This is a genomic window from Serratia sp. ME47, from assembly GCF_903970925.1.
Taxonomy (GTDB): domain Bacteria; phylum Pseudomonadota; class Gammaproteobacteria; order Enterobacterales; family Enterobacteriaceae; genus Serratia; species Serratia ureilytica.
This window is the reverse complement of record NZ_CAJCKE010000031.1, coordinates 1-51,216: the sequence shown is the minus strand read 5'-3', so window position 1 is coordinate 51,216 and position 51,216 is coordinate 1. Positions and strand designations below refer to the sequence as shown.

Annotated in this window: 38 protein-coding genes; 7 read left to right on the top strand and 31 right to left on the bottom strand. The window is 59.7% G+C overall.

The features are described from left to right. Nucleotides 1-649 precede the first annotated feature (649 nt). The 15 genes from H7A77_RS22295 to H7A77_RS22225 all read right to left on the bottom strand — a co-directional run bounded on the left by H7A77_RS22295 (nucleotide 650) and on the right by H7A77_RS22225 (nucleotide 12,802). A complete protein-coding gene (locus H7A77_RS22295) occupies nucleotides 650-934 on the bottom strand; it encodes a hypothetical protein (RefSeq protein ID WP_164107435.1) in 285 nt (94 codons plus the stop codon). 137 nt (nucleotides 935-1,071) lie between these two features. Next, on the bottom strand, nucleotides 1,072-1,608 hold the full coding sequence (locus H7A77_RS22290; protein WP_164107433.1) for a LuxR family transcriptional regulator: 537 nt from the start codon (nucleotides 1,606-1,608) through the stop codon (nucleotides 1,072-1,074). A 140-nt stretch (nucleotides 1,609-1,748) separates the two neighbouring features. Further along, entirely contained in the window at nucleotides 1,749-2,534 is a 786-nt protein-coding gene (locus H7A77_RS22285; protein WP_182074672.1) for a hypothetical protein, read from the bottom strand. A 432-nt stretch (nucleotides 2,535-2,966) separates the two neighbouring features. Beyond that, nucleotides 2,967-3,785, bottom strand: coding sequence for a hypothetical protein (locus H7A77_RS22280; protein WP_145957783.1), 819 nt, complete (start codon nucleotides 3,783-3,785; stop codon nucleotides 2,967-2,969). 94 nt (nucleotides 3,786-3,879) lie between these two features. Beyond that, nucleotides 3,880-4,383 carry a fimbrial protein gene (locus H7A77_RS22275; protein WP_042783500.1) on the bottom strand — a complete coding sequence of 168 codons (504 nt, stop codon included), beginning with the start codon at nucleotides 4,381-4,383 and terminating at the stop codon, nucleotides 3,880-3,882. Continuing rightward, nucleotides 4,380-4,850, bottom strand: a complete 471-nt coding sequence (locus H7A77_RS22270; protein ID WP_234414998.1) for a fimbrial protein — start codon at nucleotides 4,848-4,850, stop codon at nucleotides 4,380-4,382. The genes H7A77_RS22275 and H7A77_RS22270 overlap by 4 nt, the downstream gene beginning before the upstream one ends. A gap of 59 nt (nucleotides 4,851-4,909) precedes the next feature. Next, nucleotides 4,910-5,563, bottom strand: a complete 654-nt coding sequence (locus H7A77_RS22265; protein ID WP_042783498.1) for a fimbrial protein — start codon at nucleotides 5,561-5,563, stop codon at nucleotides 4,910-4,912. A gap of 56 nt (nucleotides 5,564-5,619) precedes the next feature. After that, nucleotides 5,620-6,165, bottom strand: a complete 546-nt coding sequence (locus H7A77_RS22260; protein WP_369795890.1) for a fimbrial protein — start codon at nucleotides 6,163-6,165, stop codon at nucleotides 5,620-5,622. Nucleotides 6,166-6,205: 40 nt separating this feature from the next. Then, nucleotides 6,206-6,700 carry a fimbrial protein gene (locus H7A77_RS22255; protein ID WP_042785628.1) on the bottom strand — a complete coding sequence of 165 codons (495 nt, stop codon included), beginning with the start codon at nucleotides 6,698-6,700 and terminating at the stop codon, nucleotides 6,206-6,208. A gap of 14 nt (nucleotides 6,701-6,714) precedes the next feature. After that, entirely contained in the window at nucleotides 6,715-7,212 is a 498-nt protein-coding gene (locus H7A77_RS22250) for a fimbrial protein (RefSeq protein ID WP_255443895.1), read from the bottom strand. Between the two features lie 111 nt (nucleotides 7,213-7,323). Continuing rightward, nucleotides 7,324-8,127, bottom strand: a complete 804-nt coding sequence (locus H7A77_RS22245) for a hypothetical protein (RefSeq protein WP_108680072.1) — start codon at nucleotides 8,125-8,127, stop codon at nucleotides 7,324-7,326. A 141-nt stretch (nucleotides 8,128-8,268) separates the two neighbouring features. Beyond that, on the bottom strand, nucleotides 8,269-9,021 hold the full coding sequence (locus tag H7A77_RS22240) for a fimbria/pilus periplasmic chaperone (RefSeq protein WP_042785627.1): 753 nt from the start codon (nucleotides 9,019-9,021) through the stop codon (nucleotides 8,269-8,271). A 17-nt stretch (nucleotides 9,022-9,038) separates the two neighbouring features. Further along, complete coding sequence (locus H7A77_RS22235; RefSeq protein ID WP_182074671.1) at nucleotides 9,039-11,579, bottom strand: outer membrane usher protein; 2,541 nt, start codon at nucleotides 11,577-11,579, stop codon at nucleotides 9,039-9,041. A 46-nt stretch (nucleotides 11,580-11,625) separates the two neighbouring features. Beyond that, entirely contained in the window at nucleotides 11,626-12,237 is a 612-nt protein-coding gene (locus H7A77_RS22230) for a fimbrial protein (protein ID WP_370528354.1), read from the bottom strand. 22 nt (nucleotides 12,238-12,259) lie between these two features. Then, a complete protein-coding gene (locus tag H7A77_RS22225) occupies nucleotides 12,260-12,802 on the bottom strand; it encodes a fimbrial protein (protein WP_047025060.1) in 543 nt (180 codons plus the stop codon). A 414-nt stretch (nucleotides 12,803-13,216) separates the two neighbouring features. Between H7A77_RS22225 and H7A77_RS22220 the strand changes: the two genes are divergently transcribed. Then, nucleotides 13,217-13,960, top strand: coding sequence for a winged helix-turn-helix domain-containing protein (locus H7A77_RS22220; protein WP_164107425.1), 744 nt, complete (start codon nucleotides 13,217-13,219; stop codon nucleotides 13,958-13,960). A gap of 82 nt (nucleotides 13,961-14,042) precedes the next feature. Here H7A77_RS22220 and H7A77_RS22215 read toward each other — a convergent pair whose 3' ends face one another. From H7A77_RS22215 to fes, 11 genes are all read right to left on the bottom strand, one after another. Then, nucleotides 14,043-14,534 (bottom strand): hypothetical protein, encoded by a 492-nt coding sequence (locus tag H7A77_RS22215; RefSeq protein ID WP_164107423.1) that lies wholly within the window; start codon nucleotides 14,532-14,534, stop codon nucleotides 14,043-14,045. Further along, nucleotides 14,515-15,249, bottom strand: a complete 735-nt coding sequence (locus H7A77_RS22210) for a winged helix-turn-helix domain-containing protein (protein WP_233501983.1) — start codon at nucleotides 15,247-15,249, stop codon at nucleotides 14,515-14,517. Before H7A77_RS22210 ends, H7A77_RS22215 begins: the two co-directional genes overlap by 20 nt. Before the next feature lie 326 nt (nucleotides 15,250-15,575). Beyond that, nucleotides 15,576-16,196, bottom strand: coding sequence for a DUF2238 domain-containing protein (locus H7A77_RS22205; RefSeq protein ID WP_182074670.1), 621 nt, complete (start codon nucleotides 16,194-16,196; stop codon nucleotides 15,576-15,578). 118 nt (nucleotides 16,197-16,314) lie between these two features. Then, on the bottom strand, nucleotides 16,315-17,334 hold the full coding sequence (locus tag H7A77_RS22200; RefSeq protein WP_370528355.1) for a PQQ-binding-like beta-propeller repeat protein: 1,020 nt from the start codon (nucleotides 17,332-17,334) through the stop codon (nucleotides 16,315-16,317). Nucleotides 17,335-17,440: 106 nt separating this feature from the next. Further along, on the bottom strand, nucleotides 17,441-18,301 hold the full coding sequence (locus H7A77_RS22195) for an isochorismatase (RefSeq protein ID WP_004930014.1): 861 nt from the start codon (nucleotides 18,299-18,301) through the stop codon (nucleotides 17,441-17,443). 3 nt (nucleotides 18,302-18,304) lie between these two features. Next, on the bottom strand, nucleotides 18,305-19,933 hold the full coding sequence (locus H7A77_RS22190; protein ID WP_182074669.1) for a (2,3-dihydroxybenzoyl)adenylate synthase: 1,629 nt from the start codon (nucleotides 19,931-19,933) through the stop codon (nucleotides 18,305-18,307). A gap of 7 nt (nucleotides 19,934-19,940) precedes the next feature. Next, nucleotides 19,941-21,146, bottom strand: a complete 1,206-nt coding sequence (locus H7A77_RS22185; protein ID WP_046688082.1) for an isochorismate synthase — start codon at nucleotides 21,144-21,146, stop codon at nucleotides 19,941-19,943. A gap of 477 nt (nucleotides 21,147-21,623) precedes the next feature. After that, the gene (entS, locus tag H7A77_RS22180) at nucleotides 21,624-22,880 is read right to left on the bottom strand and encodes an enterobactin transporter EntS (protein WP_033641586.1); all 1,257 of its coding nucleotides are present in this window, start codon (nucleotides 22,878-22,880) and stop codon (nucleotides 21,624-21,626) included. Between the two features lie 176 nt (nucleotides 22,881-23,056). Next, a complete protein-coding gene (locus tag H7A77_RS22175; protein WP_182074668.1) occupies nucleotides 23,057-27,001 on the bottom strand; it encodes an enterobactin synthase subunit F in 3,945 nt (1,314 codons plus the stop codon). Nucleotides 27,002-27,033: 32 nt separating this feature from the next. After that, nucleotides 27,034-27,240, bottom strand: a complete 207-nt coding sequence (locus H7A77_RS22170) for an MbtH family protein (RefSeq protein ID WP_033644173.1) — start codon at nucleotides 27,238-27,240, stop codon at nucleotides 27,034-27,036. Continuing rightward, nucleotides 27,215-28,594 carry an enterochelin esterase gene (gene fes, locus H7A77_RS22165; protein WP_255443894.1) on the bottom strand — a complete coding sequence of 460 codons (1,380 nt, stop codon included), beginning with the start codon at nucleotides 28,592-28,594 and terminating at the stop codon, nucleotides 27,215-27,217. The genes H7A77_RS22170 and fes overlap by 26 nt, the downstream gene beginning before the upstream one ends. Before the next feature lie 282 nt (nucleotides 28,595-28,876). Between fes and H7A77_RS22160 the strand changes: the two genes are divergently transcribed. After that, entirely contained in the window at nucleotides 28,877-31,183 is a 2,307-nt protein-coding gene (locus H7A77_RS22160) for a TonB-dependent siderophore receptor (RefSeq protein WP_089192449.1), read from the top strand. Between the two features lie 220 nt (nucleotides 31,184-31,403). Here H7A77_RS22160 and H7A77_RS22155 read toward each other — a convergent pair whose 3' ends face one another. The 3 genes from H7A77_RS22155 to H7A77_RS22145 form a co-directional block, all read right to left on the bottom strand. Beyond that, the gene (locus tag H7A77_RS22155; protein WP_182074667.1) at nucleotides 31,404-32,636 is read right to left on the bottom strand and encodes a YncE family protein; all 1,233 of its coding nucleotides are present in this window, start codon (nucleotides 32,634-32,636) and stop codon (nucleotides 31,404-31,406) included. 47 nt (nucleotides 32,637-32,683) lie between these two features. Continuing rightward, complete coding sequence (locus H7A77_RS22150) at nucleotides 32,684-35,593, bottom strand: condensation domain-containing protein (RefSeq protein ID WP_182074666.1); 2,910 nt, start codon at nucleotides 35,591-35,593, stop codon at nucleotides 32,684-32,686. A gap of 78 nt (nucleotides 35,594-35,671) precedes the next feature. Then, entirely contained in the window at nucleotides 35,672-37,765 is a 2,094-nt protein-coding gene (locus H7A77_RS22145; RefSeq protein ID WP_182074665.1) for a TonB-dependent receptor, read from the bottom strand. Between the two features lie 535 nt (nucleotides 37,766-38,300). On the opposite strand from H7A77_RS22145, the gene H7A77_RS22140 reads away from it, so the two are divergent. Beyond that, complete coding sequence (locus H7A77_RS22140) at nucleotides 38,301-39,911, top strand: condensation domain-containing protein (protein WP_182074664.1); 1,611 nt, start codon at nucleotides 38,301-38,303, stop codon at nucleotides 39,909-39,911. Nucleotides 39,912-39,975: 64 nt separating this feature from the next. Beyond that, nucleotides 39,976-43,071, top strand: a complete 3,096-nt coding sequence (locus H7A77_RS22135; protein WP_182074663.1) for an amino acid adenylation domain-containing protein — start codon at nucleotides 39,976-39,978, stop codon at nucleotides 43,069-43,071. 42 nt (nucleotides 43,072-43,113) lie between these two features. Here the strand turns inward: H7A77_RS22135 and H7A77_RS22130 are convergent, their stop codons facing one another. Both H7A77_RS22130 and gltP read right to left on the bottom strand, forming a co-directional pair. Further along, on the bottom strand, nucleotides 43,114-44,457 hold the full coding sequence (locus tag H7A77_RS22130) for a condensation domain-containing protein (RefSeq protein ID WP_182074662.1): 1,344 nt from the start codon (nucleotides 44,455-44,457) through the stop codon (nucleotides 43,114-43,116). Nucleotides 44,458-44,731: 274 nt separating this feature from the next. After that, complete coding sequence (gene gltP, locus H7A77_RS22125) at nucleotides 44,732-46,048, bottom strand: glutamate/aspartate:proton symporter GltP (RefSeq protein WP_033641576.1); 1,317 nt, start codon at nucleotides 46,046-46,048, stop codon at nucleotides 44,732-44,734. A 901-nt stretch (nucleotides 46,049-46,949) separates the two neighbouring features. Here gltP and acs point away from each other — a divergent pair. The 3 genes from acs to actP all read left to right on the top strand — a co-directional run bounded on the left by acs (nucleotide 46,950) and on the right by actP (nucleotide 50,960). Next, nucleotides 46,950-48,908 (top strand): acetate--CoA ligase, encoded by a 1,959-nt coding sequence (gene acs / locus H7A77_RS22120; RefSeq protein ID WP_033652607.1) that lies wholly within the window; start codon nucleotides 46,950-46,952, stop codon nucleotides 48,906-48,908. A 91-nt stretch (nucleotides 48,909-48,999) separates the two neighbouring features. After that, nucleotides 49,000-49,311 (top strand): DUF485 domain-containing protein, encoded by a 312-nt coding sequence (locus H7A77_RS22115; RefSeq protein ID WP_004930047.1) that lies wholly within the window; start codon nucleotides 49,000-49,002, stop codon nucleotides 49,309-49,311. Beyond that, nucleotides 49,308-50,960 carry a cation/acetate symporter ActP gene (gene actP / locus H7A77_RS22110; RefSeq protein ID WP_004930048.1) on the top strand — a complete coding sequence of 551 codons (1,653 nt, stop codon included), beginning with the start codon at nucleotides 49,308-49,310 and terminating at the stop codon, nucleotides 50,958-50,960. The genes H7A77_RS22115 and actP overlap by 4 nt, the downstream gene beginning before the upstream one ends. Nucleotides 50,961-51,216 lie beyond the last annotated feature (256 nt).

The window sequence follows — 51,216 nt, the reverse complement described above, 5'->3', positions numbered from 1 at the left end:
CGGCGCCAGCGCCGGTTGTCCGAGTCCGGTCGCCCTATTTAGAAGAACCCGCCTATGGCGGGTTTTTCGCTTTCTGGGGTACGGACTCTCCATCGAACTGCGTTCGATTATTCGGCCAACGGCCTCACCCTGCGGGCCAGCGACACAGGACGAATGCTCCCTTCTCTGCTTGCATCCCCCCAAAAACGTTGGCTCCAAGGGTAAGCGAATTGCCGCATTCTCGGCATTAGGCGTGAAAGTGGCCTCGCCAGGCGAGTAATGCCCAATTTCGTTGAGGCGGATACTCACTCTCTGGTAAAAAACGCTACCTCATACAATGTGCAGCAGCGTCAATGATGACGTAGTAATGCCAACCACCAGGAAGAATGGCCGTAGTCTTGGATAGACAACTGCCTTTTCTTCATCCGCTGCGCATGTTTGTAGAATGAATAGATGCTTAAACAGAACAAGAATATCGCAAAATAAAACAAATCCACTTCACCTTTCCCTTGGTGTAGATAATACCCAACGTAAATTACGCACAGCTACCATCACTGCCAACGATAATAATTCACCGAACTGATGCTTTGAGTCGGAACAACAGGCTATTTAATCAATAGTCACAAAAAAAGCAGGGAGGATAACCCTGCTTGTCATTTTAAAATCAATATTACTGACATAGCGGCAAGTACTTCTTCATAAACGGTGATTCACAGATCGCATTCATGACTTCGCCTTTATCTTTCTCTTTAGGCTTGGCGCCTGTATTGGTGTTACCTGCACATTGCCCGCCATTTTTCCCCTGGCCATTGATGCATTGACCAAAATCGCTATTGCCGGCTCCGCTGGCGTTGCCATGATTCCCCTGCACATTCTGATTGCCGTTAAAACCGGCGTGCGCATAAGACATCATCATGATGCCAGCGCCAATAAGTAAAGCCGCTGTCGTTTTCATAACTGTCCCTTTGTGTTATTTAGCAATTGAATAAAAAAACACTTAACATTCCCTTGGGGAATTTTAATCACAACTCATGATTTTTTAGCGTTATGAAGATATCAGATGAGAATAATTTAAATTATCCCCCATCACGGTTAGGAATACTCTGCCTCCGGTGATAACAACCAATAAATAAAATCATGGCTGCGATTTAGCATCAGTTTGCCCATCACCGAACGTTTATGGCTGTGCACCGTTTTAACACTCACCCCCATCACCCTGGCGGTTTGCGATTGATCCAACCCGCGCCGCAAATAGCCGATAACCTGCCGCTCACGGGGAGTCAACAGCTTAGTGGGAAATCGACATACCGGCTTCGGATTAGCCAACGTCTCAGACAGCAGCGTAAACAGGCACTGTTGATCGTCGGTGCGGTACAGCACCCGGCTCGCGCGCCCGGAAGCAACGGTCTGCTTTTCCTTAATGGTGACGACATGCGCTCCGGAATAGGCGGCCCAACGCCGGGTGCGCCGGGCCGGGGAGGCCAGCACGATGTCAGGCCGTTCATCGCTGCCCGGCGGCAGGAAGTGCGCAACGTTATTATGCTGCTGTGCATATTTCACAATGCTTAACCGCAAGCCGGCGGCGAAATAGCGGTTCTCGTCATCGATGACGATATTGAGTGGTTTCATTATCCCCTCCTAATTTATCCATCATTCTATTTAGATCAAAAATTTAATAGAAACACGATTGACCGCGTCATTGCACCCGTCATTTTCACCCGTTGTTTCAATGCATTTTTAACTTATTTTTATAAGCCTAAGCTTATAAATCAGGGAAGAGTCAGCATAATGACCTTATACCCCTGAAAATCGCCGGTACCGCCTCTGTATCCGCTTAATGTTGACGTCAGCGTGAGGGTTTTCCCTTCAGGGCCAATCCGGTCGAGATAACCAGAACCAATATCGACACCATTTATTTTAAGATGACTGATAATGCCACCACCAAGAGAGACGGAACCATTTTTATCCACAGCGATGATAGCCAAGCTAAATGCATTATTGCAGGCAACGCGAAATTGCTTCGCTGCAACACGCCCATTAACTGAGTTAGTGTTTATCGTGCCGTGATTCAGCTCAATATAAGCATCGGCAATGCTGCAATAGGTTGGATCTATTTGTGGTGCAAAGCATTCAAACTCGCCGCCTGGCAAAGGAATATAAGCATTCGACCCGCCACCACTATATACCGGATAAGCTAACCCCAGACAAGGCTCTGCATATAGGCCGAATTGCGATTTGAACTCCCGATTGATATAACCTTTCCGTGCAAATAGCTGGGCCAATTCTCCCATTGTATTTAGATCTGATGCCTCAGGCATATCTATTTCGACAAAATTAGCGATAGCATTTGATCGGTTGGAGTACGTATAAGACAGTTTACAGGCACTGGTAAACCTGCAATTTTTTAATGGATTACGTGCAGAATCGTACTCATCCCATCGAATTACTTTCACGATAAACCTATTTTGAGACGGCGAGTATTGCGCATCCATCACCCAACTGGCAGCCGCCTGCGGCACGTGCAACAACAACCATAAAAAGAGTATTTTTTTCATCTTTTCTTCCCGTTATCGAACTGGCGATTTTCACATTTACATTTCGGGGCACCGTCGTGGAGTCGCCTTCGTCGGTCATTACTGAGGCTAACCCCTCCTGCCCCGCAAAAGCGCGTCGGTGCACTCCGCCATAACGCTGTCGTTCAACACATCGCGGCCCGGTGGCAGGAAGTACGCGACTTTATTATACCGCTGCACATATTCCGCAACGCTTAACCGCAACCCGGCAGCGGAATAACGGTGCTCGTCATCGACGATGATATTGGATGGTTTCTCATGCCCCTCCTTTTTCAGAGAAGGCTATTTAAAATAGTGGCCAAGCAGGGAGCACATCTTTCATTTAGCAACCTCATTAAGGAATAGACTTTCCACCATTGGATTATTTAATCCACGGCATTAAATACCGTTTTTTTCTGCGTTATTGCCTTACTTTTAGAGAACATCGACGACCGCCACCGCCGAACCGGAGAAATCCCCTGGGGCCGGCGTTCCTGCGGCTATCAGTAAAGAGGAGAAGGTCGCCGCTTTCCATCCTCCCCCCGGTACATCCAGCGTCACCCCGGCGTTACCCACAACCCCATTGACGCTCAACATCGATTTCAGGCTGCCGTCAGCGCGCAAATTGACGGTGTAGCTGTCGCTGCCGACGGAGGCTAGCGCACGCACCTTCACTTTGGCGGCCCCGGAGCAATAAACGTAGGCCGTGCTCTCGGCACGATTGCCGGTTACTTCGCTATCGGCGAGAGAACCGTGGCGCAAATCAATATTGCCGCTCATAGAGCATGATACCGGCGGTTTTGGCGGATCAATGGTGGGTGGCTCAGTAACGCTACCAGAGCAAGAATCAGCGAACCATCCGGTATTATTGGTGCCAACATTAAAAACAATACAGGGCGATTTACCACCGTTCTGCTTTACCCACTTATCCCAATCTAATATCGCACCGGTTTTCGGTAAATTAGAAGCCCAATAAGCAACCAACGCACTCGCTTTTTGCTTATTTTTTTGAGGCAAATCAAATGAATATACAGGGGCAGCGAAACCACCAGGCGACATTGTTATTTTGCATTGCGGTCGAGAAAGAATGCCCCCACATTCAAGATCCCAATCTCTCGGAGCGCCAGAGAAATCTGCGGACAAAATAGTAAACCGCAATACACTCCCTCCGCTATCTAATTGCCAGTCAACATTAATTCCTGCATAGCTTGGGTGGAAGAATAAAACCAAAAGACCAAGAAATAACTTTTTCATTTTTTAATACCCATTTTGTGCATCGTTAATTCAGTCTTTTCAGCCATTGGCATTTTCACTCCGGGCACAAAACTATCTAAAAATAACCGGTGTATTACTGATAATCCGCCAGCAGCGTCGCCTGGGCACTAAACGCCTGCGGCGTTAATCCGGCTCCCTGTCGTTTGATCGGCACGGCTTGCAACGTCGGCGGATTGGCAGCATCTATCGCCACACGTTTATTCAGAACGAAAGCATTCCCCGCCAACAACAGACGCACAGCCAGATCGGGAACGTTGGTCGGCACGGCAGCGTTATCGAACCCACTGGCGGTGGCTACCATTGTTAATCCCAGCGCCTGCCCATTGCCACCCGGCTCACACTCGATCCGGTAATTGACGGTTTGCAGATAATTCCTCCCATCCACTTTACCGATCCCGACCCTCTGACCAAAATCCACCTCGATTCGCTGGCCGTTATTGATCACGCATGACGGCGGTTCGTTCAGCGTGCCGCTGAACGACAGGCCCGCCTCGTTGTCTGCCGCCCATCCCTGCAATGCGGGCAGAAACAGGCTACAAGCCAGCAAGGCCCACGTTTTTCCAACGTTTATCTTCATTGATAATCCACCATCAGCGTCGCTCCCGCGCTAAAAAAACCGACGGTCAGAGCGCCGCTGCCTTTCACAGGCACCGCCTGTAACACAGGCTTATTCGGGTAGGTAAAATTAAGCCAACTGCCAATGATCAGCGGCACACCGTTGGCCCGCAGTGCAATCGCCAGGTTGCCTTTGCTACTTTGAATCGCACTGCTGTTGAACGCAGCAGCAGCGCCCACCACTTTCATCTTCATGGTATTTCTGCTGTTGTTTTTGCACTCCAGCGTATAATCGATCGTGCGAAGATAGTTGCTGCCATTGACTTTAGTGGTCACAAGATCATCGCCAAACTCTACGCGGAGGGTTTGATTGTTGTTCACCACACACTGCGGTTTGCTGGTGATCGTGCCGGAGATAGAGATTGGGGTCGTCGACGCCAATCCTGGTGAGACACAGAGCACCTCGGCCAGAACCGTCAATGCCAACACGCCATAGCTTCTGCAAGATTCGGGCAAAGATCGCCGTTTCACGCGCACGCCTCCCCCAATCAGTCATAACTCAAGCTAAAATCCACCACGGCATCAAAACTCCCCGCCCGCAGAGGCGCGCCGGTACGTTCCGCCATCACGCTGTAGTTCAACACGTTGCTGCCCGGCGTCAGCCACAGCGGCTTGCCGCGGCTGCCCAAGCGAATGTCTTCGCCCTGGGCATCCAGCAGGCGCAGCCCCATACCGCTCACGCCCTGCGCTTTCACCAACTGCGGGCTGTCCGCATCGGCCGGTGCACGGAAGCTCACCCGCACCGCCGGCTGATCCGCCGCCCAGCTCAGCGCACCGGTGCGTTCATCCCGGTTCGCCGCCGGGCTGCGCAGGCAGTCGCGCAACCGCAGCGCAAAGCTTACCGCCGCGCCGCGATCGCCGGTTTGCGTCAATGACCCGGTCGCTACCTCACCCAGCCAGACTTCCTGCCGCAGGCTGTCCATCTCCAGCCGGCAGGCGCTTTCGGTCAATGCCCCCCTGACATAAAGCACGCCGTTAGCGCCATCCACTTCCCAGTTATCGACGGCCTGCGCCGCCGGCAGCAGCCACATCATGGCCGCCAGGCTGAGCGGCGCCATCAGCGCCAGGCCGCCCAACGAGGCGTAATAGCCCAGTTCACCGCGCAGGTATGCCCAGTCACGCACCGTCTGTTTCCCTGTCATAGTTCTCTCCTGATAAAATGGGCGCTTAGGGCCGTTTGCCGTCACGCTAAACACGCTTACTCATATTCCAGGCCGAAAGTCGCGACAGACGAAAACGCCCCCAGACCGATGCTCTTTTGCGCTATCGCCTCCGGTTCGCCCCGAACGTACACCTGCAGTTGTAAACTGTTGCTGCCTTTGCCGATGGCGTATCCCTCACTCGGCTTATTCAGCGCCAGCGGCGCGCCCGCCATCGTTTCCAACCCCAGGGCGATGCCCGTCGCCTGGCTGCCGCCATCCGGCTTCAGCAGACCTGGCAGCGCACCGCTTTCAGCGCCGCTGAAGGTCACCTTCACCGTGTTGCCCAGGCTGATGTCACAATCCTGCAGCACCAGACTGAACGCCTTGCCGGGAGTACGGCCATAGGTATACAGGTACTTATCGATCACCGTACCGAAATCCAGGCGGATATCCTCATCACCCGGCCGCAGCGTGCAAGGCTCGGCGACCAATGCGCCGCTGAAATGCATATTGTCAGCAGCGGCCCAACACCCGCTCGCGCCGATCAGCAACCCCACGCCGATAACGCCTCGCCACATCGCCGTTTTACTTATCCTCTCCATGCATTTTTCCTCTTCTTTCTCCCGGCCGCCGAGCGTGGGCTCAAAGGTAATTCGCCTGCAGCGTCGCCGTGGCGGCGAACGCGCCTTCTTTCAATGGCACGCCCGCTTTGGCAACCGGCACCGCTTCCAAACGCGGCGGATTCGCCGGATCGATTTTGATGCTGCTGTTCGGGGCGAACGGTTTGTCATCCCGGTACAAGCGGATACCGAGGTTGCCGTTATCGGTTTGCAACGCGGCGTTATCAAAGGACGCAGCGTTGCCCTTAAAGGTCAACGTCAGCTCCCACGGCAGGGCACCGGGCAAATCACATTGGATGCGGTAATTCACCGCCTGCCGGTAATTGACGCCATCGACTTTGTTGATACCGACGCGCTGGCCAAAATCCACTTCGATCACACCGCCGTCGTTAATGCGGCAGGGCGGCGGCACGCGCAGCGTCCCTTTCAGGTGCATGGCGACCTCTTCGGCCGCCTGAACGGAATGGCCGACCAGGCTACTAGCACACAGCAGCATCACGGCAACGCCCTGTTTCATGTTCGTCTCCCGGTTCATTGATAATCGACACGCAACGTGGCGGAGGCCGTAAACTCCCCCGTCGGCAGCGTAGCGTTCGCCTGCTTCACGGGCACCGCCTCCAGCTTCGGCAAAACGGGAAAGGTGAAATTCTGCCAACTGTTCAACGCAATACGCGCACCGTTGTTTAAAAACGCAATGCCCAGGCCGCCGACATTGGTCTGGAGCAGCTTGCCGTCGAACCCCGCTCCGGTGCCGGCAATCAACAGCCGCATGCCGTTTTTTCCCGGTTTGTCGCAGGTCACCGAATAGTCGACGGGCGTGCGATAATTTTCGCCATTGACGCGCGTCGTCATCACCTCATCGCCGAAATTCACCTCGATCGGCTGATTGCCGTTGATCACGCAAGGCAGCGGCGCCAGCACGGTCACCCTGACCGATACCGTGGTGGCGGCCCAAGCCGGCATGTTCGTCAGTAAGCAAGCCATCATTGTCAGAAAAAACATGTAGGCTATATTCGATGCGATATTCACTTTATTTATCTCCCTATCAATCGATATATCACGCCCTACAAGCATGCACCCCTTTTGCACACCGCGAATCATTAACTTATTTTCGTAAAAAGCCTAAAGCATCATTAATAATCACGGTAACGAAATGATGATGCTTTTCGCCCCCTGAAACTCCCCCACGCTGCCGTCATATCCCGCAAGCGTTGATGTCAGCGTTAAGGTTTTTCCGGCCGGCGTCGCGGTAATCAACAAGCCATCCCCCACATTGACGCCGTCTAATTTCAATTCGCTGCGAAACTGTTTTTTATCGTTAAAATAAACCGTTCCAGACCGATCTGAACTCATAATTCTTACTTTGAAATTAAACGTGCAGGCCACCGTCAATTGCGCTTCAGCCGTACTGCCGTTAATCACTTCGGCCCGCAGCATGCCATGATCCAACTCCACCAGCGGCTCACGTAACTCACACACGTTGGGTACGATCTCCGGCACCCGGCACTGTTCGCCGCCGGGAAACCTAATTACCCCCCATGAGCTATTACCTGTAGGGGTGTTATAACCAAAGTAAATGCAATGCGGTTGATTCGGGTAGTCATAATCTTTACTACGATACTCCCGATTGAGTAACCCATTCTGGATAAATTTTTTACCCAGTTCACCCAATGTTTTACTGGTTGTAACACCTGAAAAATACACTTTATTCATAAATGGGGTGTTACCATTAACAAATGCAAGATAGCAATATTCCTGACCAGAATTACAACCATATAATGGATTAGGGGTTTTGTCCTCCGTATCCCAGGCAATAATTTTTGCAACAAAATGGCCGTAAGTCGCATTTATCGGCCGATATTCCGTTTTCATTTCCCACGCGGCGGAAAAAACATTAACGGAATAAAAATAAATAAAAAAAGGAAAAGCCATCCGTTTTAACATAGGGTAATCACTGGTATAAATAAAAATTCAATTATCCTTTCGTTAATCGAAAACGGCGATGGAAAACCAGCCCGTTCTCCCCTTCAGCATATCCCTTTGCCTGTCTGATTACCGCTGGCGGTGATGCGTTGCGGCCCGGCACTAAGACGCTTTCTTCTCCGGCACCACTTTGCAGACCGCACCCGCACAGCTGAAGCTCAACTGTGGGCGGCCGCCGTAATCGTTGATATAGGTCAGCACCGGGCTGTTCCCCACGCTGCCTGCGCTCACCGTCAGCGGCAGGCTGCCCTTCGGCGGCACCATCAGCGGTTCAAACCCTTTGGCGCCTTCAACGCCCTTGCGGCTGGCGGCGTCAACCAGAGTGACGTAGTACGGCGTCGGGTTGTTGACCACATACTTGTCACCCTGCTTGCTCAGCGTCAGCTGCTCCTGCCACGGCGCGGCGTTGCGCTCCGGCGCGATCGCCGCCGGGCGGTAGAACAGCTTGATGCGCGTCTGCAGCGCGATTTGCAGCGAGTTCGGCTTATTGCTCTTCGGCGGGATCTCGCGCAGGTTGAAGTAGTACAGCGTCTCGCGGTCCTGCGGCAGCATCTTCGCCGCCGGCAGCGCCTGGATCTTCACCTGGCTCGGCTTGCCCGGCTCAATGCGCTGCACCGGCGGCAATACCGTCAGCGGGCTCTGGATCTTGTTGCCCTGTTCGTCTTCCAGCCAGCCCTGCGCCAGGTACGGCAGCTGTTTGTTCTGGTTGCTGACGCTCAGGCTCACCGACTGCACGCCGCCGTCGAAAATCACCCGGGTGCGATCCAGCGCAATGGCCGCCTGCGCGGTTGGCGCCAGCGCGCCGGCCAGCAGCGAAGTGGTGGCCAGCAGGCCGATAGCGTTACGTTTGCTCATCATAAAAACTCCTTAATTCAGTGTTCGTCGCCGCCCGTACCGGCGCTTAATGCCCGGCACGGCAGCAGTAAATTGGCGGTCAGCATCTCGGCCGGCAGCGGCGTCGGCATCTGCACTTCGCACTGTTCGGCGCCGTTCCAGCGCACCGTCATGCGATCGCCGGCGTTGATGCCGCTCAGGTAAACGCTGCCGCCGTCGTTAACGATGCCGGTCTCTTGTTTACGCGCGTTCAGCACCGTGGCGCCGAACGGCGGCTCGCCGCCGTCCGCCAGCTTGATCACGGCCATCGCCTTCTCCCCGGCGATCACCGCAAACTTGCGGTAACCGATGGCGCCTTCGGTCAGCGTCGCCTGCACCACCGAGGTAGTGGCCTCGGCGTTATCGCCCAGCTTGTCCAGATCGATGCTGGCCTTGTTGCGGTAGTAGCTGTTGACGTCTACCACGACCGCCTTGCCCCAGCGGTTGGTCGCCATCGTGCTGCCGTAGCCGCGCACCGGCACCCCGGCTACCCCTTCGGTATCCAGCAGCAGCCGGGTCCCGCCGGCCATGTTGCTGCGGTGCAGCGCCCCGCCTTCGGCGGTCAACGTCATCCCGCCCTGCAGCGAACCGCCGATGGCGCTGTACCGGTCCTGCTGGTAGCTGGCGTTGGCGCTCATACGCGCCAGATCGCCATCGCGGTTGTAGTAGCCGCTCAGGTTGGCGCCACTGCGTGAACCGCCGGCGCTGATCTGGTAGTTGCTGCGATCGTCGATGCGATCGTAGTACCCCACCCGGTGGGTGCTGTCGTCACGGTTGAGCGTGGCGTTGTAGCTCAGCGTGGCGCCGTTGCCCCACGGCAGCGACAGCGACAGATACATGCCGTCGTCGTTGGTCTCGTTGTAGCGGTTGCGGTACGCCGACAGCGACAGACTCAGGTTTTTATAATCCCCAAGGTCGAAATAGCGCGACATCGTCAGGCTGTAGCGATCGTTGGCCGGCCGATCCCAGTAGGTCTGGTGGCTAACGTTGAGATACGCGCTCAACCCGATATCACGCAGCTGCTGGTTGTAGGTGATGGTGTACATCTCCTTGCTGTTGCCGAACCGCTGCCCGTATTGGCGCGCATCCAGGTACTCGCTCATGCTCATAAAGTTCTGCTCGGAAAAGCGGTAGCCGGCAAAGGTCACCTGGCTGTCCAGCTCGTCGAAGCTTTTCGAGTAGCTGAGGCGGTAAGAACCGCCGCTCAGCGTCTCGCCGTTATACGGCAGTTTGGCGCGCGACTGGGTGACGTCGAACGACAGCGCGCCCAGCAGCATCAAATCGCGGCCGATACCCAGCGCCGCCGCGTTGTAATCCCCGCCCAGCAGCGCCCCGCCGAACAGTGACCACCCGTTGCTCACCCCCCAGGAGAACTCGCCGGTGCCGAACATCGGCCCCTGGTAGCGGTGATCCATATCCGACGGCTTGCCCGCCGCCAGCTTGTAACGCAGCGAGCCGGGGCGCGTCAGGTACGGAATGCTGGCGGTGCTCATTTTGAACTCCTGCACGCTGCCGTCCTGTTCCTCCACCCGCACATCCAGGTCGCCCGAAACCGCATCGTTCAGATCCTGGATACGAAACGGCCCGGCGGCGACGGTGGTCTCATACAGCACCCGCCCCTGCTGGCTCACGGTCACCTTGGCGTTGCTCTTCGCCACTCCGCTGACTTCCGGCGCGTAACCGCGCAGGTTGGGCGGCAACATGTTGTCGTCGGAGCGCAGGCTCACGCCGCCGAAGCGAAAGCTGTCGAACAACCCGGAATCCAGGTAGTCCTCGCCCAGCGTCAGCTTGGATCGCAGCGCCGGGATCGCCCGGTAGGCGTAGTAGCGGCTCCAGTCCAGTTGCTTATCGGTTGACTGCCCTGAGCCGGTCTGGTGGTTCAGGTTCCCTTGCCAGTCGGCGCGCAGCCGCCAGGCCCCCAGGTTGGCGCCCGCCGTGCCGTTGCCGCTGACGCTGTAACCACGCGTGCCGGCCTGCAGCTGATGCTGGGTCTGAGCGTTAATGTTGTAATCAAGCAGCACGCCGGGGACACCTTCGTCCCAGCGCGAAGGCGGATCCCAGTCCTCCGAAACGTAGTCCAGATAAGCCTGGGGGATGCTCAGATACAGCGCCGACGTAGCCAACTCACCCCGCACCTCCATGCCCGGCAGGCTGGCCTCGTCCAGACAGGCGCCTTCGCGCCACCAGGTTAACTTTTTCAGCGCCTCATCCCTGATACCCAGCTGCGCCACCAATTCTGGCGATAAGCAGGCGCGGCTGCCGCCGGCGTCGTCGTCCGGTGCGTAAAACGCCACCGGCTGTTCCGGCAAATCGATTTTATTGACGTGCACCACCATGCCGTACTGGCCGGGCATAATGTAGCCGCCGCGCGAGAACTGGCTCAGATCGATGTTTTTGCGATCGTTCACGTCGAGCACGTCGGTATTGAACTGGATGTCTTCCACCGCGCCGGCTTTGCTCGCCAAGCTGCCCAGCACCAGCGCCACGCAGGCGCTGAGAATATGCAAACGAAACGGTTTCCCGGCAGGTAAAAACATCATTTCCAAGACCTTTTAATTTATTGATTTCCCTGACTCATCAGCCGGCTCAGTAATAATCCATTTTGAAGCGCACTGATGAGAAATAGTCCCCGGCCTTCAATGGCCGCTGGTTACTGATTAACGTCATGGCGTAATTCAGACGGTAATTCCCCGGCAATATATTTACCGACGGAAGAGATTTCCCTGGCGTGGCAATATTGCCGTCGGCATCGGTAATTTTCAGCGCAATACCGGAGGCATTACCGCTAATGCCAAACATTTCACCATCGCTATTGCCGTCAAACGTAATGCGAAACTGTTTCCAGTCCGGTAAGTTTTTATCGGCGCGTTCGAGCACGCAATTAACCAACTCAATACTGAATGGCACCGATCGACCTCTGCCGTCGCGCGCAATATCTGAGACAGGCATAATATCCATATCGATAATTTGCTCTCGGCTTTCCGTTGCTATTGCACAGGCGGTGTCAATAATAGCCCCTTGCATATTGACGCGCCCTTCGCCCTGCACGGCAGACATTGCCTGTTGGGAAATGAAAAATGGCGCCAGCAATAGGCAAAAAGCCCCTATTTTTTTATTTGTTCGTTCATTGCCATTCCCTGGTGAAATCATGCTGCTTTGAAAATGGCATGCGGGTTGCCCCGCATGCCCGATAATCACACGTATTTCGTCAGGTAACGACTTACTGGTAAGCCAGGGTAAAGTCGGCTACAGACTGGAACTCACCCGGGACGATCACGGCGGTGGAAGCCGAGCTGCCCTGCAGGTAAGCGGCGAAGCTCAGGGTGTTGGCACCGTTTTGCAGCTCACGCGCTTTAGAAGGTTTGCCCAGCTCGATGTTGGTACCTGCGCCGTCGGTGATGGCGATGCCGGCGCCTTTAGCGGTACCGGTGATGCCCAACAGTTTGCTGTCGGCTTCAGAAGCGGAACCGGAGAAGGTCAGCGCAACGGTGTTGTTTTTGCCTGGATCCTTGGCGGTCAGCTCACAGTTTTCCAGCTTGATCTGGAAGTTGCGCGGGGTGGATTTACCGCCGTTTTTCAGCGCCACGTTAGAGATTGCACCCAGTTCAACGGTCTGATCCAGAGATTCAGGCGCGATTGAGCAAGGAGCGTCAATGATAGAACCGCTGAAGGTCACTTTACCGTGACCCTGGTCAGCAGCGTGCGCCAGAGAAGAAACACCCAATGCCATAACGGCGGCCAGCATAATTTTATTCAGTTTCATATAAATCCCTTACATTCCTTAGTAAGTAGTGGAGTAAATTAAATCCGTAAGTCACGCATGCAATGCCGCAGCTTTATTCCTGAGCGTTGTATTCGTGGCTAATACATAGCGTTTTTGCGCTCCGTATCAGTGGGAACAAATTTACACCCTCCGATCTCATTTTGAAATGTTATGTCGTAAAAATACAAAAACACAGGATTATTATCGATAAAATAATAATTAAATAGATTTTAACACTAAAAAATAGAATTTAATTATCAATATTTATTTAAAAAAACTTGTAAGCAGATAAACATTTCATGTCAATTATACGGATAGAGAGAAAAATCCTATTTACACACAACGTGAGGATTGAAAAAAGGCGCATCAGGTCTCAGAATAATCCCTCGACAGGAAAGTTGATGGGTAAATGAAATGATTTTTATCATAAATGAAGACATCCTCTTTAATGAGGATGAGGGCACGCTGTCGCATATTGATAATGCCAGCAATAAAATAGCTTTACTTAAACCGACCGGCAGATTGCTTTCGTTGTTTATTCGAAATAATGATAAGCTGCTGCTGCGAGAGAGGTTGCTTAATGATGTCTGGGTTGAGCATGGGCTCAAAGCCTCCAATAACAACCTGAATAATTACGTTTCCGGCCTGCGTAAGTCATTGGCGCAGTTCGGCGTAGAAGATATTATTGTGACCTACCCCCGCCAGGGGTTTAAATTTAATGCCGCAAGCATTCAACAGATGGATATAAAAGCCAGTGAGATTAATAATAATGATTATAGCGAAACCGAAATAGCGTCAACGCCGCCGCCGGCAAGAACGCCGAACTTTCGCCGCTCGGTACAGCGCTTAATTATGATCATGGCCGCTTGTTTAGTGCCGTTTGCCGCGATTGTGCTTTACCAAAACAGCACGCGCATCAGCGTTTATCCGTTGGGCAATGAGCAAAATTGCCAAATTTACACCATGCGGTTAGGCAGCGGCGAGCTGGCAAATATTAAGCGAGAGATACGGCAAGCCGGCTTCGACTGCCAATACCGGGCGGATGTCTATTACTATGACAACATTCGCAATGAGGATGCCGAGAAGGACGAACAGTGGTTAACCTATTGCCCGCGGGCGAGCAATAGCCCGTGCATTAACAATTACATAAAAAAATAACGATATCTCAATTCATTTTAAAATAGCACCTGGGTTATGAATCCACCTTGCCCCTCGGTCGTACCGGGGGCGCAGGCTGCTGTTATGATGACGTCACGCAGACATAATACGGCGCATGGTTATCCACAAACAGATAATGGCGTGCATCCATGCGTTCAATACGCAGGTGAATCGTCTGCCCTTCGATGGGTAAACTGCGGTTCAGCGCCTCATCTTGTAGCGTGTCCTGCGGTTTTCGGATATTTTCCCGCACCTGAAATTCGTAGTTCCCCCCCCATTTTCGGTAATCTACCCCCATGGATCGTTCAATGATGTAACGCTTGCCATCGTAAAACACACTGCCGTTAAACAGTATGGTGGCATGCCTCACCCCATCAGGGACCACGCTTATCAGCAGCGTTCTCTCCAGCATTTTTCCTTCATATTGGTTGACGAAACGTTCAACCGCCGTACATTCCGGAATTTGCGGTTTAAAAAATAAAAAATAAGCAGAAACGCTGCATACCAGCACGGCCACCGCCGCGGCAATCGCATAACCGTGGCGGCATACCGAGCTATAGACCCCTGCTTTCATAGTAGTTCTCACATTGTACTTTGCCCGAGGTCATGGCCTCTTGCGGACAATAATAGAAATAAGATGCTCTGACCCGTCCACTGGCATTTGGCACCAGGGCCTGGCTGTCATAATAAAGCAACGTCGCCGGCTCGCCGCAGGTTGCCGTTTTCTTCTCTTGCAACATGTTCTTCAGGTGGTTCAGGTCGATCTCGCCGGGGCCGACATTGTGATAGGAAGTGACAAATTGCACATTACAGCTCCCGATCTTACCCACCGTCATCAAACTGGCCGAGGGATACCCCGTCTCCTGCCAGGCCAAAATCCCGCTCCCCGCCGCCAGCAGCAGCAACGCGGCCAACCCGAAGCGCTTAAATCGCTGCACTCGCAGCGGCCTGGTCGGCAAGGGGTTTTCTGCAGCCGCCAGGATCGGCATCTCCGGCAAACTCTCCGCCAGGCTATCCGTCGTCTTCAACGAAGCGGCGGTAAACATGAATCCCTGGCGCGGCAACGTGACGATAATGTCGTCCTCGCCCATGGCGGCGAACATCTTGCGCAGGATGGAAATGGTGTTATTGAGGTTATTGCCGGAGGCCACCTGGCCGTGCGCTTCCCATACTTGCGTCAGCAGGGTATCGCGGGAGACCACCAGATTATTGTTTCTGACCAACGCGGACAGCAGGCGGTTCAGCGTGGCGGTGAGCGGTTGAGGCGGCAGCTCAGCGTTGAGATCCACCAACTCTGATCTATCCTCATGATATTTAATCTTATTATTAATTATGTATCTCATTGTTCCCCGCTCAAAAAACTAATTAATAATAATTAGCCCTTGTTAAACATGAGAATAGTAGCACACGGCATGAGTTAAGAAAATTCCTAGAAAAGCGCATAAAAAGCTAAATAAACATAAATATGGGAAATAACATTGTGCTGTCTCACAGGGCGCCAAACATTTAACTGATGATTGTCGATTTTTATCATGTCGACATTAAAAATGCCGCCCGGCAAATACCGGGCGGCACGAGAAATATCCATTTTCACCAGGCTCAACCGCCGCCGGGCTTACGCCTTTAAACGCCGCAGTTGCCGATCCTGCCAGCCACCAAACAGCCATTGACCGGCTATCGCGCCGAGCAAGGCGCAGAACATGTCGGACTGCGTGTCCCACGGGTCGCCCTGGGTGCCGATAAACTCATCGGCGCCCTGGCCCAGCGCCAGCGCCGCCCACCACTCGATAAGCTCATACACCGCGCTGATCGCCAGCGCGATACAGCACACCACGAAGCCCAGCATTTTGCGGCCCTGCACATAACCGCCGCGTAGCAGGATCTCGCGCGCCGCCAGCGCCGGCACCAGCCCCTGGAAGAAATGCCCCAGTTTGTCGTACGGGTTGCGGCCAAGATCCAGCCACTGCTGCACCTCAAACCCCAGCGGTACGCGGGCGTAGCTGTACATGCCGCCGAAAATCAGGATCAGCGCGTGGAAGAAAATCAGCGTATAGAGCAGCGGCGTCAGTGGATAACGGCGATGGGTCAGCCACAGCAGCGGCAAAACAATCAATACCGGCGCCACCTCCAGCAACCAGGTGGTGCGATCGTAAGGGCTGATGCCGCTGTGGATCAGCGCGGCCAGCAGCAGCGGGGTGATAACGGACAACAACAGCGGTGTGCGTGAGGCAGGCATAACCAACGTTCCTTCGGATAATAAGGCAATCCACACTTTATACCGCAGATCGCACGGCAAAAAAAAACAGGCGGAGCGTCGCCGCTTCGCCTGTTCGAGGGGGGGATTCTGCGCGGGATTACTTCAGCGCTACGCGGATCACGTCGTCCGGCGCGGTCGCCTCTTTTTCGCGGCTGGAAGCCTGCTTGACGCTGACGTACAGCGTCTGGCCATCCGGCGACAGCGCCAGGCTGTTCGGATGGGTCGGCGTCTTGATGGTGTTCAGCACCTTGTAGCTCTTGGCGTCAATCACGCTCACTTCGCCCGCCTGGCGATGGGTGACGTAGACTTCATTGCGCGCCGGGTTGAACAGCACCGCCAGCGATTCCGGCACGTCGATCTTGCTCAGGATGTTGCCGTTGCGGGTATCCACCACCAGCACCTGCGGCTGCTTGGAATCGGTGATAAAGGCGCGGTGGGTGGCGGTATCCAGGCTGAGGTTCAGGAAGAAGTGCTCTTTAGTCTCATCCAGCTTCTTGCGCGACAGCACCTTGTTGCTCTGGGTATCGATGGTCACCAACTCGCCGTCGGCGTTGGTGACGTACAGGCGCTTGGCGGCGGCGTCCAGCGCCAGGCCGGTGCCGTATTTGCCGGTGTCGGCCACGGTGGCGCGCAGGGTCAGATCCTTGCCGTCCACCACCCACACCACGCTGGATTCACCCAGCCCGGTGATATACAGGGTATTGCTGTCGGCATCCGCCACCAGCTCGCGCGGCGCCAGCGGCTTGACGGTCTCGGAGCGCTGGCGCGCGTCCAGCACCAGACGGCCTTTTACGTCGCCGGTCTTGGCGTCGATGGCGGTCACCGAGTTATTGACGGTGTTGCCGAAGAACAGCGTGCCGGTCTTGGCGTTGATAGCGGCGCCAAACGGCTTGATGTCGTTATGAATAATCTGGGTCACGTCCAGCGTGGTCGGATCCAGGCGGTAGACGATGCCGCCCTTATCCAGCTTGCGGCTCTGCGACGTGGCCAGGTAGAGCGCATTTTCGCTCGGGCTGTAGGCCATTTCATAGGCGCCCTTGCCGACCGGTTTGCGCAGCACGTCCGGCGCGGTCTGCGCCTGCAGGGTGTTGGAGAACAGCAGCGTTGACAGCAGCATCAGCGGAAATGCCGCCCGTTTTCCCTTGGTGATCAAAGCATTCATCGAAATCTCCTTATAGAGCCAACGGGGCGACCGCGCGGCCGCCCTCTTTTCATTATTAAAATCAGGCTTTCTCTTCGGAAAGCAGCGCCCACCAGCTGTCGATGGTCGGGTTGCGCGCCAGCGCGATAAAATCGATATCGCCGCGGATTTTGCGCCAGCGGGTCGCCAGCTCCATGATGCGCACCGAATCCAGACCGTAATCGATCAGGTTTTCATCGTTGCCCATGTCTTCGCTGTCTTCGTCCAGCAGCGGCAGGATTTGCTGACGCAACGCGTCGATGCTGGCGATGCCGGCCGCCGGCAGCAGAGACGCGGTGGTCACCACCCGGCCGCAGCGGCCGGCGGTGTAGCGCAGCGCCATCAGGTGTTCGTCACGCGAGAAGTCCGCCAGGCCGTCGGCCACCATGAAAGGCTGGATGTTGCGCATGAAGGCGTCGATGGCGGTGGTCAGGCAGCCGATGTGCGCATACACGCCGCAGATGATCAGCTGATCGCGGCCGGACTCCTGCAGGATCTCCTGCAACGGCGAGCGGTGGAAAGCGCTGTAGCGCCATTTCACCAGCACTGTGTCGTCTTCGTCCGGCGCCAGCGCGGCGGTCACCGCCTGCTGCTCGGGGTGTTTGTTCAGGCCCGGCCCCCACATGTCGTTCAACAGCGCGCGATCTTCATCGCTCTGCTGGTTCGGCTGCGCGGTATAGAACACTGGAATGCCCTGCTGTTTGCAGTAGCGACGCAGGTTGGCGATGTTCTCCACCACCTGTTTAATCAGCGCGCTGTCTTCGCCCCAGAAATTGAGGAAATACTGCTGCATGTCGTGGATCAGCAGCGCGGCGCGCTGCGGTTCTACCTGCCAGGTGACTTTATTTTGCGGCAGTTCGTCCGCCGTCGGCAGCGCGTAATCATTAAGTTTTGGAATGGCCATCAATTAATCTCCCTGAGCCTGAGTCTGTAGTTGCGCGTCGAGCTGCTCGCGCAGCCGTTTTTTGTCCACTTTGCCGACCGGGGTCAGCGGCAGGCTGTCCACCTGAATAAAGCGATCCGGCAGTTTGAAGTCCGCCACGCCCTGTTCGCGCAGGTGGCGACGCAGCACCACCGGCTTCAGCGGCGCGTTGGCGATGATATAGGCGCAACTCTTCTCCCCCATCAGCGCGTCCGGCATCGACACCAGCGCGGCGTTGATCACGTCCGAATGACGCAGCAGCAGGTTCTCGATCTCCTCGGCGGCGATCTTCTCTCCGCCGCGGTTGATCTGGTCTTTCTGCCGCCCCTGCACGGTGATGTAACCGTCTTCGCTAATGCTGATCAGATCGCCGGAGCAGTAGAAACCGTCGGCGTCGAAGGCGTCGGCGTTGTGCGCCGGGCTCTGGTAGTAACCGCGGAAGGTGTAAGGCCCGCGCGTCATCAACCGTCCGATCTCACCCGCCGGCAACGGATTGCCGTCGTCATCCGCTACCCACACTTCGTCGTCCGGCGACATCGGCCGCCCTTGCGTCGTCAGGATGTGGCGTTCGTCGTCGTCCAGCCGGGTGTAGTTCACCAGCCCTTCCGCCATGCCAAACACCTGCTGCAATTGGCAGCCGATTTCGTTCTGAATACGCGCCGCCAGCGTTTCGCCCAGCTTGGCGCCGCCCACCTGCAGCAGTTTCAGGCTGGCGAGCTGGGCATTGCCGCCCCACTCTTCGATCGCCTGCAGCCACAGCGTGACCGCCGGCGGCACCAGCGCCGTCACGTTGATTTGATGCTGTTCGATCAGGCGGAAGCACTGCGCGGCGTCCGGATCGGCGGCGAACACCACCAGCCCAGCGCCATAAAACACGCCCAGCACGCCCGGCGAACTCATCGGGTAGTTGTGCGCCACCGGCAGCGCGCACAGATAGCGGGTCTGCGCGTCGAAACGGCAGATCTCCACGCTGCGGCGAATGCTGTAGTAGTAATCGTTGTGGGTGCGCGGGATCAGCTTCGGCGTGCCGGTGCTGCCGCCGGAAAGCTGGAAGAACGCCACCCGATCGGCCGCGGAAGGCTGCGCGACAAAACCGTCGCTCGCTTCTTCCAGCCAGGCGGCCAGCGCCAGCTCGCCCTCGAGCTGGCTGCGCAGCGCCACGGCACGCAGCGAAGGATGCGCATCGCGGAAGGCGTTCAGGAATTGATCGTCGGCAAACAGCGCGTGCCGGCGATCGGCGATCAGCAGCGCCGGTTTGATCTGCTCGGCATAGGCGTTCAGCTCGCTGCGCTGATGGCTGAACAGCGCGTTGACCGGCGCCACGCCAATTTTCAGCAGCGCGAAGAACACGATATAAAATTCCGCCACGTTGCCCAGCTGCACCAGCGCGGTGTCGCCGGATTTCACGCCGCGGCGCAGCAAAGCGGCCGCCAGGCGATCGGAGCGCTGCTGCAGCTCGCGGTAGGTCAGGCTGCCCTGGGCGTCGATAATCGCCGGAGCGTCGTTATTGGCCTGGCGGTCGAGGATCTCGGTCAGCGGCTTGTCAATCCAGTAGCCGCGCTCGCGATAGCGGCTGGCGAACTCCGCCGGCCAGGGGGTAAAGGCAATGCTCATCTTGTCGTTATCCTTGATTCATACCAAAGGCACGCAGAATGGTGCTGAGTTTGGTGCCTGTTTCATGCCATTCAGATTCGGGTGAAGAGTCTTCCACGATGCCGGCGCCGGCGAACAGCCGCACCCGGTTGCCGTCAACGGTGCCGCAGCGGATAGTCACAACCCACTCGCCGTTGCCTTCGTCATCGCACCAGCCGACGATGCCGCCGAACAGGCCGCGATCGAACGGCTCCAGCTTGCCGATCAGGGCGTGCGCCTCGGCCGTCGGCATGCCGCACAGCGCCGGCGTCGGGTGCAACAGGCAGGCCAGCGACAGGGCGTTTTCGTCCGGAGACGCCGCCTCGCCGTCGATCGGCGTGGAGAGATGCCACAGCGTGGTGGTGGTCAGCAATTCAGGGGTGTGCGGCACGTTCAGGTAGCGGCAGCGGCCGGCCAGCACGTCGCGCATGCTTTCGGTGACGATGCGGTGCTCGTGGCGATCTTTCGCCGAGGCCATCAGCCGCTCCCCCACTTCGCGATCGCGCTGCGGATCGGCCTCGCGCCGGGCGGAACCGGCCAGCGGGTTGGAATAGAAACGGCCGCCGTCCTGGCGCAGCAGCAGCTCTGGGCTGGCGCCCAACAGCGCGCCCTGCTCCAGCGGCACATGGAAGTGGAAACCGTGCGGGTTCTGGGCGATCACGCGCGCCATCAGCGCATGGCGATCCACCGGCTGGCGCGTTTCGATCTCCAGCAGGCGCGACAAGACCACTTTATCCAGCTCACCGGCCTTCATCGCGGCAACGGCGTCGCTGACCATGTTCATGAACGTCTGCTGCGGCGGCAGCTCCGTCACCCCGGCCAGTTCAGGGCCGTTCGCCGAAGGCCGAACGCCGGCCATAAAGGCGGCGCGGTCGAACCAGCGGCTCTGCTGGGGAACAAACAGCGCCGAAGGCTGCCGGGTATCGAACGGGATGGCGCCGCACAGCAGCGGCTTTTTGATGCCGGCCTGACGGGCCTCGGCAAACGCCTGCCGCACGCGGCGCTGGAACTCGCCGTTCAGATCGGCGCCGTCCGCGGCCGGCAGGCGAATGCGGCTGAAACAACCGGTGGTGGTCAAGCTGCGGTAAGGGGAGGTAAAGAAGAAGCCCGACGCCGGAGAAAAATCAGCGGCGAACCGGTGTTCTTCGCGCTCCTGCATTTCCTTTCGATTGATGTCGTTCACGGCAGTAACCATCGCTTCGCCCTCAAGAATTTGAAGTGATAACCAATATAATAATGATTATCATTTGAGTTGATTCCGCGCTAAATTACTCGCCGATATTTGCTATGTCAATAAACGTAAGCACTTCTTTCATTTCGAAATCATGACATAAACGCTGTGGGTTTTACGCATGCCGATGATAAGCCAGGCTGCGCCCCACCCTTGACCGTGGCGCCGTCGCAGACCCAAAAGCCCGTAATCAAGGCGGAGGGTGCAGGGCATAGCGGGCCTATGTTCCAGCCCGACAACGCGGAGTACGGGTTTTTGGGGCGCGACCCGAAGGGCTGGGGCCATTTGGACGCGCATCGGTGTTGCGAGTCGCTTATTTGGCCCACCAAACCTCACGACTCGCGCCTTGCTGCGCGCCCAAATGACCGCCAGCGGCGCTCACGTGCAAGGGTGGGACGCAGCCTTTTATTTGATCCCACAGCGTTGTCTTAACGCGTTCGACTACTTTTCTGTGGCGGGCTGCGGCTCCGGTTTGTGCAGCGTAACCTGGCGCAAACCGGTCATGGCGAACAGCAACAGGATGCCGAGCAGCGCCGCGCCGAAGCCGAAACCGCTGGCGCTCATCGCCGGCAGCATAAAGGCGCCCATCGCCCCCAGCAGCAACGCGCCCAGCGCATCGCCCACCACGTTCTGCGCCGTCCACAGGCCGTTGATGCGGCCAAGGAAATTGTCCGGCGTCAGGCCCTGGATCAGGCCGTATTGCAGCAGCGAGTTCAGCGCGCTCAGGTAGCCGAACGCCACCAGGCACAGCAACGCCAGGCTGTACCACGGCATCAGGCCGAACAGGCCAATAGAGGCGAAAGCCGCGATCGCCGTCAGCAGCATCACCCAACCGGGGCGCGCCACGTGCGCCACGCGCCCGCTGGTGAACGCACCAATAGTCGCGCCGAGCGGCACGGCGGCGTACATATAACCGAGGTGGGCTGCGTCGATGCGCCAGCTTTCCGCCATCGCCGGGTACAGCACGCGCACCGCGCTGGCCATGGTCAGCAACGCGCCGATCAGCGCCACCATGCCGATCACCTTGTTCTGGAACAGGAAGGCGAAACCGCCCGCCAGCGCGCGCAGCGGATGTTCCCGCGGCTGCGGCGGCGGCATCAGCTGCGGCAGGCTCAGCAGCGGCAGCAACGTCAACAGGGTGCCGAACGCCGCCAGGCCGTAGTTCCAGGCGATGCCCATATGGGCGATCACCAGGCCGCCGATGGCCGGGGAAAGAATCGAGCCGAAGCGCACCGTCAGCATGCTGATAGCGCCCGCCTGCACGATGTTTTCGCGGCCCACCAGCGCCGGCGTGGCCGCCAGCAGCGCCGTCACCCCCACGGCGCCGAAGAAACCGTCCCACACCGCCAGCAGATAAATGGCCGCCAGCGAAGGTGACGGCAACAGGGCGTTGAGGCACAGGCCGACGAACCCGATGCCGCAAGTGGAGCGCGCGAACAGGATCAACCGGCGCCGCTCATAGCGATCGGCCAATACGCCGCCCATCAGCAGCCCGGCGAACATGCCGCCGCCGGCCAGCGTCACCGCCAACCCGACCTGCAGGGTGGAACCGGTCAGCGCCTGGATCTGCACCGGGATGGCGATCGCCATCAGCCCCAGCGCCACAATGGAGATGAAACGCGCGCAGAATACCGCGCGAAAGGCCCGGTGGGTTTTCAGCAGGCTAAAATCAAGCAGGATGGAGGGTTTGCTACTCATCGGTTGTTCACCACATCTTTAAACGGGGATTCTGCAGTTGCGGAGCGCTATGCTAGCACAGATAACGAAATCAATAATGATAATAGAAATCATTGATATTCAATTGTGAGCGGACGCAAGAAACGCCGCCAAACGCGGGGCAATCCCCGTGCCTGGCGGCGAGATGACGGGCGTTATTACAGCGTGCGCAAAATCCGGTTCAGCAGCGGCCCCAGCACTTTGAACGACGCCGGCGAAACGATATCGACATGCGCGCAGTCGAGCTCGTGCGCCTGCAGCGCATCAACGTACTGCGACCAGGTCTGCTGCACGTCCATCCCTGCCTGCAACGTGCGTTTGGCGACGAACAGCGTCGCCTGGCCGTGGAAGCGGGCGGTCCGCGTGTGCGACAGCAACCGCACCGAATCGGCGTAGTTGGCTTCGATGTTGTCGAACATCAGGGTGCGCGTCTCGCCCAGCGCCGGATCGAGCGTATCCTGCGACACCGCCAGGAACTGTTCGCGCTCGCGCTGCACTTCCTTCAACACGTTGTCGTCCAGCATCACGTCCCAGTTTTGGGTCTCCGGCGGATAGGTATCCAGCAGGCCGAGGAACGCCACCTGCTCGCCGCGCGCCTGCAGCCGGGCGGCGATGCCCTGGGCCAGCGTGCCGCCCAGCGAGTAGCCGATGAAGTGGTACGGCCCGTGCGGCTGTACCTGCAACACCGTCTGCAGGTGGGCATCCACCACCTGATCCATATCTTCGCTCAGCGCCAGCGGGCCGTCCGGCCGCGGCGACTGGATACCGACCAGCGACCAGTGCTGATCGAGATAGCGCGGCAATACGCTGAACTGCCAGGAGAAACCGGACGCCGGGTGCAGACAGAACAGCGTCGGCCCCTCGGTGACGCGCAGCGGCAATACGCTGTCGAATCCGCTGCGATCGGCCTCTTCCTGCGTACGATCTTCCGCCAGCAAGGCCGCCAACTGCTCAACGCGCGACGCCACCATCACCTGGCCGACGGACACCGCCTTGCCCAGATCGCGGCGCAGCTCTGCCGCCAGACGCATCGCCAGCAGCGAATGGCCGCCGAGCGCGAAGAAATCGTCGTCGGCGAACACCTGGTCGCGCCGCAGCAAGCGGGCGAACACCGCCGCGATCTCGCTTTCCAGCCCGGCCTGCGGCGGCCGTCCTGCCTTGCGTTCACCGCCCTGCGGTTGCGGCAAGGCCTTGCGATCCAGCTTGCCGTTGGCGCTCAGCGGCAAATCGCTCATTTCCACCAGCGCCACCGGCACCATGTGCGGCGGCAGGCGGTCGGCCAGCGCCGCGCGCAGGGCTTCCGCATCCCAGTTCGCGCCGGGCTGCATCACCAGATAGCCTACCAGCTGGCGCGCATCGCCGCCGGCGTCCACCGGCGTGCCCTGCAGCACCAGCGCGTGCGTCACCGCCTGGCGCACGCCCGGCAGCGACAGCAAGGCGTGGTCGATTTCGCTCAGCTCGATACGCTGCCCGCGGATCTTCAGCTGATCGTCGCTGCGGCCCAAATATTCCACCGCGCCGTCCGGCAGCCAGCGCGCCACGTCGCCGGTGCGGTACATGCGCCCGCCCTCGCCGAACGGATCGGCGACAAAGCGGCTGGCGGTCAGATCCGGCCGGCCAAGGTAGCCGTGCGCCAGCTGCACGCCGGTCAGATACAGATCGCCCGCCACGCCCGGCGGCACCGGCCGCAGACGCGCGTCAAGAATGCGCAGCCCGGTGTTCCACACCGGCAGGCCGATCGGCACGTTGGCGCCGGTCACCTTCGCCAGCGCCTCGCCGTAGGCCGGATGCCAGGTCACGTCCACCGCCGCTTCGGTCGGGCCGTAGAGGTTGTGCAACGGCACCGCCGTGCGGCTTTGCCACAGGCGGCACAGCTCCGCCGGCAGCGCTTCGCCGCTGCAGAACACCTGGCGCAGCGCGGCGCAGCTCGCCACCGCCACGTCGTCGTCCAGGGCGGCAACGAAAGCCGCCAGCATCGACGGTACGAAGTGCATCGTGGTAATGCGGTGTTGAGCGATCAGCTGTTGCAGCTGCTGCGGATCGCGGTGCGCCTCCGGTGGCGCCATCACCAGCCGGGCGCCAACCATCAGCGGCCAGAAGAATTCCCACACCGAGACGTCGAAACTGCACGGCGTTTTCTGCAGCACCGCGTCGTCCGCCCCCAGCGGGTACTGGTGTTGCATCCACAGCAAGCGGTTGACGATCGCCTGATGGCCGACCAGCACGCCTTTCGGGCGCCCGGTGGAGCCGGAGGTAAAGATGATATAGGCCGCATGGTCCGGCGTCGGGCCCGCGATCGCCACCCCGGCGGCGTGATCGGCCGTCAGCGGCGCGTCATACAGCAAGATTTCGCCCTTGTCGGCGAAACGCGCCTGCTGCGCCGGGTTGGTGATGACCAGCCGCGGCGCGGCGTCTTCCAGCATCATCGCCAGCCGTTCGTCCGGATAACCGGTGTCCAGCGGCAGGTAGGCGGCGCCCGCTTCGACGATCGCCATCAACGCCAGCGACAGGAACACCGAGCGCGGCAGCGCCACCGCCACGATGTCGCCCGGCCGCACGCCCTGCGCCACCAGCTGGCGCGCCAGCGCCGTGACCTGCTCGCGCGTTTCGCGGTAGGTGAAGCTGAAATGCGCATCCGCCAACGCCGGCGCGTCCGGCGTGGCTTGCGCCTGCTGCGCCAGCAATTGGCTCAGCGTGGTCGCCGGCACCGGATGCGCCGTGTCGTTGATCCGCGCCAGCAGCGCGCGATCGTCGGCGGTCAGCATATCGGCCTCGCCGATCGGCAACGTTGCCTGCGCGGCGAACTGCGCCAGCAGCAGCGGCAACCGTTGCAGGTGCGCCTGCAGCTCCTGGCGGCTATAACGTTCGGCATTGGCCAGCAGCTCCACCTTCAATTGGTGGTGTTCATCGATAAACAGCGCAATCTCCAGATCGCGCACCGGCCCGGAGGCCAGATCGTGGGTAATGCCCTCGATGCCGGCGAAATCCAGCTGGTAATCGAACATTTTGAAGTTGAAGACCGTGCCGTACAGCGGTTCGCCGTCGCCGATGCGCCCCAGATCGCGCTGCACCTGTTCGGCGTCGTAGCGCTGATGGCGGCGCACCGTTTTCAGCTCGCGGCTGATGCGTGCGGCGGCCTCATACAGCGTGGCCTGCGGCTCGAGATGCATCTCCATCGGCAGCACGTTGATCACCGGGCCGGCGGCGCACAGGGCGGCCGAGCCGGTACGGCGCATGAAGATAAAACCGGCGCTGAAGCTCGGTTGGCCGCTCAGGCGTGACACCCACAGCGCCACCAACGCCACCGCCATATCGGCGGCGTTCAGCTTCTGCTGCGCGCCACACTGCACCAGTTCGGCGAAGGCCTGCGGATCGCAGCGCTGTTCCAGCCGGTGGATGCGCGGCGTGGGCGTTTGCCCGGCCAGCGGCTGCGGGCAGATCGTGGCCGGCGGCGGCAGCTGCCGCGCTTTTTCGCGCCAGAAATCGGCGTCGCGTTGCCAGGCCGGCGCCTGCCGGTAAGCCTGGTATTCCGCCACCACGTCGCTGAACGCCGTGAAAGGCGTCGGCTCCAGCGCGTCGCCGCGGCAAAGATGGGTATAAATCGCCGCCACGCGGCGAGCGATGGCGGTGAAGCTGAAACCGTCCACCAGCAGATGGTGATAACGCTGATACCAGAACCAGCGATCGTCCGCCAGGCGCATCACCACATGGCGATACAGCGGTGCGCCGCTGCCGGCGCGCAGATCGCTCGCCAGATCGATGTCCATCAGCGCGCGAGCGGCGGCTTCGGGATCCGGCGATGTCGTCAGATCGACAAGTTCCGGCGCATGCACCGCCAGCGAGTCATCCAGCCATTGCACCGGCACGCCGTCGCGTTCCGCAAAACGCAGCCGCAGCATGTCCACCTCGCCGAGGCCCTGAGTGATGGCCTGCAGCAGGGGCTCCACGGCGACGGGGCCGTTGAGTTCGATGGCATGCGCCACCGCGTAAGCATTGCGATGCGGAGAGATTTGATCGGCGACCCAGATGCCGGGTTGCGCCGCGACCAGCGGCCATTCGCCCGCAAGCGCCGGGCCGCTGAGAGAGTTAGGGGTGTGTGACACTGCTTATTGCTCCCGTGATTACCAGGCGCCGGTCACGCCTTGCGTGCTGCGACCGGCAGAATATCTTGCCAATGCTGTTCCAGCCACTCGGCGCACTCGGTGCGCGCCGCCGGGCCAAATACGATCGTCCAATCGGGTGGAATGGCGCGGAAATCCGGCCACAAACTGTATTGTTGTTGTACGTTGCGCAGCACCAGGCTGCGCTGCTGTTGATCATCGAACGGATTCAGGCTTTCCATCCTGCGTTCCTTGTGCCGCTGTCGTTACCGATGCCGGATAAGCGGTGGCGAAAGCGGAAGCCCACACAGCCTGCAGCCCGTCGGTCAGGCCGCTGCGCCAGCACAGCGCGTCGTGCCCGCCTTCCACCACCCGGTAGTGCACCCGATGGCCGGCTTCGCTCAGGCGCGCCGCCATATGCCCGCTGACCTGATGCACCAGCTTTTCCTGCGTACCGGCTTCCATAAATACCTTCAGCGCGCCGTGGTTGCCCAGGCCGTGGCGTTCGACCTGTTGCATCAGCCAGCAGGCGTCGTCGGGAATGCTCGGCAGCTGCAGCATGTCGCGCCGCGGCCACCAATAGGAGCCGGACTGGGTGATTACCGCGCCGAAGCGCTGCGGCCAGCGCAGCCCGGCGTACAGAGAGGCCAGGCCGCCAAAGCTTTGCCCCGCCACCACCGTCTCGGCCGGATTGTCGCTGTGCGGCGCCCATTCGGCCAGTTGCGGCATCAGTTCTTCCTGCACCGCCAGCCAGAAATCGTCCTTGCAGGTCAGCTCACGCGCCCGGTGCGGCAGATCGATGATGTCGATCAGCACATACACCGCTTCCGGCAACGCCCCCTCGCGGGTCAGTTGCATCAACGGCGCCCAGACCGGCATTTGCTTCGCCCAGAACTGGCCGTCGAGCAGGATCGCGAGCGGGCGTTCGGCCGGCTTGCTGTCGCCGGTGGTGTAGATCCAGACATCGCGGCTGTTGCCCAGACGCTCGCTCTGCCAGGTATGGCGCTGCAAACGCGCCGGCAGCGGCGGCGTGCAGCGCCCGCTGGCGATCTCATACTCATCGAACGAGCGCCACACCGGCTGCGGCGGCGCATCCGGCATGTGCAGACCGGAAACGCTGTGGCCGCTGGCGCTTTGCCAGGAGCGATAGGGGTTAAGCAGATCGGGAGTGGCGCAGGCGAACACCTGGTGCCACCAGTGACGCAGGTTGTGCATGTTGGCGTGCGCGTCGTCGTCGCTGAACGCCGGCGGCCGCTCGTCAAAACAAGGAATAAAGCAGTAGCTGCCGCGCCAGGCGCCGTTCAGCTCGGTCTGCCAGTACCATACGTCGGTACCGGCCAAACGCAGCAGGCTTTGCGGCGGATTCGGCTGATGGTGGTCGGTCAGGCAGTTGATGTTGATCCACACCCGGCGGTAGGCGGAAGTCAATTCGCATCCCTGCGGATCGCGCCAGAAAAAGGTGGTTCGCCACCGGCCGTTACCCGCCGGTTCTACCCATGGCGTACCGCGTCGTGCCACCGTCAACCACCACCCTGGACTGCCCGCATTGCTGCTGGCCAATAATCTGCTGCTTTCTGACTCTAGTTCTGTATTCACAACGCCTACCCATTTTGTAGTTGGCGGCACCGGGAACGTCGACTTTTCCCTATCGCCGGCCACCGCCCGAACACACTGTAGGCCAAATACTATTGATAATAATTTGCATTTGCAATAGTGTGTAAGGCTTGGAGATCGTGCTGGTATTGCGCGCAACGGACAGGGATCGGGGATACATCAATGGCATCCCTTGCCGCAGCCGATTTTCTATTCCGACTACACAAAAACTACAACCGCCTTTCCCCCATTCGGCGAGGGAGGGCAGCAAGGTAGGGCACTCAAATGAAAAGCAAGCTATCACGTTATTCTTTGGCCACTCTTATCGGCTTGGGATTGGGCGCGTCCGCGTTCGCCAACGCCGCGCAGCAGACCGACACCCCCACCACGGAAGAAAACAGCGGCACAGCGGATAAAAAGCCGCGCGGCGAAGACACCATCGTCGTGACCGCCGCCCGGCAGAACCTGCAGGCGCCGGGGGTATCCACCATCACCGCCGACGAGATCAAGAAACGCCCGCCGGCGCGCGACATCAGCGAGCTGATCCGCACCATGCCCGGGGTTAACCTGACCGGCAACTCCACCAGCGGCCAGCGCGGCAACAACCGCCAGATCGATATCCGCGGCATGGGCCCGGAAAACACCCTGATTCTGATCGACGGCAAACCGGCCTCCAGCCGCAACTCGGTGCGTCAGGGCTGGCGCGGCGAACGTGACTCACGCGGCGATACCGCCTGGGTGCCGCCGGAAATGATCGAACGCATCGAAGTGCTGCGCGGCCCGGCTGCGGCGCGCTATGGCAACGGCGCCGCGGGCGGCGTGGTCAACATCATCACCAAGAAGGCCGGCGATGCGCTGCACGGCTCGCTGAACGGCTACTTCAACGTGCCGCAGCACAAGCAGGAAGGCGCCACCAAGCGTACCGATTTCAGCCTGTCCGGCCCGCTGAGCGATTCCCTGAGCTTCCGCCTGTTCGGCGGCTACAGCAAAACGCAGGCCGACGCCTGGGACATTAACGAATCGCATAAGTCGTACCGTGCTGCAGCCACAGCAACCACTCCTAGTTATGAAAATAGCGTTCCCGCTGGCCGCGAAGGGGTTATCGATAAAAACATCGACGCCCTGCTGCACTGGGATTTCGCCCATCTGCAGTCGCTGGAGTTCGAATACGCCTATGGCCGCCAGGGCAACCTGTACGCCGGCGATACCCAGAACACCAACACCAACGCCCTGGTGCAGAACAACTACGGCAAAGAGACCAACCGCATCTACCGTGAAACCTTCGGCCTGACCCACCGCGGCGCCTGGGACAACGGCGTGAGCACCAACAACTACGTGCAGTTCGAACGCACCCGCAACACCCGCCTGAACGAAGGCTTGGCCGGCGGCACCGAAGGCATCTTCGATACCAAGAACACCGGTTTCGGCACCACCAAGCTGGATGACTTCCTGGCGCACAGCGAAGTCAGCGTGCCGTTCGAGCTGGGCGTCGCGCAAACCGCTACGCTGGGTACCGAGTGGTCTCAGCAGCGAATGAAGGACGGTAGCTCGGTGGCTCAATCCTTGGACGAAGGTGGCGCACTCCCTAATACCAGCGGTAGTAGCCGCAGCCCTTACTCATCTGCTCATATCTTCTCGCTGTTTGCCGAAGATAACATTGAGCTGACCGACACCACCATGCTGACGCCGGGCCTACGCTACGATCTGCATTCGGAATCTGGCAATAACTGGAGCCCGGCGCTGAACCTATCGCAGGAACTGGGTGATTACTTCACGCTGAAAATGGGCATCGCACGCTCCTATAAAGCACCCAACCTGTTCCAAACCAACGGTAACTATGTTCTGTTCAGCCGTGGACAAGGTTGTACAGACAGTTCCCGCTACTGCTACTTACTGGGCAACGACGATCTGAAAGCGGAAACCAGCGTTAACAAAGAGATCGGGCTGGAGTTCCACAACGACGGCTGGTTGGCCGGCGTGACTTACTTCCGCAACGATTACCGCAACAAAATCGAATCTGGATCTAGCCCTATTGGTACCACGAACGGCAAAAAAGGCCTCACTAACATTTATCAGTGGGAAAACGTGCCGAAGGCGGTGGTGCAAGGGCTGGAAGGCTCGCTGAACGTGCCGGTCAGCGAGACCGTCACCTGGAGCAACAACGCCACCTACATGATCGAGAACAAGAACAAGACCACCGGCGATTACCTGTCGGTGATCCCGAAGTTCACCGTCAACTCGACCCTCAGCTGGCAGGCCACGCAGGATCTGTCGCTGCAGTCCACCCTGACCTGGTACGGCCGGCAGAAGCCGAAGAAGTACAACTACCAGGGTAAACCGGCCACCGGCGGCGAAACCCGCGAGGTTAGCCCTTACGCCGTCGTCGGCGCCAGCGCGACCTATGATCTGACCAAAAACGTCAGCCTCACCGCCGGCATCGACAACCTGTTCGATAAACGCCAGTTCCGCGCCGGCAACGCGCAGAACGTCGGCGACCCGAACACCGGCGCGATCAACATCGCCGGTGCGGGCGCGGCCACCTACAACGAACCGGGCCGCACCTACTACATGAGCATCAACACCCACTTCTGATGACATGAACCAACGACAAAGGGGTGCTCAGCACCCCTTGAGGTAAATGACAAAGCGGATGACGTTGCCGGGCTTTCATTAGGCGACAGATAGAAAACAAGGAAAATCAATTCATTGATTTTCGGCTGATAACCACAAAGGAGGAAAAACCACGCTTTTTCCTCCTTTGTCAGCCACGAGAAAGGGCGCCGCGGCGCCCTTTTTTTATCTTTCCATTCAGTTATTTGGTGTGTAGCTGAATGCGCACCACGCTTTCGGCTTTGCCGGCCTTAGTGGCAGCGCCGTCGTTTTTCACCGTTACGAACAGCGCATCGCCTTTCGGATCCAACGCCAGGCTGTTAGGGTGCGGCGGCAGGTCCACGGTTTGCAGGCGCTTGAGGGTCTTGGCGTCGAACACCGTCAGCGTCCCGGCGCCGTGATCCACGCGCACGCCCTTGCGGTTGGCGACATACAGCCGCTGGCTGCGCTCGTCGAGCAGCAGACCGATCGGCACTTCATCCGTCAGTTCGCTGGCCAGCACCTTGCCGCTGTCCGCATCCAGCGCAAACACCCGGTGGCCGCTGCTGCGCTTCACGTAGTCGCGCCCCAGATGATGGTTGCGGTAGTCGTCGCGGTCGATGCCCTGATCGACGCCCAACAGGCGGTTGCTCGCCGGGTCATACACCAGGTTCAGCAACTGATCGGCCTGCACCTCGTGCGTGGCGGCGATCGCCAGCGTGTCGGCGTTCAGGGTGATCACCTGCCCCTGCATGTTGGAGACGAACACCCTGCGGCCCTTCTCATCCAGCGTGATGCCCACCGCGTTGTAACCGAAGCCCGGGATCACTTTTTCCAGCTTGCCGGCCTTGGTATCGACCACGTACAGCACGCTGTCGACGCCGAAGCCCAGCCCCGGCAGGAACAGGCGGCCGCTTTGCGCGTCATATTTAATCTCGCGGATGCGGTACAGGTAGTCCTCAGTGATCTTGAACTTCTTCAGCTCCGCCAGCAGGAAATCCAGGCGCTTGCCGCTGATGCCCGCCTGCTTGTAGGCCTGCTCCAGCACCGCTTTATCCAGCAGCTTGATGCTGCCCAGCGCATGGTTGGTGGTGGTGTCCACCACCCCGACTTCGCCGTTGAAGGCCTGCGTCAGGTACAAACGATTGCCCGCATCGTTCAGCGCCACGCCGAAGCCTTTCACCTGCAGCGGGATCTCCGCCTTGATCGCCAGGGTGTTGGGATCCAGCCGCAGCACGCGGGAGCGCGCTTCTTCCTTCCAGTCCGGCGCACTGACGAACAGCGCCTGCTGCGAGGTGCTGTAGGCCATCTCCACCACCGCCGACGACAGCGCCTGGCGCTTGATGTCCTGCGGTTTGATGCCGGCATCGTCCGCCTGCGCGGCGCCGGCGACCACCAGAGAGGCCGCCACCAGCAGCGACAGTAACGCGCGCGGGGTTGCTAGGGTTCCAGACATCCTTTTATCTCCTTGAAAATCATGCTTTCGGTTAGAGTGAAACAACGTCATGCCTGCGGCCCGGGCGGCAGCGCCGCCAGAGCGATATCGCCAGCGATGTGCTGCGCAAACTGGGTAAAGACGTGCTGAACGCCGTCGGCGATCAGAGTGGCCTGCTCCCTGCTGTAGTGATCCTGGCGATAGGTCATCATCACCCGCAGGGATTTCTTCCCGGCCAGATCGTCTTCCATCACCTCAAACTGCAGGCCGAGCAGCGATTCGGCTTTCTCCGGCTCCACCTGACGGTAGGCGATCGCACGGCCGTCCTGCAGCCGGAACTCGCCGTTCAGCTTGATGCGGCTGTGGATCTGGATGAACACTTCGAACATGTGGTTTTTGCGGTCGGCATCCACGCCGAACAGCCCTTCTTCCACCAGGTCGATCGGAATGTCGGTGTATGGCAGCGAGCCATTGATGGTGTTTTTCACCTGACTGACCAACCCGGCGACCGTCAGCCCTTCGTCGAAGCGCACGCGGTGCACCACCACGGTGGTGAAGTAGCCGACGGTATCGAAGAACTCGGCGTCGTTACGGCCGGAGGTCGAGGTGCCCACCAGCAGATCCGCCGGGCCGCCCAGCAGGCGCAGCGCCGAGGTAATCCCGGCATACACTACGTTAAACAACGAAGCGTTGTTGCGGCGAGCGAGCTGATACAGGCCTTCCGCCACGGCGGGATCGACCTCGAACTCCAGCCAGCCGCCGTTGACGTCCGCCGGCGCCGGCACCGCCGGATGGGTGGACGGTTCTTGCCGGAAGATCGGCTGGCCGACCGGCGCGCCGCGCAGCGCGTCGAGCCAGTAATCCAGATGTTGCTGCTGCACCCCGGAGGCCCGCTGCTGCCGGGCGAAGGTGTGAAACTGCGGCGGCTGTCCGCTCCACTGCGGCGCCTGGCCGACGACGCGATGGCGATAGGCGACGCCCAGCTCATCCATCATCAGGTTGAGCGACCATTCATCCAATACCACGTGGTGGAACAGCAGCGACAGCAGCTGCTGGCCGTTGTCCGCATCGCGCAGCAGCGTGACGCGCAGCGGCAGCTCGGCGGCCAGATCGAAACGGTGCTGGCCGGCGTTGGCCAACAGGGCGGCGGCGTTGCCCGCCGGCGTTTCCTGAGAGAAGCGGAACCATTGGTAATCCGACAGTTCGGCGGCCGGCACCACCACCTGCACCACCTCCCCCTGCTGCTCGACGAAGCGTGAACGCAGCACGGTATGGCGAGTCATGACGTCGATAAACGCCTGACGCAGCGCCGTTTCATCCACCTCATCGAAGAAACGCAGGGAGAACGGCAGGTTGAAGATCTCGTCATGACCAAAGGCTTCATACACCTTCCACAACGATTCCTGCGCCAACGACAGCGGCGCCTGCGCCCGATCATGATCGTCGGCGGTCGTCGGTGCGGCATTCGGCTGCGCGACGTTCAGGCGTTTGGCGTACCCCGCCAGCCCGCGCGCCGTCGGATGGCTGAACAGATCGTTAATATTGATTTCGATCTGATGGAGGCTCAGCAAGCGGCCGATCACCCGGGTGGCGACCAGCGAATGGCCGCCGCGATCGAAGAAGTCTTCATCCAGGGTCATTTCCGGCGCCGCCAGCGCCTCGCTGAACGCCTGCAAAATCAGTGATGCAATGCTTTCGTCCGCGTCGCCGTTCGCCGCCGGCGCGGCCATCGCCGGGGAAACGGCCTCAGCCGCCGGCAATGCGACGGCAATCCGCTGCCCGGCCAGGAACGCGCTGAACTGCTCCAGCAGGAAAGGCGCCGCGTGCGGAGACAGACGCGGATCGGTGACCAGCTCCAGCGTCAGCGTTTCCGCCTCGGGCGAGCTCAACAGCAGCGCCAGTTCAAACGGCGTATGCAGCGGCGGCAGCAACAGGCGTTCGGCGTGAACGCCTTCCAACCGCCACTCTGCAGCCAGATCGTCGCGCCAGGCCACCAGCAGCTGCGCCCGCTGCGGATCCGGCTGTTCAGCCACGGTCTGCGCCAGCAGCCGTTGCCCGGCATCGCCGTCGCCGTGACGTACGGTCAGGCGCATCAGCGGCGCTGCCGTCAGGCCCAGTTCCAGGCCGACGCACTCCGCCGTCTCAGCCGCCGGCACGCACAGCTGCACCGCTTGCCCGCCGGCCTGCGTGGCGACGAACTCGGCAAAACGCGCCGCCACCGCCGCCAGCAAGGCCCGCGGCGTGTCGTTGGCGGGCAACAGCGAGCGCGCAATGCGCGTGACCACGCGCGCGCCCACCGGCGGCAACGCTTCAGCACGCTGCGCCGGGCTGCGGTAATCCTGCAGCGAGACCGCCTGTCGCGCCCAGGGCAGCTGTGGCTCCGGGATTTCCGGCAGCTCGACCGGCTCCGCCGCGAAAGGCAGAGGCATCGCATCTCCGTTATAGCGGGCGGACATCATCGCCGGCAGGTGGCGCCACGGCAGCGTTTCCGCCAGGATGTCATGCAAGACCGCGCCCAACATCACGTCACCGCCCGGCGTGAGCAACAGCAAGAAGCGCAGCGGCGCTTCGCCTTCCAGTTCAAACGGCGCCGCCTGCGCCTGCAGCAGGCAATCCATGGCGTGTTGTTCATCCGCCACCTGACGCAGGCTCACCGGCAACGGCGCCGAATCGGCGGCGCGTTTAATCAGACCGTTTTCGTCATCAAAAACGTAATGCACGTTCACGCCCGGCGTTTCCCGCACCAGCGCCTGCAGCGCCGCCGTCAGTTGGGCGATATCCACCTCTCCCGTCAGGCGCCAGGCCAGCGCCCGCTGCCCGCGTGCGTCACCCTGCTGCAGATGGGCAAACCATGCCCGTTCTTCGGCTTCGCTTACCGGCCGCTCGCCGTTCGCCGCCCCCGCGCCCAGCGCCTGAAACGCGCTCTCCAGCCGCTGGGCCTCTTCATCGCTCAGAATGCTGTCAAAATCACCGATCACTGCGTTATCTCCTTTGCCCGGCCGTGCCGGGATAGCGCATAAAACGGGGGACATTCGTCCCCCGTCACCGCGATAGCGTTAGAAAGTCAGCTCAACCGCTGCGCCGACCAGGCGGCCTCGCTGGAGCGTCGCCGTGTAAATGTCATTGCTTCTGACCATCTCGCGGCGGTCGGAATCAAACAGGTTTTTCGCATACAGCGTGGCGCGACCGTAGTCGAAGGTGTAAGCCAGCTGGGCGTTGGCCGTCCAATAGGAACCGATGCGCCCGCGCGAGTCGTTGTCGTATTGCGAATAGTAGGAGTCGGTAAACGCCACATTGCTGCTCAGCTCCCACCCTTTCAGGAACTGATATTTGGCGCCCATGTTGGCGGTGTAAGCCGGCGCGCGCGCCAGCTCATGCCCTTCCACGCCGCTGCCCGAGAACTTCTTGATGTCGGTTTTCAACAGGCCGAGGTTGCCGAACAGTTCGAAATCCCAGCGCGGCTGCCAGGTAGCGCCGATTTCCGCGCCGTAGGTTTCCACCTTGTCGGCGTTGCGGATCACGCTAGAGTTCTCGCCCAGCGAGTACGGCAGCTGCATATCCTTGTAATCGTTGTAGAAGATGTTACCCGTCAGCACCACGTTGGCGTCTTTCAGGTGATGGCGGGTGTACAGCTCGTAGTTCCAGACATACTCGGAACCGTAGGTGTAGCTGACCACCGGCGTGCCGATCGTGATGCCGCCGCCGCCGGCGTTATAGCCGCGTGCGATCTTGGCGCCGTAGGTTTGGGTATCCGTCGGTTTCCAGGCCACGTCCAGCTTCGGCAGGAACACGGTGTAAGTTTCATCGAAGTCGATACGCACCGCCTGGCTGCCGCCGTCGCGGCGACGGTGTTCGCGTTCCAGCCGGCTGGCGGCGGTCACGTCCACCTGCGGCGTCAGCGCATAGGTCAGCTCGGCGAACGCCGAATGGGTATCGGTTTTATCTTTGAAGGTCGATCCGCCGAAGATGTTGACGAACTCATCCTGCGTACCGTGGAAGTAACGCAGCCCCGCCAGCCCGTGCAGACGGCTGTCCGCGCCGCCGAAGCGCACCACCGGCTCTACGTGAACTTCCTGGCCGTCGATCTCGGCGTATTGGATGTTGTAAGCGGTCGGACGGTTGATGTTGAAATCGGTATAGATAACGCGGTTTTCAAACGTCAGCGCATCGGAGGCCTCCCAGGCCAGATCCCAGATGGTGCTGTTCATGTTGCTTTTGAACACGGCGCGGCGCGGATCGTGACGCGGATTGGTCGGGTGCGGCTGCGGGTTGAGGCTTTCGTTCTGTGGCGCGGTGCTGCCGAAGTGGTTAAAGGTCAGCTTGGTAGTCAGATCGCGCAGGCCGGCCGGGTTGAACAACAGCTTGGCGCGGGCAGTGGTGGCTTCCACTTCGCGCGGGTCGCCCACTGGCGCATAGGCCGGCAGATCGGCCTCGCTGCGGCGGCGCTGGCGATCGACGCTGACGCGGAACGCCAGCTGATCTTCCACCAGCGGGCCGGACGCCATGGCCGCCAACTGTGAAGAGTGCTGGTTGCCGGCCCCGCCCTTGAAGGCGCTTTCCCACTCGAAGGTCGGATCCTTACTGGCCATGACGATGGCGCCGGCGATGGCGTTGCGCCCCTGGATGTAGCTTTGCGGGCCGAGGAACACTTCGACGCGATCCAGATCCCACAGCGACTGCGGACCGAACGCCTGTTCGTTATAAGTCAGCGAACGGCCGTCCAATGACAGATTGAGGCGCGGGCGGGTGCCGCTGAGGAAAGCGTTGGCGCCGACGTTCGGGCCGGAACCGTCGATGCCGCGCACGGTCGGCAGTTCGTTGCCGATGCCCAGATCCACCACGTTGGGGGTCATGCGCAGCAGATCGGGGATCTGCACCGCATCGGGCATCGAGGCGATGCGGTTGCTGTCGAACACCTGCACGCTGGAGCCGGTGTCGAAAATGGACCGTTTGATCTTCTCACCGGTGACCAGCAGGGTTTCCGCGTCCTGGTAGGTTTCGTTGCTCTTCGTTTCCGCCGCGTTGACGTTACCGATCGCCAGTGAACAAACCCCTAAAAATACGGAGGAAAATGCCCCAATGGCTTTCAACCCCGCCTTTTCCCCGTTTCCTACGCTTTCATGCCGTTGAGCCGCAAAATGCTTGCCCATAGATGTCTTCTCCTTTCATCCCAGAGGTGCACAAAATTTGATTTTTTTTTACACAACCTACATCGACACTCACACAGATCATGACGCTGCGGCCTTCCCGGCCTTGCTGTTGCTTATCCCTGCGGCAAACCCATGTCTTTCGCGGCCGAACGGGCGCGGCCCCGTCCACGGCCAAGCCGCCGGCGGAGCGGCCGGCAGCTTGTATAAAAACGTAAAATAATGTTAAGAATGATAATATTTTGCATTTTCTAATGCAAATCATTATCAACAAAGGTGTGGGGGCTGACAAGATAACTGCCAGAAACCCTTATACTTTCGCAGGAAAAACGAGCGCTGCAATAACAAGCAATCATTTCAATGCTAAGAATAATATAGATAAATTATTCACACCCAACGCCCTCTCTGCTCGGTGTTGCTAAAACGCCTTATAGATAGCACCCGTGCGCCAAATGGATCAAATAATAATAATTTTCATTCCTATTAACATTTGGATATATTCTTGCAGTCTCGTTGGCTGAATCAAAATGGATACCCGATGAAAGCGTTAACCACGATGCAGGCCGCCTATTGGGTAGGCCGACAGTCCGCTCCCCCTCTGGGCGGCATGGCCGCCCACCTGTATGCGGAGTTCGACGGCGGCGAGCTGGATGCCGCTCGGCTCCGCCAGGCCGTAGAGATGTTGTACCTGCATCATCCGCTGCTGCGCCTGCGCATTACCGACGATGGCCGACAGACGATCGCGCCCCCCGGTCCCCGGCATACCTTGCATCTCGACGACTGGCGACACGCCGATGAAGCGACGCTGGCGGCCGCGCTCGCCGCCAAACGCCAGGCGAAAAGCACCCAGCTGCTGCCGCTGGAACAGGGCGTTCCCTGCGATATCAGCCTGAGCCTGCTGCCGGAAGGGCGCAGCCGCTTGCACGTCGATCTCGACATGATCGCCGGCGATGCCATGAGCTTTCGCCTGCTGATGGAGGATCTGACGGCGTTTTATCACCAGTGTCCGGCGGCGCCCTCCCATGACGCGCCGCCGGCCTACTTCGATCACCTCGAACGACGCAACGCCGACGAGGCGCTGCGCCAGCGGCGCGAACGCGGCCAGCGTTGGTGGCGTGCTCGCCTGGCGCAGGTGCCGCCGGCGCCGCGCCTGCTGCGCACGCCGGACCGCTGCCGCAGCGATCGTTTGGCCATCCAGTTGAATGCAGAAGAAAGCCGCGCGCTGGAGAGCGTGGCCAAGCGGCACCACACCTCCCTCTCGACGCTGTTTCTGGCGCTGTTCGCGCTGGCCGTCAGCCAGGGTTGGAACATGACGCGCTTCCGGCTCAACGTGCCGCTGTTCCACCGCGAGAGCGAACGGGAAGACGCGCACCGCCTCGTCGGCGACTTCTCTAATCTGGTATTGCTCGGCGTGGAATTGAACCCGACGGAAAACCTGAACGCCTTCTGCCAACGCCTGATGGCGCAGCTGGCGGAGCTGATCGAGCATGCAGCTTATCCCGGCGTCAGCGTGATGCGCGATCTGTCACGCCTGCACGGCAGCCTGCAGCCTTCGCCGGTGGTGTTTACCGCCGGTTTCGGCATCCGCGGCAAGACGCTGTTTTCCGAACGGGTCGCCAACACCTTCGGCCCTCTCGGCTGGGTCATCTCTCAGGGGCCGCAGGTCGCGCTGGATGCGCAGGTCGCCCACGTCGACGACGGCATTCTGATCAACTGGGACGTGCGGCTGGACGCGTTTCCCGAGCACGCGCTGCCACGCCTGCTGGCCTGTTACCGGGCGCTGCTGCACCTGGCCGCGCGGCAAGCGGGGGCGTTCGATCGCCCGCTGTCGCAACTGCTGGCGCAGTGTACCCCCGACGCGCTGGCGCAGCAGGCGCCGGTGCGCCAGGTGCTGCACCGGCTGCTGGCGCGGGTGGCTCCGGAGGCCGGCTTGCACGACCACGACGATATCCACCGGTTGCCTCTGCCGGATGCTGGGGTGAACGCGCTGCTGACGGTGCTCAACAAATATCTGGCGGCGGCGCTGACGGCGCAGGATCTGGCGGCGCATCCCTCTCCGGCGGCACTGGCGGCATTGATCTGCCAACGCTCGCCCGAGGCAGGACGGCATGCGAAAACGCTGCTCGCCGCGCTGGCGCCGCAGCACTGAGATCGGTTTCCGGGCGCGCGACGTCCGGCACGTTTTAATCGGTTAGCGACTATAGGGAAGCACCATGGAGACACCATTAACCGCACTGCAGCAGGCCTATCTTCTCGGCCGCAGCGATCGATGGCCGCTCGGCGGCGTGGCGATGCACGACTTCCGCGAATACCGCGCCCGGCAGCGGGATGTGCCGCGCCTTGAAGCGCGCCTGGCCGAGCTGGTACAGCACTACCCAGCGTTGCGCACCTGCATCGATATGCAGCGCGGCACGCAGCACGTGCGCCCGGAAATCACGCTGCATCTGGATCGCCACGACCTGCGCTCGCTGGATGACGAAGCGGCGCAGCGCCAGACGGAACAACTGCGCGAGCGTTACTCCCACCAGCGCCACGATCCGAGCCAACCGCTGTGGCGCATCGCCGTGATCCAACTTGCCGAACAGCAGGATCCGACGGGATCGCCGTACGATACGCTGATCTTTACCAGCTTTGATGCCTTGATCCTCGACGGCCAGGGGATCTCCGCCGTGATCGCGCGCCTGTTCGACGATCGCCCTCTGACGCCGACCGCCGCCGCGCTGCCGCCCCCTGCGGCATCGGCGGCGCAACGCCAGGCCGATGCCGCCTATTGGCGCGAGAAGCTGCAGGATGTTACCACCCCGTCGGCGTTGCCGTGGCGCGCCCCGCTCGCCAATCTCACCGCATCACGCTATCGCCGCGCCACCCTGACGCTGCCGCACGACACGGTCAAACAACTCGGCCGCCTGGGATCGCCGCATGCGCTGCTGCGCAACAGCCTGCTCTCGGCGCTGATCCTCGATACGCTGGCCCACTGGACCACCGACGGGGAGCTGTGCGTCGGGGTGCCGGTGGCGTTCCCCGCCGCCGACGGCGCGCTGGGCAACGCCTCCAGCTTCGTGGCGGTGCGCTATTCGCGCTATGGCGAAGACTTTATCCAGCGCGCGCAAGCCTTGCAGGACGATGTGCTCGGCGCGCTCGATCACCTGGCGTTTTCCGGCGTCGATCTGGCGCGTCAGTTGCTCGGCCAAAGCCAGGGCGGCCCGGCGCTGCCGGTGATCCTGACCAACTGTTTGGGTTGGGAAACGCTGCCGGCCGAGGCGCCGGTGCGCTTCCACGATGGCCTGACCCAAACGCCGCAGGTCGCCATTGATATCCGTCTGACGCTGGACAGCGAAAAAAACCTGCAGCTGTGCGTGGATTACGCCGAGCAGGCTCTGCACGGCGAGCAGGTAGCGGCCATGCTGGCGGCCTTGCAGCGGCGCATCCTGCACAGTTGCCAACGCGCCGATCTGGCGATCGCCCCGCGAGATTTCATCGATCTGGCGCATTACCGCCACAACGACAGCGAAGCGAATTACGCGCCTTATCCTTATCTGGCGCAGCTGGCCGAGCGGCTGTTCGGCGCGCATAACGGCGGCAACGCGCTTATCTGTGGCGAGCAGACGCTGACCTATCGCGAGCTGGGCCGGCGGATCGCCACGGCGATCGCCAACCTGCAGAGCCGCGGCGTACAGCCGGGCAACGTGGTGGCGCTGTATTTGCCGCGCAGCCCGGAACAGATCATCTTCAGCCTCGCCTGCGCCCTACAGGGGGTGATCTGGGTGCCTATCGACATCAACTCGCCGCCGGAGCGCACCGCCTACCTGCTGGAGAACTGCCGGCCGACGCTGGTGGTGCACGGCGGCGATCTGGAGACGCCGATCGGCGTGACGCCGGCTACCCTGCTGACGCCGACGGATCGCGCGCCCGCGCTGCCGGATGAACAGGCGTTGACGGAACGCAGCGCCAGCCAGGCCGCGAGCTATTACCTGTATACCTCCGGCACCACCGGTAAACCCAAGTGCGTGGTGCTCAACAACCGCGCCACCGCCAATGTCGTGCACCAAACCCAACAGCGCTGGAGAGTCACCGCCGACGACGTCTTTATTTCCGTGACGCCGCCGCACCATGACATGTCGATGTTCGATCTGTTCGGTTCGCTGTGCGCCGGCGCCACGCTGGTGCTGCCGGCGCCGCATCAGGAAAAAGACGCCATCAGTTGGAACCAACTGGTGGAAAAACATCGGGTCAGCCTGTGGTGCTCGGTGCCCGCCATTCTGGAGATGCTGCTCACCTGTAAAACGGCCGACAGCCTGCGCTCGCTGCGCTTGGTGGCGCAGGGCGGCGACTACATAAAGCCAGCGACGGTGCAAACCCTGCGCACTCTGCGCCCGGATCTCACTCTGTTCTCACTCGGCGGGCCGACCGAAACCACCATCTGGAGCATCTGGCACCCGATCGCCCCGCAGGAGAGCGGCACCGTGCCTTACGGCCGCCCGCTGCCGGCCAACCGCTATTTCATCTGCCATGACGACGGCAGCCACTGCCCGGCCGGCGTGGTCGGCCGCATCCATACCGCCGGGGTCAACCTGGCGTTGGGCTACCTGGAGCAGGGGGAGCTGAAGCAGCACGACTTCGTCACCCTCGCAGGGCCGGACGGGCAGCCGCAGCACGCTTTCCGCACCGGCGATCAGGGCTATTACCGTCCGGACGGCAACATCATGTTCGCCACCCGGGTGAACGGCTATGTGAAGATCCGCGGCGTGCGCGTCTCGCTGCCGGAAATCGAAGACGTGCTGCGCCGCCATCCGGCGATCCGGGATATGGTGGTGGTGGATTATCCCAGCGGAGAGAACAACGAGGCGGCGCTCGGCGCCCTGTATCTGACCCGCGACGGCAAGCCGCTGCCGCTGTCCGAGATCCGCGCCTTCGCCACCGGCTATCTGCCCTGTACCCATATTCCCACGCGCTTTATCCACGCCGAGGCGCTGCCGCTGTCTGCCAACGGCAAAACCGACCGCCATCGTATCCGCGCCGACCTGAGCCAGCGGCAAACCGCGCCGGCGCTGAACGCCTGCGCAGCCCCGCCGCCGAACGCGCCTTTGGCGCGCAGCGCAGAGATCCTGACCATCTATTGGCAGGCGATCGGCGTGACGCCGCGCCCGGAATGGGGAGAAGAGACGGCGTTTATCGCCATGGGGCTGAAGCTGCCGCATATCAAACAGGTGGCGGAGCGCCTCAATGACGCTTTCGGCACCCGGCTGGTGAGCAGTGCGCTCTTGCCGTGCAAGAATGCGCGCGAAGTGGCGGCGTTACTGACCAGCTGAAGCCACACCACTCGGGCGGGGATATCCCCCGCCCGCAGGTTATCAGGCGGGCAATGCCGTCAGGGCCGCGAGCGGTTGCTCCCAGGCTTCCCGCTGCAGCGCGCGCAGCAGAAATTCTTGCAGCGCCTCGCCATAGTCCAGCGCATCCTCCGTCGGGAACTGTTCCAGATAAATATCGATATCCACCTGCAGATCGCGGGCGTCGGTGCGGCCGCGATACGTCAGGTTGAAACCGTCGCCCGAGCCGCCGGCCAATACGCGCCGTGCGCCGCGACAGCCGACAAAACGGGGCGCATCGAAGGGTTGCACGTTGATGAAGGGAGAAATAAAGAAGCGCGAGTTCGGATCCACGCCGCGATCGGCGGCCAGTTGGCGCAGACGATAGCCGGCGTGGCTGCGCAGCTCGCGCAGCTGCTGCGTCAGGGTGGTCAGAAAGCTCCCCAGCGTCTCCATTGGCGACGGCGATACCAGCAGCGGCAGGGTATTAACCGCCAGCGAAGGGACGTTGGTGGCGGCTTGCCCGCGGCGATTCATTGCCGGCATCCACATCGGCAACGCATCGCCCTGCCGGGCGTGGCGCGGCATGACCTGAAACAGCCAGGCCGCCGACAGCGCCACCAGCAAGTCGGGCCAATTGATGCCACTGCGTTCCGACTGCTGCGCCAGACGTTGCGCGACTTCTGTCGGCAACCGACGGTTGACGCTCAGGCGTCGCACGCCATACTCCCCGCCGCCCTTACGCACCGTCGGCAGCGCCTGCGACGGCGGCAGATAGGCCTGCCAAAAGCGCCGATCGCGCTCGCAGCGTTCTGAATCGACGTAGGCCAACTCGGCCTGTTGAAAGGGGGCGAAAGCACCCAAAGGGATGCCCGCGCTCCCCTGGCCGAGGTAGTGCGCATATAGCGCGGCGCAGCGGTGTTCGATTAGCGCCATGCCGAAACCGTCGACCAGAATATGGTGCGCACGCACGTACCAGAGGTAACGCTCCGGTCCCAGCTTCAGCAGCCAGGCGGCGGCTAACGGTTCGCGGTGCAACGCCCGGTGCTGCGCGATATCCTCGTGCATCAGGCTTTGCGCCGCCTGCCAGGGATCGCGATGCGTTTGCAGATCGATACGTTGCAATGACGGTATGCGCTGTGGCTCGTGCCGTAGCGGCGGAGGATGGTCGCCACGCCGTTCGCCAAAGCGCAGGGCAAACGCCTGCGTCTCGGCGAGGGTGGCGGCGATCGCCCGGCAGAGCGCCGCTTCCTCTATTGCGCCGCACAGTTCGGTGCAATGGGCGACGGTGGATAAGGCCTGCCCAGGGTGCAAGGTGTATTCTTCCCAGAAATCAAGCTGCGCTGGCGCCAGCTGCAACCATTCAGAGGCCAAAGCGGTGTCCGACATGTTACCTACCTTTGATAAGCCTGAATAAAAGCGCCGAACGGGCGATACCCCGCCGTTCAACGGCTTTTGTGTGTCTCCATACATCATCAAATGAAAATGATAATAACATCTATTATCATTTACAATAATTTGGTAACACTTTAGATTCTGTTAAGCGGGGATGCAAGCGACGCAGCGGGGGCAGAGAAAAGAAAGTGGCAGGCTGAAAGGGCATAAAAACAAATCGCCCCGGGCACGGATGCCCGGGGCGTTTTCATATCCCGCTAGCCGGTGATTAGCCTTGATTGGCCGGCTTCACCTTCTGCGCCAGGAACTCCGTTTCGTAGGCCAGCGCCTTCTTGCGATCGAACTGGTGCTCCCACTTGGCGATAACCAGTACCGCCAGCGCGTTGCCCACGACGTTCAGCGCGGTGCGCGCCATATCCAGGATACGGTCCACGCCAGCGATAAACGCCAGGCCTTCCAGCGGAATGCCGACGCTGCCCAACGTCGCCAGCAGCACCACGAACGAGACGCCCGGCACGCCGGCGATCCCTTTCGAGGTCACCATCAGCGTCAGCACCAGCACGATCTCCTGCCCCAACGACAGCTCGATGCCGTACAGCTGGGCGATAAAGATGGCGGCGATGCTCTGGTACAGCGTCGAACCATCCAAATTAAAGGAGTAACCGGTCGGCACCACGAAACTGGTGATCGACTTGGGCGCGCCGTAAGCCTCCATCTTTTCGATGATGCGCGGCAGCACCGTTTCCGAACTGGCGGTGGAATAAGCCAGGATCAGTTCGTCTTTCAGGATGCGGATCAGCGTCCAGATGCGCAGGTTGCACAGCCGAGCGACCGCCCCCAGCACCACCAGGGCGAAGAACGCGATGGCGAAGTACACCAGCACCACCAGCTTGGCCAACGGCAGCAGCGAAGCGAAACCGAAGTTCGCCACCGTGACCGAAATCAGACCAAACACCCCGATCGGCGCATAGCGCATGATCATGTGGGTGACTTTGAACATGCTCTCGGACACGGCTTTGAAGACCTTCAGCAGCGGCTCTTTGGTCTCTTTCGGCAACGACGACAGCCCCAGACCGAACAGCACCGAGAAGAAGATAATCGGCAGCATGTCGCCCTTGGCCATCGACGAGAAGACGTTCGACGGGATCAGCGACAGAATGGTCGCCACCAGGCTGTGCGAACCGCTTTGCACCTGTTCGGTGGTTTTCTCATACTGCGAAATGTCCACCGTGGTCAGCGTCGACATATCGATGCCGTGGCCCGGTTGGAAGACGTTGGCCAAGGTGAGCCCCACCACGATGGCGATCGTGGTGATCACTTCGAAGTAAATAATGGTTTTCAATCCGATGCGGCCCAGCTTTTTCGCATCCCCCACGCCGGCAATACCGACGATCAGCGTGGAAATAACGATCGGCACCACAATCATCTTAATCAGACGAATAAAGATATCACCCGCCGGGCTGAGAATATTGCTCACCAGCCACTCACGAGATTCGGTCTGGTTGTGCAATACCGCGCCAACAATAATACCCAGCACCAACGCGATCAGGATTTGCCAAGCCAGGCTAATTTTTACACTTTTCATACCCAAAAAGTCCTCAAAGACTCTTTGCGCCGTACAAAGTCGCAACACGGCGAAAAGAATACTTAATCATTTATTACAGGCTTATGTTAATTCAGTGGAAGCGTTCACCTGCCCTGGGTGCGACGCAGTATAAATCTGTATCATCCGGGCGGCATGCTCTGCAAGCCTTGATTTGTCAGGGTTGAGCGCTGAATCGAATCACAAAAAATTCGCGCAACTATTTCAAATGGCATAATTGCTTGTTATTAAAAACATAATTTTTCATATAATGAAGCACATAACCGCGCCGGCGACGTTTTTTTGAACGCGATTAAAATGCGTTATTTTTCGTCCATTCTGCATATTTAGTCCGCATCAAATGTTTATATTTTGTTACTCAAAAGTCAAATAAATGGGAATTGCCCGAGTGACATTTTCACCCATAAATGCAGCGCCGTTTTATATTCCGATTAAAAATCGAACAATTCAGCAGGATGAATGCCACACGGTATTTCCCGAGTTTTCATCAGGAATTAAACGTTAATAGAACGTTATTTCACGATGTGCCGTCCATCGTTATATCGCGTTAATACCAACTTCGAATATTAATAGCGAAAAATAATCAAAAAAGATTTATAGCGCGAAATAATGTCGGTCTCTCCCACCCTTATTAAGCGCAAGGCAAATACCCTCGCCTTTGTTTATTCTTTTTTGTTCTTTAGATAAGTGTTTTTGGCTAAAAAAGCGGGTTTATGATGATTTAAACGCCAAATAGATAGATACGTACTGCAAATGCGACAGAACTATTACAAATCAATATCTTTGTTGCGTGATCTGCCGCGCAAAAAAGAAACAAAGAATCGTAGCAAACTATACTTAACCTTCAGTTGACATATCATTAACAACTTCAAGGAGAAAAGCTATGAGCCAACTGCATAAACACGCTATTCCTTCTGCAATTGCAGAACGCGCCCTGATTAATCCGGCACAATACCAACAGTATTATCAACAGTCGGTTCAAGACCCAGAAGCTTTCTGGGGTGAGCATGGCAAAATCCTGGACTGGATCAAACCCTATACCAAAGTCAAAAACACCTCGTTCGATCCGGGCCACGTCAGCATCCGTTGGTTTGAAGACGGCACGTTGAACCTGGCGGCCAACTGCCTGGACCGTCATTTGGCCGAGCGCGGCGACCAGACCGCCATTATCTGGGAAGGCGATGACCCGACCCAATCCAAGAAAGTGACCTACAAACAGCTGCACCATGATGTCTGCCAATTCGCCAACGTGCTGAAAAAGCTCGGCGTGAAAAAAGGCGACGTGGTGGCTATCTATATGCCGATGGTGCCGGAAGCGGCGGTCGCGATGCTGGCCTGCGCCCGCATCGGCGCCGTACATTCGGTGATCTTCGGCGGCTTCTCACCGGAAGCGGTCGCCGGGCGCATTATCGACTCCAACGCCAAACTGGTGATCACCGCCGATGAAGGCCTGCGCGCCGGCCGTGCCGTGCCGCTGAAAAAGAACGTCGACGATGCGCTGAAAAACCCCGGCGTGGTCAGTGTGGCCAACGTCGTGGTGTTCCAGCGCACCGGCAAACCGGGTTACTGGCAGGAAGGGCGCGATCTGTGGTGGCATGAGCTGACCCAGGGCGTTTCCGCCGATTGCCCGCCGGAAGAAGTGAACGCCGAAGATCCGCTGTTTATCCTGTACACCTCCGGCTCGACCGGCAAGCCAAAAGGCGTGCTGCACACCACTGGCGGCTACCTGGTGTACGCCGCGATGACCTTTAAGTATGTGTTCGACTATCACGACGGCGACATTTACTGGTGCACCGCCGACGTGGGCTGGGTCACCGGTCACAGCTATCTGCTGTACGGCCCGCTGGCCTGCGGCGCCACCACGCTGATGTTCGAAGGCGTACCTAACTATCCGGGCGTCAATCGTCTGTCGCAGGTGATAGACAAACACCAGGTCAACATTCTGTATACCGCGCCGACCGCCATTCGTGCCCTGATGGCCGAAGGCGACAAGGCGATCGAAGGCACCCGGCGCGATTCGCTGCGCATCATGGGCTCGGTCGGCGAACCGATCAACCCGGAAGCCTGGGAGTGGTACTACAACAAGATAGGCAACGCCAAATGCCCGATCGTCGACACCTGGTGGCAAACTGAAACCGGCGGCTTCATGATTACCCCGCTGCCGGGCGCCACCGAGCTGAAGGCCGGTTCCGCCACGCGGCCTTTCTTCGGCGTACAGCCGGCGCTGGTCGATAATGTCGGCACGCCGCAGGAAGGCGCCTGCGAAGGCAACCTGGTGATCGTCGATTCCTGGCCGGGCCAGGCGCGCACCCTGTTCGGCGATCATGACCGCTTCGAGCAAACCTACTTCTCGACCTTCAAAGGCATGTATTTCAGCGGCGACGGCGCCCGCCGCGACGAGGACGGTTACTACTGGATCACCGGCCGCGTCGATGACGTGCTGAACGTCTCCGGCCACCGTTTGGGCACCGCCGAGATCGAGTCCGCGCTGGTATCTCACCCGAAAATCGCCGAAGCGGCGGTGGTCGGCATTCCTCATAACATCAAAGGCCAGGCGATCTACGCCTATATCACGCTGAACCACGGCGAAGAACCGACGCCGGAGCTCTATGCCGAAGTGCGCAACTGGGTGCGCAAAGAGATAGGGCCGATCGCCACGCCGGACGTGCTGCACTGGACAGACTCGCTGCCCAAAACGCGCTCCGGCAAGATCATGCGGCGTATCCTGCGCAAAATTGCCGCCGGCGACACCAGCAACCTGGGGGATACCTCCACGCTGGCGGATCCGGCTGTAGTCGACAAGCTGTTGGAAGAAAAACAATCAATGAAAGTGCCGTCATAATTTACGCCGCTTCAGGCCGCTCATTCGGATAACGCGCCGTTGAGCGGCCCTGGCGCGGCGTACTCTATCAATACCTACTGGAGACACTCTGATGAATGACACCATTTATCAAGGGATTGAAGAAAACCCGCGCTTTAAAGAGCTGGTGAGAAAACGCGGCCGGTTCGCCTGGCTGCTTTCGCTGATTACGCTGGCGCTGTACGTCGGCTTCATTTTGTTGATCGCCTTCGATCCCCAATGGCTCGGCACGCCGATCGCCGCCGGATCGACCATTACCCGCGGGATCCCGGTCGGCGTCGGGCTGATCGTGATCTCTTTCGTCTTGACCGGGATCTATGTGTTCCGCGCCAACGGCGAATTCGATCGCCTCACCGCAGAGATTCTGCGCGAGGTGAAACAATGAAGCGCTTATTGTCCGCCGCCGCGCTGCTGTTGCTGCCGGGCCTGGCCTGCGCCGACGCCATTGGCGGCGAGGTGCATCGTCAGCCGCTGAACATCCAGGCGATCGTGATGTTTATCCTGTTTGTCGGCGCCACGCTCTACATCACCTATTGGGCCTCCAAGCGCACCCGTTCCCGTCAGGACTACTACACCGCGGGCGGGCGCATCACCGGTCTGCAAAACGGGCTGGCGATCGCCGGCGACTTTATGTCCGCCGCCTCGTTCCTCGGCATCTCCGCACTGGTCTATACCTCGGGCTATGACGGCCTGATCTACTCCATCGGCTTCCTCATCGGCTGGCCGATCATTCTGTTCCTGATCGCGGAACGCCTGCGTAATCTCGGCCGCTATACCTTCGCCGATGTCGCCTCTTACCGTCTGCAGCAGAAACCGATCCGCACCCTCTCGGCCTGCGGCTCGTTGGTGGTGGTGGCGTTGTATCTGATCGCGCAGATGGTCGGCGCCGGCAAGCTGATCCAGCTGCTGTTCGGGCTCAACTACCATGTGGCGGTGATCCTGGTCGGCATCCTGATGGTACTGTACGTGCTGTTCGGCGGCATGCTGGCCACCACCTGGGTGCAGATCATCAAAGCGGTGCTGCTGTTGGCCGGCGCCAGCTTTATGGCGCTGATGGTGATGAAGTCGGTTAACTTCGACTTCAATACCCTGTTCGCCGAAGCGGTGAAGGTGCATCCGAAAGGCATCGCCATCATGAGCCCCGGCGGGCTGGTGTCCGATCCGATTTCCGCGCTGTCGCTTGGCCTGGCGCTGATGTTCGGCACCGCCGGTCTGCCGCACATCTTGATGCGTTTCTTCACCGTGAGTGACGCCAAGGAAGCGCGCAAGAGCGTGTTCTACGCCACCGGCTTTATCGGTTACTTCTATATTCTGACCTTTATCATCGGCTTCGGCGCCATCTTGCTGGTCAGCGCCAATCCGGCGTTCAAAGACGCCACCGGCGCGCTGCTGGGCGGCACCAACATGGCGGCGGTGCATCTGGCCAATGCCGTTGGCGGCAACTTCTTCCTCGGCTTTATCTCGGCGGTGGCGTTCGCCACCATTCTGGCGGTGGTTGCGGGCCTGACGCTGGCCGGCGCCTCGGCCGTGTCCCACGATCTGTACGCCAGCGTGATTAAAAACGGCAAGGCGACCGAGCGCGATGAGCTGAAGGTCTCCAAGATCACCGTCGTGGTATTAGGCCTGGTCGCCATTGCCCTGGGGATTTTGTTCGAGAAGCAGAATATCGCCTTTATGGTCGGGCTGGCGTTCTCCATCGCCGCCAGCTGTAACTTCCCTATCATCATCCTGTCGATGTACTGGTCGCGTTTGACGACCCGCGGCGCGATGATTGGCGGCTGGTTAGGCCTGCTGACAGCGGTGATTCTGATGATCCTCGGCCCGACGATCTGGGTGCAGATCCTCGGCCATGAGAAACCGATTTACCCGTACGAATACCCGGCGCTGTTCTCGATGATCGTGGCCTTTGTCGGCACCTGGCTGTTCTCGATCACCGACAGCTCACTGGCCGGGCAGCAAGAGCGGGAACGCTTCCGGGCGCAGTTTGTTCGTTCGCAAACCGGGCTGGGCATTTCTCAGGGCAGCTCGCATTGACCGAATAATAAGTGAAAAAAGCAAACACACCCTAATCAAAGGCCCTTCGGGGCCTTTTCTCTGGCTCGCTGACGGAGAAGAAGGAGGGGAAAGCAGCGCAGCGTAGCTGCGCTTTTTTGCGTTTTACGCACAGCAAAAAGCCCTGAACGTCAGTTCAGGGCTTTCGGCTTTGTTTGATGCCTGGCAGTGTCCTACTCTCGCATGGGGAGACCCCACACTACCATCGGCGCTACGGCGTTTCACTTCTGAGTTCGGC

Bases quoted from the DNA above. Each gene is read 5' to 3' on its own strand.
- H7A77_RS22295 (WP_164107435.1), bottom strand. From the start codon at position 934: ATGAAAACGACAGCGGCTTTACTTATTGGCGCTGGCATCATGATGATG.
- H7A77_RS22290 (WP_164107433.1), bottom strand. From the start codon at position 1,608: ATGAAACCACTCAATATCGTCATCGATGACGAGAACCGCTATTTCGCC.
- H7A77_RS22285 (WP_182074672.1), bottom strand. From the start codon at position 2,534: ATGAAAAAAATACTCTTTTTATGGTTGTTGTTGCACGTGCCGCAGGCG.
- H7A77_RS22280 (WP_145957783.1), bottom strand. From the start codon at position 3,785: ATGAAAAAGTTATTTCTTGGTCTTTTGGTTTTATTCTTCCACCCAAGC.
- H7A77_RS22275 (WP_042783500.1), bottom strand. From the start codon at position 4,383: ATGAAGATAAACGTTGGAAAAACGTGGGCCTTGCTGGCTTGTAGCCTG.
- H7A77_RS22265 (WP_042783498.1), bottom strand. From the start codon at position 5,563: ATGACAGGGAAACAGACGGTGCGTGACTGGGCATACCTGCGCGGTGAA.
- H7A77_RS22260 (WP_369795890.1), bottom strand. From the start codon at position 6,165: ATGGAGAGGATAAGTAAAACGGCGATGTGGCGAGGCGTTATCGGCGTG.
- H7A77_RS22255 (WP_042785628.1), bottom strand. From the start codon at position 6,700: ATGAAACAGGGCGTTGCCGTGATGCTGCTGTGTGCTAGTAGCCTGGTC.
- H7A77_RS22245 (WP_108680072.1), bottom strand. From the start codon at position 8,127: ATGTTAAAACGGATGGCTTTTCCTTTTTTTATTTATTTTTATTCCGTT.
- H7A77_RS22240 (WP_042785627.1), bottom strand. From the start codon at position 9,021: ATGAGCAAACGTAACGCTATCGGCCTGCTGGCCACCACTTCGCTGCTG.
- H7A77_RS22235 (WP_182074671.1), bottom strand. From the start codon at position 11,579: ATGATGTTTTTACCTGCCGGGAAACCGTTTCGTTTGCATATTCTCAGC.
- H7A77_RS22225 (WP_047025060.1), bottom strand. From the start codon at position 12,802: ATGAAACTGAATAAAATTATGCTGGCCGCCGTTATGGCATTGGGTGTT.
- H7A77_RS22220 (WP_164107425.1), top strand. From the start codon at position 13,217: ATGATTTTTATCATAAATGAAGACATCCTCTTTAATGAGGATGAGGGC.
- H7A77_RS22215 (WP_164107423.1), bottom strand. From the start codon at position 14,534: ATGAAAGCAGGGGTCTATAGCTCGGTATGCCGCCACGGTTATGCGATT.
- H7A77_RS22205 (WP_182074670.1), bottom strand. From the start codon at position 16,196: ATGCCTGCCTCACGCACACCGCTGTTGTTGTCCGTTATCACCCCGCTG.
- H7A77_RS22200 (WP_370528355.1), bottom strand. From the start codon at position 17,334: ATGCTGCTGTCAACGCTGCTGTTCTCCAACACCCTGCAGGCGCAGACC.
- H7A77_RS22195 (WP_004930014.1), bottom strand. From the start codon at position 18,301: ATGGCCATTCCAAAACTTAATGATTACGCGCTGCCGACGGCGGACGAA.
- H7A77_RS22190 (WP_182074669.1), bottom strand. From the start codon at position 19,933: ATGAGCATTGCCTTTACCCCCTGGCCGGCGGAGTTCGCCAGCCGCTAT.
- H7A77_RS22185 (WP_046688082.1), bottom strand. From the start codon at position 21,146: ATGGTTACTGCCGTGAACGACATCAATCGAAAGGAAATGCAGGAGCGC.
- entS (WP_033641586.1), bottom strand. From the start codon at position 22,880: ATGAGTAGCAAACCCTCCATCCTGCTTGATTTTAGCCTGCTGAAAACC.
- H7A77_RS22170 (WP_033644173.1), bottom strand. From the start codon at position 27,240: ATGGAAAGCCTGAATCCGTTCGATGATCAACAGCAGCGCAGCCTGGTG.
- H7A77_RS22160 (WP_089192449.1), top strand. From the start codon at position 28,877: ATGAAAAGCAAGCTATCACGTTATTCTTTGGCCACTCTTATCGGCTTG.
- H7A77_RS22155 (WP_182074667.1), bottom strand. From the start codon at position 32,636: ATGTCTGGAACCCTAGCAACCCCGCGCGCGTTACTGTCGCTGCTGGTG.
- H7A77_RS22145 (WP_182074665.1), bottom strand. From the start codon at position 37,765: ATGGGCAAGCATTTTGCGGCTCAACGGCATGAAAGCGTAGGAAACGGG.
- H7A77_RS22140 (WP_182074664.1), top strand. From the start codon at position 38,301: ATGAAAGCGTTAACCACGATGCAGGCCGCCTATTGGGTAGGCCGACAG.
- H7A77_RS22135 (WP_182074663.1), top strand. From the start codon at position 39,976: ATGGAGACACCATTAACCGCACTGCAGCAGGCCTATCTTCTCGGCCGC.
- H7A77_RS22130 (WP_182074662.1), bottom strand. From the start codon at position 44,457: ATGTCGGACACCGCTTTGGCCTCTGAATGGTTGCAGCTGGCGCCAGCG.
- gltP (WP_033641576.1), bottom strand. From the start codon at position 46,048: ATGAAAAGTGTAAAAATTAGCCTGGCTTGGCAAATCCTGATCGCGTTG.
- acs (WP_033652607.1), top strand. From the start codon at position 46,950: ATGAGCCAACTGCATAAACACGCTATTCCTTCTGCAATTGCAGAACGC.
- H7A77_RS22115 (WP_004930047.1), top strand. From the start codon at position 49,000: ATGAATGACACCATTTATCAAGGGATTGAAGAAAACCCGCGCTTTAAA.
- actP (WP_004930048.1), top strand. From the start codon at position 49,308: ATGAAGCGCTTATTGTCCGCCGCCGCGCTGCTGTTGCTGCCGGGCCTG.